Origin of the sequence: Nocardia macrotermitis, assembly GCF_009604405.1 — a bacterium.
GTDB classification, from domain to species: Bacteria; Actinomycetota; Actinomycetes; order Mycobacteriales; family Mycobacteriaceae; genus Nocardia; species Nocardia macrotermitis.
The window spans coordinates 689,613-730,806 of sequence record NZ_WEGK01000002.1 but is presented as its reverse complement, the minus strand read 5'-3'; the positions used below and the strand labels follow the sequence as shown (position 1 = coordinate 730,806).

40 protein-coding genes and 1 pseudogene (1 of these 41 running past the window's edge) are annotated in these 41,194 nt (G+C 66.7%); 20 read left to right on the top strand and 21 right to left on the bottom strand.

What is annotated here, in order from left to right; genetic code table 11:
* Nucleotides 1-76: 76 nt before the first annotated feature.
* From NRB20_RS07160 to NRB20_RS07140, 5 genes are all read left to right on the top strand, one after another.
* Entirely contained in the window at nt 77-310 is a 234-nt protein-coding gene (locus NRB20_RS07160; RefSeq protein WP_153408559.1) for a transposase, read from the top strand.
* A 422-nt stretch (nt 311-732) separates the two neighbouring features.
* Nucleotides 733-1,980 (top strand): molybdopterin-dependent oxidoreductase, encoded by a 1,248-nt coding sequence (locus tag NRB20_RS07155; RefSeq protein ID WP_227833241.1) that lies wholly within the window; start codon nt 733-735, stop codon nt 1,978-1,980.
* A gap of 1 nt (nt 1,981) precedes the next feature.
* Complete coding sequence (locus NRB20_RS07150; protein ID WP_153408557.1) at nt 1,982-2,467, top strand: hypothetical protein; 486 nt, start codon at nt 1,982-1,984, stop codon at nt 2,465-2,467.
* Between the two features lie 114 nt (nt 2,468-2,581).
* Entirely contained in the window at nt 2,582-3,739 is a 1,158-nt protein-coding gene (locus NRB20_RS07145; RefSeq protein WP_153408555.1) for a helix-turn-helix domain-containing protein, read from the top strand.
* Between the two features lie 23 nt (nt 3,740-3,762).
* Nucleotides 3,763-4,272 (top strand): hypothetical protein, encoded by a 510-nt coding sequence (locus NRB20_RS07140; RefSeq protein WP_153408553.1) that lies wholly within the window; start codon nt 3,763-3,765, stop codon nt 4,270-4,272.
* A 120-nt stretch (nt 4,273-4,392) separates the two neighbouring features.
* On the opposite strand, the gene NRB20_RS07135 is transcribed toward NRB20_RS07140, so the two are convergent.
* The 8 genes from NRB20_RS07135 to NRB20_RS07100 form a co-directional block, all read right to left on the bottom strand.
* Nucleotides 4,393-4,833 (bottom strand): cupin domain-containing protein, encoded by a 441-nt coding sequence (locus tag NRB20_RS07135; protein ID WP_153408551.1) that lies wholly within the window; start codon nt 4,831-4,833, stop codon nt 4,393-4,395.
* 59 nt (nt 4,834-4,892) lie between these two features.
* Entirely contained in the window at nt 4,893-5,825 is a 933-nt protein-coding gene (locus tag NRB20_RS07130) for an MBL fold metallo-hydrolase (protein WP_153408549.1), read from the bottom strand.
* The gene (locus NRB20_RS07125) at nt 5,822-6,595 is read right to left on the bottom strand and encodes a creatininase family protein (RefSeq protein WP_153408547.1); all 774 of its coding nucleotides are present in this window, start codon (nt 6,593-6,595) and stop codon (nt 5,822-5,824) included. Before NRB20_RS07125 ends, NRB20_RS07130 begins: the two co-directional genes overlap by 4 nt.
* Nucleotides 6,592-7,920 (bottom strand): FAD-binding oxidoreductase, encoded by a 1,329-nt coding sequence (locus NRB20_RS07120; protein WP_319944577.1) that lies wholly within the window; start codon nt 7,918-7,920, stop codon nt 6,592-6,594. The genes NRB20_RS07125 and NRB20_RS07120 overlap by 4 nt, the downstream gene beginning before the upstream one ends.
* The gene (locus NRB20_RS07115) at nt 7,917-9,086 is read right to left on the bottom strand and encodes a substrate-binding domain-containing protein (protein ID WP_153408545.1); all 1,170 of its coding nucleotides are present in this window, start codon (nt 9,084-9,086) and stop codon (nt 7,917-7,919) included. Before NRB20_RS07115 ends, NRB20_RS07120 begins: the two co-directional genes overlap by 4 nt.
* Nucleotides 9,087-9,120: 34 nt before the next feature.
* Complete coding sequence (locus NRB20_RS07110; protein ID WP_153408852.1) at nt 9,121-10,041, bottom strand: ABC transporter permease; 921 nt, start codon at nt 10,039-10,041, stop codon at nt 9,121-9,123.
* Between the two features lie 512 nt (nt 10,042-10,553).
* On the bottom strand, nt 10,554-11,324 hold the full coding sequence (locus NRB20_RS07105) for an ABC transporter ATP-binding protein (protein ID WP_153408544.1): 771 nt from the start codon (nt 11,322-11,324) through the stop codon (nt 10,554-10,556).
* Complete coding sequence (locus tag NRB20_RS07100; RefSeq protein ID WP_153408542.1) at nt 11,324-12,580, bottom strand: amidohydrolase family protein; 1,257 nt, start codon at nt 12,578-12,580, stop codon at nt 11,324-11,326. Before NRB20_RS07100 ends, NRB20_RS07105 begins: the two co-directional genes overlap by 1 nt.
* 208 nt (nt 12,581-12,788) lie before the next feature.
* On the opposite strand from NRB20_RS07100, the gene NRB20_RS07095 reads away from it, so the two are divergent.
* The gene (locus tag NRB20_RS07095; protein WP_319944575.1) at nt 12,789-13,475 is read left to right on the top strand and encodes a helix-turn-helix domain-containing protein; all 687 of its coding nucleotides are present in this window, start codon (nt 12,789-12,791) and stop codon (nt 13,473-13,475) included.
* The gene (locus NRB20_RS07090) at nt 13,462-14,412 is read left to right on the top strand and encodes a PDR/VanB family oxidoreductase (RefSeq protein ID WP_153408528.1); all 951 of its coding nucleotides are present in this window, start codon (nt 13,462-13,464) and stop codon (nt 14,410-14,412) included. Before NRB20_RS07095 ends, NRB20_RS07090 begins: the two co-directional genes overlap by 14 nt.
* 62 nt (nt 14,413-14,474) lie before the next feature.
* Here NRB20_RS07090 and NRB20_RS07085 read toward each other — a convergent pair whose 3' ends face one another.
* From NRB20_RS07085 to NRB20_RS07075, 3 genes are all read right to left on the bottom strand, one after another.
* Nucleotides 14,475-15,233, bottom strand: coding sequence for a cysteine hydrolase family protein (locus tag NRB20_RS07085; protein ID WP_153408526.1), 759 nt, complete (start codon nt 15,231-15,233; stop codon nt 14,475-14,477).
* 3 nt (nt 15,234-15,236) lie between these two features.
* Nucleotides 15,237-16,829, bottom strand: coding sequence for an AtzH-like domain-containing protein (locus NRB20_RS07080; RefSeq protein ID WP_153408525.1), 1,593 nt, complete (start codon nt 16,827-16,829; stop codon nt 15,237-15,239).
* Nucleotides 16,830-16,915: 86 nt separating this feature from the next.
* The gene (locus tag NRB20_RS07075) at nt 16,916-17,167 is read right to left on the bottom strand and encodes a Smr/MutS family protein (RefSeq protein WP_153408523.1); all 252 of its coding nucleotides are present in this window, start codon (nt 17,165-17,167) and stop codon (nt 16,916-16,918) included.
* A 329-nt stretch (nt 17,168-17,496) separates the two neighbouring features.
* On the opposite strand from NRB20_RS07075, the gene NRB20_RS07070 reads away from it, so the two are divergent.
* From NRB20_RS07070 to NRB20_RS07060, 3 genes and pseudogenes are all read left to right on the top strand, one after another.
* On the top strand, nt 17,497-17,721 hold the full coding sequence (locus tag NRB20_RS07070; protein ID WP_153408521.1) for a sigma factor: 225 nt from the start codon (nt 17,497-17,499) through the stop codon (nt 17,719-17,721).
* Between the two features lie 16 nt (nt 17,722-17,737).
* Nucleotides 17,738-17,995, top strand: a pseudogene (locus NRB20_RS07065) (DoxX family protein); the annotation flags it as partial.
* A gap of 183 nt (nt 17,996-18,178) precedes the next feature.
* A complete protein-coding gene (locus tag NRB20_RS07060; RefSeq protein WP_153408517.1) occupies nt 18,179-18,979 on the top strand; it encodes an SDR family NAD(P)-dependent oxidoreductase in 801 nt (266 codons plus the stop codon).
* A 4-nt stretch (nt 18,980-18,983) separates the two neighbouring features.
* Here the strand turns inward: NRB20_RS07060 and NRB20_RS07055 are convergent, their stop codons facing one another.
* Both NRB20_RS07055 and NRB20_RS07050 read right to left on the bottom strand, forming a co-directional pair.
* Nucleotides 18,984-20,111: an FAD-dependent oxidoreductase gene (locus tag NRB20_RS07055; protein WP_153408515.1), complete on the bottom strand. Its 1,128-nt coding sequence runs from the start codon at nt 20,109-20,111 to the stop codon at nt 18,984-18,986.
* Nucleotides 20,112-20,206: 95 nt separating this feature from the next.
* Nucleotides 20,207-21,412 carry an FAD-dependent monooxygenase gene (locus tag NRB20_RS07050; protein ID WP_153408514.1) on the bottom strand — a complete coding sequence of 402 codons (1,206 nt, stop codon included), beginning with the start codon at nt 21,410-21,412 and terminating at the stop codon, nt 20,207-20,209.
* Nucleotides 21,413-21,506: 94 nt separating this feature from the next.
* Between NRB20_RS07050 and NRB20_RS07045 the strand changes: the two genes are divergently transcribed.
* The 5 genes from NRB20_RS07045 to NRB20_RS07025 all read left to right on the top strand — a co-directional run bounded on the left by NRB20_RS07045 (nt 21,507) and on the right by NRB20_RS07025 (nt 26,928).
* On the top strand, nt 21,507-22,256 hold the full coding sequence (locus NRB20_RS07045) for a TetR family transcriptional regulator (RefSeq protein WP_153408512.1): 750 nt from the start codon (nt 21,507-21,509) through the stop codon (nt 22,254-22,256).
* Nucleotides 22,257-22,394: 138 nt separating this feature from the next.
* A complete protein-coding gene (locus tag NRB20_RS07040; protein WP_153408510.1) occupies nt 22,395-23,777 on the top strand; it encodes a hypothetical protein in 1,383 nt (460 codons plus the stop codon).
* Nucleotides 23,778-23,831: 54 nt separating this feature from the next.
* Nucleotides 23,832-24,644, top strand: coding sequence for an SGNH/GDSL hydrolase family protein (locus tag NRB20_RS07035; protein ID WP_319944574.1), 813 nt, complete (start codon nt 23,832-23,834; stop codon nt 24,642-24,644).
* Between the two features lie 36 nt (nt 24,645-24,680).
* Nucleotides 24,681-26,135 (top strand): amidase, encoded by a 1,455-nt coding sequence (locus NRB20_RS07030; protein ID WP_319944573.1) that lies wholly within the window; start codon nt 24,681-24,683, stop codon nt 26,133-26,135.
* Nucleotides 26,136-26,586: 451 nt separating this feature from the next.
* Complete coding sequence (locus NRB20_RS07025) at nt 26,587-26,928, top strand: LGFP repeat-containing protein (protein WP_227833240.1); 342 nt, start codon at nt 26,587-26,589, stop codon at nt 26,926-26,928.
* Nucleotides 26,929-27,029: 101 nt separating this feature from the next.
* On the opposite strand, the gene NRB20_RS07020 is transcribed toward NRB20_RS07025, so the two are convergent.
* Nucleotides 27,030-28,034, bottom strand: coding sequence for an AAA family ATPase (locus NRB20_RS07020; protein ID WP_153408508.1), 1,005 nt, complete (start codon nt 28,032-28,034; stop codon nt 27,030-27,032).
* Nucleotides 28,035-28,070: 36 nt separating this feature from the next.
* Complete coding sequence (locus NRB20_RS07015) at nt 28,071-28,643, bottom strand: TetR/AcrR family transcriptional regulator (RefSeq protein WP_153408505.1); 573 nt, start codon at nt 28,641-28,643, stop codon at nt 28,071-28,073.
* Between the two features lie 156 nt (nt 28,644-28,799).
* Here NRB20_RS07015 and NRB20_RS07010 point away from each other — a divergent pair, with 156 nt between their 5' ends.
* The 5 genes from NRB20_RS07010 (at nt 28,800) to NRB20_RS06990 (ending at nt 34,726) form a co-directional block, all read left to right on the top strand.
* Nucleotides 28,800-31,292, top strand: a complete 2,493-nt coding sequence (locus NRB20_RS07010; RefSeq protein ID WP_153408503.1) for a 2Fe-2S iron-sulfur cluster-binding protein — start codon at nt 28,800-28,802, stop codon at nt 31,290-31,292.
* Between the two features lie 404 nt (nt 31,293-31,696).
* Nucleotides 31,697-31,918, top strand: a complete 222-nt coding sequence (locus NRB20_RS07005) for a hypothetical protein (RefSeq protein ID WP_153408501.1) — start codon at nt 31,697-31,699, stop codon at nt 31,916-31,918.
* 211 nt (nt 31,919-32,129) lie between these two features.
* Nucleotides 32,130-32,336, top strand: a complete 207-nt coding sequence (locus NRB20_RS07000) for a hypothetical protein (protein ID WP_153408499.1) — start codon at nt 32,130-32,132, stop codon at nt 32,334-32,336.
* Nucleotides 32,337-32,498: 162 nt separating this feature from the next.
* Entirely contained in the window at nt 32,499-33,476 is a 978-nt protein-coding gene (locus NRB20_RS06995; protein ID WP_319944572.1) for an alpha/beta hydrolase, read from the top strand.
* 359 nt (nt 33,477-33,835) lie between these two features.
* Nucleotides 33,836-34,726: a helix-turn-helix domain-containing protein gene (locus tag NRB20_RS06990; RefSeq protein ID WP_153408497.1), complete on the top strand. Its 891-nt coding sequence runs from the start codon at nt 33,836-33,838 to the stop codon at nt 34,724-34,726.
* Nucleotides 34,727-34,924: 198 nt separating this feature from the next.
* Here NRB20_RS06990 and fadD11 read toward each other — a convergent pair whose 3' ends face one another.
* From fadD11 to NRB20_RS06960, 6 genes are all read right to left on the bottom strand, one after another.
* On the bottom strand, nt 34,925-36,748 hold the full coding sequence (gene fadD11 / locus NRB20_RS06985; RefSeq protein WP_319944571.1) for a fatty acid--CoA ligase FadD11: 1,824 nt from the start codon (nt 36,746-36,748) through the stop codon (nt 34,925-34,927).
* A gap of 158 nt (nt 36,749-36,906) precedes the next feature.
* Nucleotides 36,907-37,794 carry a short-chain dehydrogenase/reductase gene (locus tag NRB20_RS06980; protein WP_153408493.1) on the bottom strand — a complete coding sequence of 296 codons (888 nt, stop codon included), beginning with the start codon at nt 37,792-37,794 and terminating at the stop codon, nt 36,907-36,909.
* The gene (locus NRB20_RS06975) at nt 37,794-39,263 is read right to left on the bottom strand and encodes a flavin-containing monooxygenase (RefSeq protein WP_319944570.1); all 1,470 of its coding nucleotides are present in this window, start codon (nt 39,261-39,263) and stop codon (nt 37,794-37,796) included. The genes NRB20_RS06980 and NRB20_RS06975 overlap by 1 nt, the downstream gene beginning before the upstream one ends.
* Entirely contained in the window at nt 39,260-39,760 is a 501-nt protein-coding gene (locus NRB20_RS06970) for an SRPBCC family protein (protein ID WP_153408491.1), read from the bottom strand. Before NRB20_RS06970 ends, NRB20_RS06975 begins: the two co-directional genes overlap by 4 nt.
* Nucleotides 39,761-39,785: 25 nt before the next feature.
* Nucleotides 39,786-40,793, bottom strand: a complete 1,008-nt coding sequence (locus NRB20_RS06965; RefSeq protein WP_153408840.1) for a PDR/VanB family oxidoreductase — start codon at nt 40,791-40,793, stop codon at nt 39,786-39,788.
* Nucleotides 40,794-40,900: 107 nt separating this feature from the next.
* Nucleotides 40,901-41,194, bottom strand: the 3' end of a protein-coding gene (locus NRB20_RS06960) for a metal-dependent hydrolase (protein ID WP_153408489.1). It continues 588 nt past the right edge of the window; 294 of the gene's 882 nt are visible here — the last part of the coding sequence; its start codon lies beyond the right edge, outside the window — the gene reads right to left on this strand; its stop codon occupies nt 40,901-40,903.

Below are 41,194 nucleotides of genomic sequence, written 5' to 3'. Positions count from 1 at the left end.
CCGAAGTCTTCAGCTGACACCCCACAACCCGAGCCGACTCGTCCACCAACCCGGCCCAGCGGCAAAGGAAACCACGATGACCACCGCCGAACAACTCGAAGCCAGAGGCTACGCCAAAGGGTTCAAGGAGGGCTACGCCGAAGGGCTCGCCGAGGGGCAAGCCATCGTGCTGATACATCTGCTGACGATCAAGTTCGGGCCGCTCACCGACCAGATTGTCAACAGAGTCGAAGCCGCGGACACAGCCCCTCTCCAACGGTGGGGCGGACTGATGTTGATCGCGACATCCCTCGACGAAGTCTTCGGCTGAACCCCGTGCCCCGAGCCGACTCCTCGATCAACTCGATCCCCGAGTCTGTTCGAGAGTGGTGACCAGCGTCGAACGCGAGCTACTCGGCGGCGCTGAAGCACTGAATTACGTTGCGGGCCTTGATATAACGGCGACCATCAGCTGAGCCAGCTTCACGATCTTCCGCGGCCTTCGGGACCGCACAGGTTCACCACGGAAGCCGCTCCGGACCGCCACACCCCGTCCGTCACTGTTTCGTCATCCGCCCAGGCAGGGCATCGGAATACACCGTCCAATCGCGGCTCGAGCACCGCTGCCCGCCACAAAAACCGCAGGTTACGACGTATCTTCAGCGGACAGCCAGCGAATCACGGCACCGCCGATCTCGAATGCGGAAGCCGACGGATTCGCGTCGTTCGCGCGCGACGGGAGACGGAGTGATGATGCGGGAGCGGATTCGGCCGCGGTGGCGCAGCCCGTTGCGCGGTCCGTGGCTGACGTCGGTGTTCGGTGTGGTGCTGCTGGTTGCGCTGCCGATCGTTACGGTGACCGGGTTGCTGTCATATATCGCGTACGGGCCGCGGTTCGGGCAGGCGATGCCGGGGCAGGTCGGGGGTCTGGCGCTGCCGAGTTTCGACTGGCCGACGCGGCCGTCGTGGCTGTACCGGCTCACGCAGGGGGTGCATGTCGGGTTGGGGCTCGCACTCGTACCGGTCGTCGCGGCGAAGTTGTGGTCGGTGATTCCGCGGCTGTTCGCGTGGCCGCCGGTGCGGTCGATTGCGTCGGCGATCGAGCGGGTGTCGTTGGTGATGTTGGTCGGCGGCGTGCTGTTCGAGATGGCCACGGGGATCCTGAATATCCAGTACGACTACATATTCGGCTTCTCCTTCTACACCGCGCACTACTTCGGGGCGTGGGTGTTCATCGCCGGATTCGTCGCGCATGTGGCGGTGAAGCTGCCGCGCATGATCGAGGCGCTACGTTCGCGATCATTCTTCGCGGTGCTGCGTACGTCCCGCGCCGATACCGAACCCGAGCCACCCGACGCCGACGGTCTGGTCGCGACCGATCCCGCCGAGCCGACCATCAGCCGTCGCGGCGCGCTGGGGCTGGTCGGCGGTGGGGTCGCGTTCGTCGTGGTGCTCACCGCGGGCCAGACCGTCGGCGGAGTCACCCGGCGGGCCGCACTGCCGTTACCTCGTGGACGCGCAGAAGGCCGCAGCCCCAACGACTTTCAGATCAACCGCACGGCCATCGCGGCCGGTATCACCACCGCCGACACCGATCACTCCTGGACGCTGAGCCTGCTCGGCGGCACCGTTCCGATCCACCTGGACCGAGCGACGTTGCTGACCATGCCACAGCATTCCGCGCGACTGCCCATCGCGTGCGTCGAAGGATGGTCCACGACGCAGACCTGGACCGGAGTGCGCCTGCGCGACCTGGCGCGCCACGCCGGTGTCGAGCGCCCCACTTCGGCAGCGGTGTCTTCGCTCGAACGGGCCGGAGCATTCAATCACGCAGTGCTGCAAGCGAATCAGGTGCTCGACCCGGACGCACTGCTGGCGTTGCGCGTGAACGGCGCGGACCTGTCCCCCGACCACGGTTACCCGGCGCGCATCATCGTCCCCGCCATGCCGGGCGTGCACAACACGAAATGGGTCTACACCATCGAATTCCGGAGGTCGTGAGATGTTCGTCCGGCACTGGAAGCGCGTCTACGGCGCACACCCACTGCACCTGCTCGTCCTGTTGGCGGCCTTCGCCCTCGCCGCCTACACCGTCTGGACGCTCGGATTCGACACCCTGTGGAACCACCACGTCTGGTGGCAGGCGATCGGAATCTGGTTCGCCGCCGCCATCATCGCCCACGACCTCCTACTCTTCCCCGCCTACGCCCTCCTCGACCGCACCCTGACCACCCTCTCCACCCGCTTCCACCCGCGAATCCCCCCGCTGAACCACCTCCGAATCCCCCTCCTCGGCACCGGCCTGTCGTTCCTGATCTTCTTCCCCGGCATCATCGAACAGGGCGCAACCACCTTCCACACAGCCACCGGAGCCACCCAACAACCGTTCCTCCTACGCTGGATCCTCTTGTCCACCACCATGTTCGCGGTCAGCGGGGTTGTCTATGCGATCCGGATTCTGCGTGCCTGGCGGCGACCTCGCCCCTGAGCGGCTCACCGCACGACGATCGCCACACAGGGGGCGGACATGCCGGGAATCACCGCATCCGATCCCACCCAGAAAGTGTTGGGAAATTCCCAATATCTTCGTTACACTGGCCGTATGGACGAGGAACTGCTGGCGGTAGGTGATCGGATTCGGTCACGTATGCCGTCCGGCATGAGTCAGCGGCAGCTCGCGGAGCGCGTGAGCATGAAGACCGACGCGTTGTCACGCGCATTGAACGGACAGCGAGGGTTCTCATCGGTCGAACTCGCCCGGATCGCCGACGAACTCGACACCGAGCTGTACTGGCTGGTGACCGGCGAGCCGGATCCGCATCGCGTCAGAATCGCCGCGCGGCACAGTTGGGACGCCAGCCAGCGCATTCGAATCAATCCGGGCCGGCGGCGTGATGACGAACTCTTGCAACGTGTAGCCGAAGTTTACGAAGCAGCCTTTCCGGAGGGGCCTTCGCCGAGCGCGCCGCTACCCGACAGCGCATCGGTCATGCGGGAGATGCTCGGCGAACATTTCGTGAGAAATTACGACGAGGTCGTCGAGAATCGACTGAGGGTCGATGTCGTCCGCTTGCCGATGTTGTCGACCGACTACTCGCTGAGTATCGGTTCACGGGCAGTCGTGATACTCGCGACGACACCGTACTGGTTCCGAAGCAATTGGTCATTGGCTCACGAGCTGGCACATTTTGCCCTCGGACACCACAGCGGAGAGACCGATCCGAAAAAGAGCGATGAGACTCCCGCGGATCTATTCGCGGCAGAGCTGCTCCTACCCGAGAACCTGATCACCCAGCAGGATTGGCGACGGATGAGCGAACGCGACGTAGCCGAATTACTCTGGCGCACAGGCGTGTCCACGATGGCATTGAAGAATCGGCTGACCTCGTTGGGCGTGCAGGTGTCGGCGGAAGTCGTTGCAGCTCTGACGCAAACCACACCGAGCCTGATTCGCGCCAACGCGAACGAAACCCGAACAGCGATCGGTGGCACGATCCAGTTGACCGTACGTCAGCAGCAGTCGGCAACCCGGATGTTCCCGTCGGCTCTGGTCGACGCGCTGCAGTGCAGAGTCGAGTCCGGCGCCATCTCACCCGAATATCTCGCATGGGTGCTGGACGTACCTGTAGACGACATAGATTTCCCCGAACCCGACGATGACAGCGAGTTCGACGACGCCTACGAGCGAGTACTCGCCGCCCGCCCGAGCCATGCCGACCTGGAGGAATGGTTGACTACAAATAGCCAGCCCACGCAGTGAATCCTGCCGATATCCGATGGAGCATGATCACCGAACGCACCGAGGCAAGAAAGCACCCGTTCCAGCAATTCACCTGTACGGAACCCCGCCCCAAGTCTCCACACGGGCGAACATTGCCGCATCCGAAACCGTGGGAATGGACCGCGCAAAGCATCCTTCGACGGAGCTCGGAGTGTTTGAAGGCGGGCAGCCTGCTGGTGGTCGGGCGGTCCGTATCCAGCGCCGAGATACTCGCGGTCGCGCACGTGATTCCGGAAGCGTCCGAGTCCTATTTCTCCGCGTATATCGCCGCAATCGGCGTAAGCAGAGTCGCACGTGGCCAAGGCGGGGGCATCGCGGACCGTACATTGGCGGAAGTACGCACCGTTGTTCTCGAATCCGCGCGCGGAAGCGAGGCGATGGCAGTGCTGGCGACCGCGAATATTCATACCGCGAACCTTTCGAGCCAACGCCTGTTCGAGCGCTCGGGCTATGAGCCGAGGTCGGTTCCCAGCGGGGAGTATCAACAATGGGTTTGCCGTCTCGACGCCTGACACGGCGACCGAGATAGCCGCATCAAGTGGTTGAACTGGATTGAGCAGGTTCTGGTCCGGCCTCCGATGCACGCAGTCGGGGGCAGCGGCAAGATTCGTGGGGATGGCATGGAGGGCCTGTCAGGAGATGCCGAATCCCGTTGCGAGAGTTTGGATGTCGTCGGTCGACAGCGGAACCGAGGTGCCGCGGGAGACGAGGGCGGCGAAGCCGTTGTCGTTGGACATGATGGTCAGGGTGTGGAGGGGGGTTGTGGGGGAAGTGTTGATTATTCGGTGTTCGGAACCTGGTTGGAGGATGAGGATGTCGCCGGGGGTGAGGTCGGTGGTGTGGTGGTCGCTGTGGGCTCGGGCGGTGCCGGAGAGGACTATGAAGATTTCGGCCGAGTCGGGGTGGGAGTTCAGGGGTTGGGAGCCGCCGGGGTCCCAGATTTCGAGGAAAACGCTTGTGTCGGAACCTTGTTCGGGGCCTGCGAGGGTGCAGAGGCGGACGTTGTCGCCGGGGGCGATGAGGGATGCGGAGAGGTCTTCGAGGTGGCGTACTACGGGGGGTTCGCCGGGCATGGTCGGGTCCTTTCGGAGTACGGATGTTCTTGCGGCACGGGGGATTCGGGCGGCGACGGTCAGGTGGGCCGCGGGGCTGCCGGAGCGGTCAGGAGAGTTACCGGGCCACAGTCGTGACGGGTGACCGGGTGGCCGAGTAGGTCGTGGCCGGGACTGGATGTGGTCGTGTCGGCGAGTAGTGCGTCGGCGGCGGTGGCAACGTCGGTCACCGCACTGGCTGGCAGATCACAGCAAAGATTGTGTGCGGCAAGAACTCTCGCTACAGGTAGCAGAGCAAGCCGACGCGTGGACGCGGCGAAACTCACCGGGTCGGCACCGTGGCCGTGCAGCCAGTGTGCCGCGCCCAGTACGGTGTCGCCGGACAGCAGGATGCCGCTTTCGCGCTCGAACAGGCACAGGGTGTCCGGAGCGTGCCCGGGCGTGTGCAGCACCTCGAGGCGACGGCCACCGAGATCGATGACCTCGCCGTCGGCAAGAGTGCGGGTGACGGGTGTGGCCGGGATTCGCCAGTCGGACAGCTCGGGCATCGGGCGCATCCGACCGAAGCGGGCCTGCGTGAAGAAGTACCGATCATCCAAAGCCCGAAACCGCTCGTATTCGGCGGCCACCCCGGTCATCGCAACGGTGTACGCCGCGAGAAACCCCGGATCCACCGCATCGTGCCTGAACCCGGAACCAGCTTGCGCCGCAACAGGATGCGCGGCGAAATCCACAACCTCCGCATGCGAAGCCAGATCCGCATTCCCCCCACGATGATCCGCGTGATGATGCGACGAAACCACCAGCACCGGCAACGCCGTCAACCCCGAAACCACCTGGGACACCGGCGCGATCCCCATCCCCGAATCGAACAGCAGCGCCATCCGCGTCCCGATCACCAGATAACTCGCCACATGCCCCGGCTCATCGAGCCGATGAATCCCCGCCGCCACCTCGCGCACGTCGAACCACTCGTTCGCCGACGCGAAACACGCTGTGCCACTGTCGATCATCGGCGAACCCGGCCGGGATCGAACCGCGCGACCTCCGGCAGCGCCTGCACCAGACCGTCCACCGACGCCCCGAACAACTCCGCACCGATGGCGGCATCGGCACCGGTCGGATCCCCGATCACGCCGGACTCGTCGAAATCGTCCGCCAGCCAGCCGAATCGGACCGGTTTGCCGAACCCGATCTCCTTGTACTCGGTAAGTGCGTGCGGCACAGCGGCTTTCGCAAGGGACATATCCACCAGATCGGGCCGCAGATGCAGCATCACCGACGTCTCCGCCCACCCGGCGTGGATACCGAACCCCTCCTCGGTCGGACCCGGATTCGCCGATCTGGCATAGAGAAACGTCTGTAGATCGAACCGCCGCCGCAACTCCCGCAACGCCACCTCGAGCAGCGCCGAATTCCCGCCGTGGCAGTTCACGAACAACAACCGGCGCGCCGGAGTGGCGGCGATACTGCGCCCGAGATCGATCAGGGTCCGCATGAGCGTATCGGCGCTGATCCACATCGCGCCCGGAAAGTGTGAGTGCTCATCGGATTTCGTGTATCCGAGCCCCGGCAGCAACCACGCGTCGGTGCCCTCGGCCACCGCCCGCTCGACGCCCGCGGCCGCAACCGCTTCCGCGACAACGAGATCCGTGCGCAGCGGCAGATGCGGACCGTGCGGTTCGATGGCGCCGGTCGGCAGGACCAGCACCGAATCGCGGTTCAGGCTCGCGCCGACCTCGGTCGTGGACAGATCCGCGAATTGGCGGGTGTGTAGGGTCATGCGCGCCACCTTCCAGGGTTGAGCAGGCCTTTCGGGTCGGTGTCGAGCGCGATCGCCCGGACCCGATCGGCATCGAGATCGACATAGGACTGATGCGGGGAATGCACGCCGACGCCGAGCGCCTCGAGTTCGGGCACACCCGCGTAAACCTGTTCGGCACTGTGGAATACGCCGTTGAGCATCCCGGCCATGGTGCCGTGCCCGGCCTCGAGATGCAGCATGCCGCCCTCGTACACGGCCTCCACCTCGGAGAGCCGCTCGACCAGCGCGTCACCCTGGCATTCCATGTGAAAGTAGGTGTCCGGCACGGCTTTCTGCAACCACCAGGTCGGATGGTTGTAGGAGATGGCGCTCATACGCACCGTCTGCGCCAATCCGGAACGCACCGCCTCGACGCGACCACCGGCCGCCTCCAGTATCGCGATGCTCTCCTCCAACGCCGCCGCGTCGATGATGCCGCGCACGCTGGCCCGCCCGCGCACCAACGCCGGATCCGCGGGCAGCGTGTCCACGATCGGCGCGGAATCGGCCGACAGCAACCGCGGCGCGGGCGCGCAGTTCGCCACCCGCCGGGCCGCCGCGAACGCCTCCCGATGATGAGAGAAGCTGGCGTACAAGCACTTCCAGTCCTGTAGCGGCTCCAACCGCACGGTCGCCGCGACGATGACGCCCGCGACACCGTAGGTGTGCACCAGCGGCTGCGCGTCCTCCCCCTCGAGGTGCACGATCTCGGCGTCCTCGTGGCCGTAGACCACGTCGAGGGATTCCACGAAACCCATGTGGTTGCGGCCGTGCACGATGGTGCCGGTGCCCGCGGAACCCCCGGCGAGGAACCCGCCGAGCGTGGACTGCACGGTCGACGGATACATCCACAGCTGCCGGTCCGCCGCCCACGCCGCCTTCTCCAGCGTCAGCATTCGGGCTCCGGCCTGCGCGGATATGGTCGTCTCGGTGTGTCCGGTGAGCTGCGCGAGCGAGGTCATATCCATCACCAGCCCGCCGAAACGCGGCACCACCTGGCCGTAGTTACCGGTACCCTTGCCGCGCGCGGTGATCGGGACGCCGCGGCGCACGGCCGCCCGCACGATGGCGGGGATCTGCGCCGCCGTCTTCGGGTAGCAGACCGCGTCGGGCCGCCCCAGCGGTTGTTGCGCCGAGAGGATCGGGCTCAGCCCGGAACCGTCCCGGGACGCGCGGTCGCGGGCCCGATCGAGCGTGCTGACCCCGCGCGGTCCGAGCAACGCCAGCAGATCGTCGACGAGCGCGTCGACGTCCTCGGGACCGAACTCCGGACGTAACGCGGCGCGGCTCGGTGCGGCGGTCACGAGGTGAGTCCGATCTTCGGGTCGATGAACCGGTTCGTCGCCACCTGTTCTGGCGTAATTCCCTGTGGCACAGTCACTTTCTGTGCGGCGAAGATCGGCTTGGTGATATCGATGAGATGCTGCAACCGCGCGGTGTCGAAGCCGCCCAGCGTGCCCGAACCGGCGATCACACCGTCCGACCGCATGTGCTGCAACGCGAAGGCGGCATTGCCCTGGTCGTACACCCAGCCGGTGTCGAACTTGTCCACCGCCTGCACGATCAGCGCGTCGACGCGGCTCGGATCCGCGACGTAGTCGACCTCGGCCCGCTGCAACACCGGCACCAGCCGCTGCAAACACGCCGCCTGCGATTCGAGCTGCCCCGAACGCACGCTCAGCGCGCCCTTGTACGCCTGGAAACCGGTGTCGTGCACGAGCTGGTACGCGACCGGCTTGTGCCACTGCGCGATCTTCTGTTCGTACAGATACGGTTCCGAGCTGATGTAACCCTGCTGCGCCTTCTTGCCGCCGGCCGCGACGAAATTCGCCGGAGTTCCGTCGTAACTGCCGTCCACCTGCGATTTGTTCAGCAGTCCGGCACCGGTCAGATAGTCCATGTAGGTCGCGCCCTGGAAGTACAGCACGGTCGCGCCCGCGGTTTTCAGGTCGGCGATGGCGTGCGCGTTCGGGTACGTGGCGGGATCCCACATGATCATCAGCGGGCTCTTGTCGAACGGCGCGAAAACGCCGGTCGTCGGGGTTGTCGCGGCACTCTGGATCGAGGTGTCGGAGTCGACCAGGCCCAGCATGATCGACTGGTCCTGATACATCTGCGAGGTCACCGTCTGAGAGCCGATCGCCGGGCCGCCCGCGCGGATCTCGACGTCCACGCCGGTGTACTGGCCGTGCGCGAACAGCGGCCCGCTGACCTTCTTACCGGCCGCGTCGATGACCGGGTCGGGGCCGAGCAGCTCGTAGAAGCCGCCGTGTTCGGCCTCCGGATTCCAGTCGGTCTGGATCACGACCTTGGCGGGGCAGACGGACTTCAGATCGATCGTGCCGATCGGGCCGCTGTAGCCGGAAATCGCTGCGGGACTGTCGGTTCCGGAACATCCGGTCACGGTGGCCAGACACAGGGCCGCGGCCGCGGAAATCAGCTGCCACCGGCGGGAAATACTTGACATCATCACTCACAAAGGGGGAGAAGCGGTTTGGGAGAATTCAGTTGCGTGCGTCGTCGTACCAGGAACCGACGGCGCGGCGGGAGAGCCAGCCGAATACGGTGAACACCACCACGCCCAGCGCCGCGGCGAGCAGGACGGCGGCGAACAATTCCGGGGCCTGCAAACGCGATCGGTAGTTGTCGATGAGGATACCGATTCCGGGATCGCCCTGCTTGAAGAAGAAATCGCCGACGATCGCGCCGACGATGGACAGGCCCGCCGAGATCCGCACACCGGCGAAGATGGCGGGCAGCGCGGCCGGGAATTCGAGTTTGCGCAGCACGGTCAGGCGGCCGACACCGCGCAACGCGAACAGCTCACGCAATCCCCGATCCACCGACCGCAGGCCGAACAGCGTATTGGACACCACCGGGAACAACGCGATCAGCACACAGACGAAAACCCGTGCCACGAAACCGAATCCGAACCAGAACCCGATCAGCGGCACCAGCGCGAGAATCGGCAGGCATTGCAGCACAACAGCATACGGAAACAGCGCCACCTCGGCCCACCGCGCCTGCGACATCAGTACCGCCCACCCCACCCCGATCGCGATCGCGATCACCAACCCGACCCCCGCCACGGTCGCGGTCCGCTCCAACGCCTGCCACATATCCGGCGCGGCCGGTCCCAGCAGCCCCTTCGTGATCACCTCGTGCGGTGGCGGCAACAGAAACCTGCGTGCCGGGGACAGAATTTCGTAACTCGCGAAGTACCAGACCGCCAGCACCAGCACGAGCACCGCCGCCGGACCGAGTACGGGCGCCAGCCGCCGACGTCCGGCGAAAAGGCGTTTGCGCGCGGGTTCGACTGCGACAGAGGATGTTTCACCCTCGGCACCGGCAGGACTCGTCAGCTCGGACTCGATCACATCGGCCGGAACTACATCGGTCTCGGCCCCCACTCCGAGCACGTCCATACTCGATACCACCGGGGACACGTCTCCTTCCTCGGATTCGAAGACCGCAGCCGCATCGGCATCGGCATCGGCATCAGCATCAGCATCGGCATCGGCATCGGCATCGGCATCGGCATCGGCATCGGCATCGGCATCGAAACTGTCCGAAGTCGATATCCCGCCCGTGTCAACCGGCGCAGGCTCGGACTCGCCGCCACGGGCGGAGGTTGTCTCGGAAATCACTGCCCCCGTCTCGGGAACCGAGGGCACTTCGGCACTCGTCGCTCCGGCTACCAGCGCCTCGCCATCGGCCCCGACGCCGCCTGAAGTCGGCACCCGGTATGAATCGACCGGCACAGCAGGCTCGGCTTCGACTGTTCGAACGGGCGCTGCCTCGGAAATCATTGTCTCGGAGTCAATTTCGGGTGCATCAGGGCCGAACGCAGCCCGGGAGCCGGTCGGATCATCTTGAATCGCTTCGGATTCGGGGGCTGGTTCATCGGTCACCTTCTCTGCCTCCGGAATTCGGGTTCTCATGCGTGACCTCCTCGTAGCGCCAGGGAGATTCGGCTCGCCAGGGCGGCGAACTCCGGGGTGAAGCGGATCTCCGGGCGACGGGGGAAGTCGAACGGGATGTCGACCTCGTCGACGATGCGGCCCGGGCGGCCGGACATCACCGCGACCCGCGAGGACAGGAATACCGCCTCGGTCACCGAGTGGGTGACGAACAGTCCGGCGAAGCGGCGGGCGGCGAACAGTTCGGTGATCTCGGTGCCCAGGCGTTCGCGGGTAATCTCGTCCAGCGCGCCGAAAGGCTCGTCGAACAGGAACAATTCGGGATCGATGGTCAGCGAGCGCGCCAGCGACACGCGCATCCGCATACCGCCGGACAGCCTGCGCGGCAGGTGTTTCTCGAATCCGGTGAGTCCGACCAGTTCGATCGCGGAGGCTGCGCGACGGTAGCGTTCGGCCTTGCCGACGTGATCCAGTTCGGGCAGTAGCGCGACATTGTCCCGGACCGTGCGCCACGGCAGCAGCGTCGCGTCCTGGAAGACGTAGCCGACCCGATTCGCACCCACCTGCGTGTAACCGCCGGTGGTGGACTCCAGCCCGGAGGCGATGCGCAGCAGCGTGGACTTGCCGCAGCCGGAAGGCCCTACGACACTGACGAATTCGCCCGCGCGCACGCTCAGATCGACCCCGCTCAGTGCGACGGTGCCGTCGGCGTAGGTGAGCTCGGCCGCCTGGAATCCGAGCACTTGACTGCCCTCGCGCGGCGGCGCGGTATTCATGGTGAGCGGCATCAGACCTCCACTGCGGCGAATTCGGCGAAACGGTGTTCGGTGCGGCTGATCGAGACGACCGCACCGTCGTGGATGACGATCCGGTCGGCGGGCGCATTGGCCAGGACGTCGAGCAGGCTGTCGCCGCGCACGGCCAGAAACTCCGCTCGCGCACCGACTTTCGCGCCCGCCTCGGGTAGTCCGAGCACCTCGCGGGCGCCGTCGGTGATCAGCCGCAGCGCGGTCTCGGGGGCCACGTGTCCCGCGGCGATGAGCAGCGCGGCGGTCTCCAGCGGATCGCTGCGGCCGACGGGGTTGAACGGGTCGCGCACGTTGTCGCCACCTGCGGCGACCGGTATTCCGGCGTCGAGCAGCGCGTTGATCGCGGTCAGGCCGCGCGGTGTGGCGACCGGGTCGTCCCAGCCTTGGAGATACAGATTGGTCAGCGGCAGGCTGACCACGCCGATACCGCTGCGCGCCACCGCCCGCAGCAATTCGGCGAGTTCGTTCTCGGGCATGGTGCCCAGTCGGCAGCAGTGTCCGGCGGTGCGCGGGCGCTCGGGCGGCCAGTGTTCGACCTGTTCGGCGAAGGTGGCGAAGGTGTGGTGGTCACCGTGCAGGAATTCGTCTATGTGCAGGTCAGCACCGATATCCCGCTCGTGTGCGAGGCGCAGCAGGCGGATGGTCTCGGCGACCGGGTCCGGCGCGACGTGCGGTGCGCCCCCGACCAGGTCCGCACCGGCGTCCAGGGCCGCGTGCACCAGTTCGGTGTCGGCGTGGGAGGGCACCATCACGACGATCTCGAGGTCTGCGAGCCCGCGCAGTCGCGTCCGCACGGTATCGACCGCGACGATGCCGCGCAGCGGATCGGGACCCTCGAGGATGTCGACGTGCGTGCGGATCGCGGTGACGCCGTTGCGTACCAGCGCCAGCGCGGCGGCAGTGGCGCGTTCCCGGAACGATTCGGCGGTGAATACGCGACTACCGTTGCGCCAGTTGGCGATTGCCGCACCCAGGTCGCCGAACGGAGGCGCGAGGGTGTCCCACGACAACGCCTTGTCCAGATGCGCGTGCGGCTCCGCGGGCGCGGTCAGCAACAGATACCCGGTCAGGTCCAGGGTGCCGGAATCGGCTGCGGGCGAACCCGCGGCAGGCCGGACGGCGGCGACGATGGGCGGTCCGGCCGTATCGGACCGGATGTCGATATCGACCACCGAGCCGTCGGGCAGCCTCGCGCCGCAGAGGCGCGAAATACGCTGCGGTAGTGCATGATCCATACGAGCTCTCCGTGAGGGGAACAGATTTCGGTGGCCCGCCCCGTGGCTGGTCGGCGGGACTCGACACTGAGCTATGTTGATCTCATCAACATTTATGACTATCCAGGTACGGCGTTTCGATCACGTGAACAGTCCGGCTACGGTCTTGTTAACTCGCGGTCCCGGCGCCGAAGTTGGATCGACGGCGTGTGATGCGAAGGTGGACAACGTGACCAAGAGTGGCCCCGACGACCGGTATCGCGCACTCGGCGCCGAATTGCGCAGGCGGCGTCGCGATCTCGGCCTGACACTGGTGCAGCTGGCCGAACAGGTCCAGCTCTCCCACCCGTTCCTGAGTCAGCTCGAACGCGGTCTGGCGCGGCCGAGCATGATGACCCTGGCGCGGCTGGCCGACGCGCTGGACACCACCCAGGTCGAGCTGATGATCGCCGCCGACAGCGGGACGACCGGCGTCGCCACCGCCGGAGATGGCACCGCCGAGGCGCGCGTCATCCGATCCCACGATGGTCTCCAATTGCCCCGCAGCACAGCGAGTTCCGGCTCCGGAGAGGGATCCACGCGGCTGCTCGTGCACGGTCGCGCGGCGTTCTATCCGCAGGAATTCACCGAGGTGCACACCGAATTCGGGCCGTATTTCGTGCACGACGAGGACGAATGGGTGTACGTCGTCTCGGGTGCGATCATCACCGACCTGGGCGATCAGGGGCAGGCTCGGCTCGCCGCGGAGGACAGTCTCTACTACACTGGCGGCACACCGCACCGGTGGCGTGTGGTGGATTGCGCGAGCGCCCGGTTGATCGTCGTCAAGGCGGCCGGTGCGGCGCAGCATCCCGTGGCTGGGACGAATAATCCGGTGGGGCACCAAGATTCGGAAGGCCCCGATGACAAATCCTGAACCCATTACCGTCGTCGTCAGTGCACGTCGGCAGGTGGCACGCGATATCGTCGAGTTCACTCTTGCCCGTCCCGACGGCGGCCCGCTGCCCGGCTGGGAACCGGGTGCTCACATCGATGTGTTACTCGCGGACGACACCGTGCGGCAGTACTCGCTGTGTTCCACGCCCGAGGACCCGGGGTGTTACCGCATCGCCGTGCTGCGCGAGGCGGGCGGTCGCGGTGGTTCGATCCGCATGCACGAGACGTTGTTGCCGGGTAGCACTGTCGCAATTCGGCCGCCGCGCAACCACTTTCCGCTTGTTCGCGCGCTGGAATATATTCTGGTTGCCGGTGGTATCGGCATCACGCCGATGCTGCCGTTGGCCGCTGCGGCGCAACATAGCGGGCGGCCCTGGCGGCTGGTCTACACCGGTGGTGAGGCGGAGGCGATGGCCTACGCCGACGAGTTGCGTGACCTCTACGGCTCGGCGGTGACCGTGCACGAGTCGGGCTTTCAGGATCGGATCGATGTCGCTGCCCTGCTTGCCGATGCACGTCCGGGAACCGCTGTCTTCGTTTGTGGCCCAGCCGGTTTGATCGCCGCTGCCGAGGATGCCTGTCGCGAACTGCCCGCGGTCGACGTATTCTCCGAACGTTTCGCCGCACTCGCCACGACCACGGCCGATGACGTTGCGTTCGAGGTGTCGCTGGCCCGATCCGGACTCATCCTGACCGTTCCGCCGGGGCGCTCGATCCTCGAAATGGCCGAGGAGCACAGCGTCCTCGCCGCGTCCTCGTGCCGTGAAGGCGCCTGCGGCACTTGCGAAACCGAGGTGGTCAGCGGCGAGATCGATCATCGGGATGCGGTGTTGTCGCCGGAGGAGCGTGCCGAGGGGGAATCGATGATGATCTGTGTATCGCGTTGCGCGGGTGGGCGGTTGGTGCTGGAACTGTGAGAGTGGCCCGGCCATCGATGAGGGGTGGCCGGGCTATCGCAGCGACTATCCAGGTGTGAAAGCTACTGCGCAGGGCTGTGTTCGGCCATCGCATCGGCTAAATCGCTGGCAGTGGCGGTGAATCCGAAGCACTGGCGGACGTTGTAGATGGTCGCGTCGAGGCAGTACGCGGGTGAGGTGGTGGCTGCGGCGTCGGTGAGCAGTACTACGTCGTAGCCGAGGTTGGCGGCGTCCATGAGGGTTGCCAGGACGCATTGGTCGACGTTGACTCCGGCGAAGAGCAGGGTGTCCACGCGCAGGTTGCGCAGTACCGAATCCAGTGCGGTGTCCACGAATCCGCTCATTCGATATTTGTCGATGTGGATATCTGTTGTGGCCGAGTCGAGTTCGTCTACTATGGCGGCTCCCCAGCTGTCTTCCTGGAGTACTGCCGTGCTGGAAGTAGTTGCAGGGCTTCCGATTCCAGTGTCTGCACCTGCCGGGTCGTAGACGTGCAGTACGCCGGGTGGAAGGTTGGCGCGGTCCGGGCGGTTGCCCCAGTTCACCCAGACGATCGGCACGTCGGCTGCCCGGAGTACCGGCAGGAACTCACGCACGCCCGTGACCGCGCTCGTGGTCGGCGTCGTATCGACTCCGATCCCCGACAGCCAGCCGTCGGGATGACAGAAATCGTTTTGCAGATCGATCACCAGGAGTGCGGTCCGGGCGAGGTCGAGGGTCAGCCGCTGCGGGGCGGCCGGGATGGTCAGGGGGCGTGCGGGACGTTCCGGGCGACGCAGATCGGCGTGGTCGGGGGACAGTGTCCAGGTGTTGCGTGTCATCCATCAGTCCTGTTCCACAAGGGGTTTCGCGACGAACTCGGTGAGGCTGGTGTCCTGGTGTGGCCCGGCCAGCAGGCAGACGCCGACCGGCAGATCGCCCGACTGTGCGTGCGGAATCGATAGCGCGGGTAGGCCCGCCAGCGAGGCGTGGCAGGTCAGCCGCAACGTCGCCTGGCGCACGATCTCCATCTGCTCCGGGTCGGTATCGATCCGCGGGGCGGCCGTCGACGCCGATGGCAATGCCAGCGCCACGCCGGGCTGCAAGAGATCGTGCCAGCCTTTGCGTATCTCGCTGATCAGTTGCCGGGCAACAGCTTCCGTCGCCGCATCGATGTCGCGTCCGGCACGGAATCGCGCGGCGACATCGGGGGTCAGTGCGTCGGGATGAGCCTCGACGAAGTTCCCGTGCATACGCCACGCTTCGGCGAGTTGCACCGTCCGGAAAGCACCCAGTGCCTCGTCGATGCCGATACCTTCGGGCAGTGGTAGTTCGGTCGGCCGAGGTGCGGGTAACTCGCCACCGGACGCCGCATGCCGCATGGTCAATGCCTGCACCGCAGCTGTAAATGATTGGTGTGCATCGGGTTCGAGCAGTTCCGACAGCTGCGGTGCCACCAGGATGGTTCGGATCGGCACGGACCGCTGCCCCGGCAACAACGCCGCGGCAGCACGCGCGAGCAACTCCGGGTCGCGAGTCAGCAGCCCGACGCTGTCGAAACTCGGCGCCAACCCCACCACACCGCCGAGCGACACCGCACCGTGCGTGGTGCGCAACCCATAGAGACCGCAATACGACGCCGGTACCCGAATCGATCCGGCAGTGTCGGTACCCAGTCCGATATCGGCCAGCCCACCCGCGACAGCGGCTGCCGGGCCACTACTCGAACCGCCACAGATTCGTTGCGGTGCAACTGGATTCGGCGTCACCCCGTAGTGCCCGTTGACTCCGCTGAGCGAAAATGCCAACTCATCCGTAGCCGCAATACCGACCACATTAGCCCCGGCCCCCAACAATGCGGCCACCGCGTCAGCATGCTCGACTTCAATCGCAGCCTCCGCCAACCACGTCGGATTACCCGCCCCAACCGCATACCCAGCCACCGCGAACAAATCCTTCACCGCCACCCGCGCATGCCCCAGCTGCCCCTCACCAATCAAGGACGCTTCCACCTCTGGCAGCACCCGCCATACCCCCACATCACTCGCGATTGGGAGACTGGGATCTGTTGCAGCACTGGCAGATACGTGCGCCACGGCAATCGCCCACACGCCGTCGCCCGAACGCTCCCACACCTGCGTCTGAATACCGCGCGCCCCATCGCCCCGCCGCGTCTCGGCGACAACGGCCGCACGGTCCGGACCGAGATTCCGCACATGCACCCGCACCAACTCGCGCGGCGGCGCCCCACCCCGGCCCGAGCGGAATTCGGAAATCGCCCGATGTCCCGCCAACGTCACGGCGGGATCGCTGCGAATCGGCCGCTCCCCCGCCGCGAAGAGCGCGTCGAGCTCGACCAGATCGTTCCGCATGAGCGCCCGCTCGTAACGCAGGAAGGCCGCGCGCAGTCCGCTGTCGAAGTCATCCGGGTAGCTCATCGCCCGAACGCTAGTCCGCAATGTTGATGGGATGAACATTCCGCACGTTACGTTGCGATGAAACCTCCCTCACGCCGCACCCGCGTTCACAGATGAATCAGAATGCGCCCCTCGTTCTTCGGATCCACCTCGACCTTCCGATACAACTTCCGCATATGCGGCTGCCGCAACAACCCCAACACCCGCTTCTTCAACGTCCCCGCCCCCTTCCCCGGAATGATCTCCACCAGCGTCGCCCGCTGCCCCGCCGCCCGGAACAACGCCGACCGCACCGCATTATCGATATCCCGATCACTACGAAACACCGGATGCAGGTCAACAGTCACCACCCCGGACATCCGCCCACCTCCCCAACCTCAACCCGCTCGCCCCTCATCGACATCCACCCGGACGCCAACCCAATCCAGCCGCACCCCACCACACGACCGCCCACCGACGGCAACTCATCAGAGATGATCAACTCCATACCAACCATGCTGCCGTACACGACCCAAAGGCACTACCCGACAATCGACCGCACTTACCACAGGATGGGCCGCCGCTTCCGGTCCGGAGCAGTCGACGGCAGCGCCAATGCGCCCGTGCGACACAACAGAATTGGACCTCGACGTGCCAGCCGCAAGGACGAGGCCACGAATGAGTCCGAACTCGAGACCGAACGCCCGGGCTGACCGCGATCGCGACCCGTGTCCTCGGCACGAACGCCGACGCGGACGACGTGGCACAGGAGGCGTGGCTGCGCCTGTCGCGGGTCGAGACGGTCGAGGACCCGCCCGCGCTGCCCACCACCGCAATCACCCGCCTATGCCTGGATCTGATGCGCCGCAGGCAGATCCGCACCTCAGGCGCATCGCTGACCTGCTGCACATCAGCGGCACCGCAGCGGGCATGACGGAGTTGGTTATCCGAACTATGTCATGACCATTCTGGAAAGTCCTCGCGCCATGGCGATTCTCGCGCCGAGGTTCCCGGTGATGAAGGAATGGGCCTATGCGGGCATGTTTTTCGACCTCACCGGCGCTTTCGCCGCACATGTCGCGCACGGCTCGGCGGCGGCCCACCTGTTCGAGACCGGCGCACTCGCGGCCTGCGCCGTGGCATCGTGGGCGCTGCGTCCGGCGAGCCGCAAGCTCGACGTCCCGGTCTTCCGCTACTCATACCGATAGGGCTCACGCAAGAGTCGGAACTCCTTGCATATCAATCAATTCGGCAACGAGAGAGTTACCGGCAAGGAAACGCAGGTAACGAGATTTCCCCGACCTCGCGCATGTCCGATTCGTGTGTAAGCTCAGCGCCAGCGCAGCCCGATGAGGCTGCGCTGACTGGCTTTTCATGTTGAAGGACAAGGCATGCCATACAACTTCGCGGATATGACATTCGTGATCACGGGGGCGACCAAGGGTATCGGCGCGGGTTGCGCACGAGTTGCCGCTCGATACGGCGCGAATGTCGTCGTTTCCGGGACCAGCGCCGAACGCGGCAAGGATGTGGTCGAACAGATCCGCACCGCCGGAGGTGAGGCGTCGTTCGTCGCGTGCGACGTCCGCCACCCCGAGCAGGTCGAGCAGCTGATGGCCAGTGCCGCCGCGATCTACGGCGGCATCGACGTGCTGCACAACAACGCCGGCGTCACCGAGACGGCGCTGACTTCCCAACTGTCCCTTGCGGATATGCCGGTGGAGACGTTCGACGAGGTGCTCGGCATCAACCTGCGTGGCCCCTGGCTGTGCGCGAAATACGCACTGCCGTACCTGAAGTCGAGCACCCGGAACCCGTCGATCATCAACACCGCCTCCACCGGTTCGTTCGTCGCCTTCCCGGGCTGCACGGCCTACGGCGCGAGCAAGGGCGGCCTGGGCCTGCTCACCAAGAACCTGGCAATGGAACTGTCCCCCTCGGGAATTCGCGTCAACGCCCTCGCCCCGGGCCTGACCGGCACCGAGATGGTGGTGGATTATCTCGACACCATGGGCGACCCCGAGGAAGCCCTGCGCAAACTCACCGGCACCCAGCTCGTCCCCCGGCTCGGCGAACCCGACGAGATCGCCGAACTCCTGTGCTTCCTGGCCAGCGACAAGGCCCTGTTCGTGAACGGCGTCGTCTGGCTGGTCGACGGCGGCACCCTCGCCTGGCGCGGCTCCAACGCCTAGCTGTTCACTCCTGCGGCGCGAACAGCCCGACCAGCGCCTCGGGGATCTCACCGCCGAACAGTTCCTCGAAGATGGCGGTCTCGTCCTCGACCGCGGCGCTGCGCGGGAACATGGCCTGCTCGTATTCGGCCAGCGCCGCCTCGACGTCGTCGGGATGCGCGACCAGGGCGCGGGCGAGTTCGGCGCCGTCGAGCATGGCGAGGTTGGCGCCTTCGCCGTTCGGGGCGGTCAGGTGGGCGGCGTCGCCGACCAGGGTGACGCCAGGCACCCGCTCCCAGCGGTGTCCGATCGGCAGGGTGTAGAGGGAGCGGAGCAGGGGCGCGGTGTCACTGTCGGTGATCAATGCGGTGGCTTCCGTTGCCCAGCCGTCGAATTCGCGCGCGACCAGTTCGGTGGCCACGGCCGCGTCGGTGAAATCGATGGTGGCGAACCAGTCCAGCGGCCTGGTGAACATGACGTACGCGTGCAGGGTCGCACCGCGTTCCCGGTGCGCCAGGATCTGCCGGTCGGCGTCGGGCCCGTGCACGCTCATCGACCCTCCCCCAACGACTTTCGCGGTCGCCGGGTGCCGGACGTCGGCGTCGAACAGGTACGTCTCGACGCACGACATCCCGGTGTACTCGGGCACGGCGTCGGACAGCAGCGGCCGCACCTTCGACCAGGCGCCATCGGCTCCGACCAGCAGTTCCGTCACGACCGTGCCGCCATCGGCGAAGCTCACCTCGTGCCGCCCGCCACCGAGCGCGCGCACCTCCCGCACCTTGCATCCCCACCGCACAGTGCCCTCGGGCAGCGCGTCGAGCAGCAGTTGCCGCAGCTCACCGCGCTGCACCTCGGGCCGCCCGCCCGACCCGTCGTCCCCCTTCTCGTACAGCACCCTGCCGTCCATCTCCAGGAACCGCATCGCTTGGCGCCCTTCGAGAATCAGTCCCTCGAACTCGTCCGTCAGCCCCGCCGCACGCACCGCGATCTGCCCGTTGTAGTCGTGGATATCGAGCATCCCGCCTTGGGCCCGCGCGGTCGCCGAGGTCTCCGCCTCGTACACCGTGGCCGAAATTCCGTGCACGTGCAGCACCCGCGCCAACATCAAACCGCCGAGTCCCGCACCGATGATTGTTACCGAATCAGTCATGACATCGACGATGACCGGCGACCATTGCACCGCCCTTGCGCCCGCCTTGCGACCGCATGCACCGTTCGGGCGTCACCGCAGGCGCACCCTCGCGCTCACACCCCGCAGAGCACCCGCTCGTAATCGGGCAGCGGGGTCGGGGTGCGCGGCGCCATGATGCGTTCCATCCCGGCCAGCGATTCCATGATCGGCAGCCTCGTGATCGTATTGCGGGCGGCGATGCCGAATCTGGTGCGCGGGATCATCATTCGCAGATTCGGGCCGATCCGGTGCTTCTCGGTGACGACCGGACCATGCGCGCGCTCGTATTCGCCGAAGGCCCTGCGGTATCCGCCGTTCGCCGCGGCGAGTTCTCCGGCCAGACGGTAAGCGCCGGTGAGCGCCAGTTCCGCACCGGCGCCCGAGACCGGCGAGGCGCAGTAGGCGGCGTCACCGACCAGGACGATCCGGTCGGACGCCCACGACGGCAGGTGGACCTGGGCGAGCGAGTCGAAGAACAACTCCTCGTCCGCGAGCGCGTTGTCGAGCAGGTTTCGTACCTGCCAGGCATCTTCGCCGCCGAAGCGATCGATCAGTATCCGATGCACAGCGGTCGTGTCACGCGGATCGAAATCCACACGGGGACTGCGGAATCCGAGATAGACCTTGGCCTGTTCGTGGTTGCCGGAGCGATAGATCCCGGCCACGGTGCCGGGCGTGTTGTACAGGGTGACCCAACGATCCGGCCCGAGCGCGGCATCGGCGTCACCGAACGCGAAATAGTGATTCATGTGGCGCACGAACTCCGCATCGGGACCGAACGCCAACCGCCGCACCGCCGAATGCAGCCCGTCCGCGCCCACCACCAGATCGAACCGCTCCGACCGCCCGCGCTCGAAACCGACGGTGACACCGTCGCTCTCGGGATCCAGCGACACGATCGCGTCACCGAATCGGTATTCCACACTCCCACTGGTGATTTCGTACAGCATCCGAACCAGATCACCGCGCATGATCTCCACCTCGGCGCTGTCGATCTTCTCCTTGACCCGCTGAATATCGATCCGCGCGACGGGTTTGCCCACACGATCGACGAACTGCATACCCCGCACGTCGGCTGCCGCCGCCCGCACCCGGGACGCCAGGCCCATCCGCTCGATGACCTCGATGGCCTGCTCCCGCACGTCGACCCCTTGACCACCAAGGCGCAGACCCGGAGCCCGCTCCACGACGGTCGACCGAAATCCGAAGTGCGAGAACCAATATGCGGCGGCCTGGCCCGCGATGCCCGCGCCGGAGATGAGGATTCGTTCGTTGTTCATTGTGCGACTCCAGTCTCAAAATTATTGACCGACGGTCAGATTTCCGAAGGTACGCGGCTGACCGGAGGTCAGTCAAGGGGTAGGGTCGAGGACCATGGCCGACAACTCGCGCGCGCGCATCCTGGAGACATCGCTGGAGATGTTCGCGGTGCGCGGCTACACGACGGTGTCCGTCCGGGAGATCGCCGAAAGCGTCGGTTTGACGAAAACCGCTGTGCTGTATCACTTCCCGAGCAAGGGCGATATCGTCGCGGCGCTCATGGATCCGCTGCTGACCGAGAGCGAGGCGGTGGTGGCCGCGGCCAGGACCCTGAACGATCCGGCGAGCCGATGCTGGGCGGTGGTCGAGGGCATCCTCGACGTCGCGTTGGCGCACGGCATGCTGCTGCGGATCCAGATGCAGGATCAGGCGCTCGCTGCCGATCCGGCGGCCTTCGCGCGCATGCGCGACCTCGCCCTGGCCGCCCAGGAACTGATTGCCGGACCCGATCCCGATTTCACCGACCGCGTGCGAGCCGCGCAGGTCTACGCCGCGCTGAGCGATCCGGTGACGATATTCGCCGGTCAGCCCGCCGCCGCACTGCGCGCCGCGATCCTCGACGGCATCACCCGGCTGCTGGGCCATCGGCGACCGGCCCGGCGCTCCCGCCCGGCACGACCGCGATCCGAACCTTCCGCACCCCGTTCGCCGGGCCGCGGACGCCCCGGCGTCATGACCGCCGAGATGGTGGCCGACGCGCGCCGCATGCGGGATGCGGGCGAAGGGTCCGTCGACGAGATCGCGTCGCGGTTGGGCGTCTCACGCGCCACCCTCTACCGCCATCTCAGTTCCGAGTCTCAATAATATTTTCGAGACGGGTCGATCCGCGACAGCGCAGCAAACATCATCGGAAAGTTCACAAGCGGTGACCCGGTGTTAACCGAATGCGTTCCACACCTCACTAAATTCCTCTCCAGCAGCAGATTTCGGGAGAGGCTCGGCATGACACTCGGCACGGATCGGACCGGGCGGACAACCCTGGACATCAACGCGCGGTTGTCCGGCTATTCGCTCATGGACGCCCTACTCTGGCGGCGTTCCCGCCGATTCGCACCGGGTATGGAGATCAGCGGCGGCCCGCTCAGCTACCGCAGCACCGCGGCGCCGCGACCGCTGACCACCGACGAGGAAGCCGCCCTGGCCTTCGCGGCCTGCGGCATCACCGGACACACGCTGGCCGAGATGCCGTACCAGGAGGGTGATCGGCCGGGCGCGGGCGGCGGCAACATCATCGCGCAACTCGTGGGCCGCACCATCGCCAGCGGCGACGGCATCCACAGCGTTTCGCTGTTCGTGATCAACGACGAGGGCGTCTCACTGGTGCGCCGGCCGCAGGATCTGGATCGCGCCGAGATCCCGGAGTTGATCCGGCTCGCGCACGGCCGCGAACTGCGCCCGCTCTACGACCGCGTCCGGGTGCGGGTCAGCGATCGGCGCGTCGACGTGCCGCGCGAGGTGCCGTTCGTACCGCCGTTCAACCAGTATTCGACGAACGTGCCGGGGACCACCTATTTCCTGCCGGTCGCCGAACTCACCGCATTGATGATCAATCTGCTGCTGTCGGCGTTCGAGGACGATTTCGGTTTCTACGTCCTGGACGAACGCAACCGTTTCCAGCCCGCCGGTCTGGCGAAATTCGCGCGTTCACGCGGCGGCCACCTGAACGATGATCTCTCGGCGGGCCGTGTGGTCACCGCCGGATTCCTGGACACCTGGCTGCGTGAATTCGCCGCCATCGAACAGGGCGCGATGCTACAGAATCTCGGGTTGATGACCCAGGCGCTGGGTCTCGGCGGATTCCCGCATTTCGCGGCGCATCCGTTCGTCTGGTATCAGGAACTCGGCTTCCGGATGCGGAACCTGCGCCTCTCCCGCACCATCGGCGCCAATCCGCTGATGGCCGCGGCCATGTCGCTGACCGGTCGCGATATGCCGATGCCGACCGCCGTCGGATTCGAGCACCAGGGGAAACCGCTGCTGCGGCCGTACTGCCCGCCCTATTACCGGAATATGGAAGAGGCGGTGCTGGCATTCGTCGATTTCAAATACGCACCCGGCAGCGGCACCCTGCGCGACGGTGGCGCGCAGAGCAGCTGGCACGACGGCGGGGCCGTTCAGAACGATATTCCGAAGGTCTCCGACAACGCCATTGCCGCGACGATCGCGTACCTCGAATATCTGCACAACCGATACGGTCGCGTCCCCGCCGACAACGGACCTTTCCGGACCGTTCTGGCATATCAGGCCGCCAATCTCGACGAGGATTTCTACAACCGTTACTACGTGCCCGACGCCTTGAGCCCGGCGCAGCGCGACCGCGCATAGCAACAGCGTCGATCCCGGGCTCGGATGAGCTCGGGAAGGGTGCGGAGTAGCGTGTTGAGCACTGCTGTTTCACTTCCGGAGGTCTGCCCGATGCCACCCGCACCCCGATTCGAGCGGTTCGTCGCCATGGGAGACAGTCAGACCGAGGGCCTGTGGGACGGGGCCGACGACACCGGTGTGCGAGGCTGGGCGGACCGCTTCGCCGAGCGGCTGGCGCGGGACAATCCGGCGATCGGATACGCCAACCTCGCGGTCCGCGGCCGCCGCGTCGCCGAGATCCGCGACGAACAGCTGGACGCGGCGCTGGCCATGCGGCCCGATCTGGTCGGCATCTGTGCGGGGATGAACGACGTGACCGCGCCCGGCTCCGATTTCGTTGCGGCACTGGATGTTCTGGAGGAGCTGTACGCGAAGCTCAGGGCCACCGGCGCGACGGTGGTCACCACGACCTTCCCGGACGCCCGTCGCATCGTCCCGCTCGCCGCCCGCCTCATCGGCCCCCGCATCGATCTGATCAATGAACGAATTCGACTGTGCGCCAACAGATATGATCTGCACTTGGTCGACCTGTTCGGAGCCCCGTCGATGGCCGACCTGCGCATGTGGAGCCCGGACCGATTACACGGCTCCCCCGAAGGCCACCACCGATTCGCCCTGGCAGCGGCGCAAGCCCTGAGCCTCGACGACGCCGACGACAGCTGGACCGTACCTCCGCCGAATACCGAAAAGCACCGCGCCGGTGACATTTTCGGCGAACTCGCTTGGGTCGCGGCCACCGTCCGCCCCTGGTTGTGGCGTCGACTGCGCGGCACGTCCACCGGCGACGGTCGCATCGCCAAACGCCCGACATTGCGTCCACTCGACTGACCTGTCCGACCACGACCGACGGGTACGCTCGATCCGGTGGACTGGAGCTTCCGGACGGCCGAAGAACTCGTTACCGCACTGCGCGCCGGTGAGGTGACCTCGTCGGAATTGACCGACGAGGCGATCGCGCGCATCGAGCGGGACGACACGGCGATCAACGCGATCTGCGTGCCCACTTTCGAGCGGGCCCGGGAGGCCGCGCGCGAGGCGGATATGGCGCGGGCCCGGGGTGAGGATCGGCCGCTGCTCGGAATTCCGTTGACGGTCAAGGAGTCCTACAACATCGCCGGATTCCCCACGACCTGGGGGATGCCGCAATTCGCGGATTTCCGTCCCGCCGACGACGCGGTGCAGGTGGCTCGGGTCGAGGCGGCGGGCGCGGTGATTCTGGGCAAGACCAATGTGCCGTTCATGCTCGGAGATATCCAGAGTTACAACGAGATCTACGGCGCCACGAGCAATCCGTGGGATCTCACCCGCACGCCGGGCGGGTCCTCCGGCGGTTCGGCGGCGGCGCTGGCCAGCGGATTCGGCGCGTTGTCCATCGGCTCGGACATCGCGGGGTCGCTGCGTGTGCCGGCGCACTTCTGCGGAATCTATTCGCACAAGCCGAGTTTCGGGCTGGCGTCGGTGCGCGGGCACGTCCCGCCGCCCGCACCGGCCCTGCCGTCGGATCGCGATCTGGCCGTCGTCGGGCCGATGGCGCGCTCCGCCCGCGATCTGTCGCTGCTGCTGGATGTGATGGCCGGGCCCGATCCGCTCACGCACGGCATCGCCTACCGGCTCGAGCTACCGCACGCGCGACACGAGCGTCTCGGCGACTTCCGCGTCCTGATCATCGAGGACCATCCGCTCATCCCGACCGGAAATGCGGTGCGGGCCGGGGTGAATCGGGTCGCCGACGCGCTCGTCGCCGCCGGAGCGCGGGTCGAACGACACAGTCCGCTGCTGCCCGATCTGGCCGAAGCCGGAGTGCTCTACCTCCAACTGCTGATGTCGAATCTCGCCGCCGAATTCCCCGAGCAGGCATACGACGCGATGCGCGAGCACGCCGCGAAACTGGATCCCGACGGTCGCGGGGTGGACGCGGAACGCTTGCGCGGCGCGGTATTCAGCCATCGCGACTGGATGGCCGCCGACGCCCGGCGCACGCGGCACCGTCAGGGCTGGCGTGAGGTGTTCGGCGCATTCGACGCCGTGGTCTGTCCGATCACCCCGACCCCGGCGTTTCCGCACGACCACGACTTCGATATCCGCACCCGCCGGATCGATATCGACGGCAGCGCACACCCGTTCGGCGATCAACTCGTCTGGCCGGGCGTGGCGACCATGCCCGGTCTGCCCGCCACCGCCATCCCCACCGGCCTGTCTCCCGAGGGCCTCCCGGTCGGCGTCCAGCTCATCGGCCCGATGTTCGAGGACCGCACCCCGCTGCGCCTGGCCGAGTTGCTCGAACAGGAGATCGGCGGTTTCCAGGAGCCACACCGGTAGTCCGCCTGCACCGAAAGTGTTGTCGTACAGCTGTTTTCAGCCCGATCAACGAGCCACCGCGACACCGCCACGGCCGGTTTCCGACGAATGTCCGGATCGACCGCTACGCAAGCACATTCGGGCGCCCGTCGGACCACGGCTCAGACCCGCCACGCCGAGCGCCGGAAACACCGTGCCGACCAACGGGATTGGATAACAAGTCCATTACGGATCGGTCCGGCCCGGCGAGCGGATTCGAATACCGCGCGGGAGCGCGACGTCCGCGACGACGCTGGTAGATAGCTCGCGAGGTTCCGAAGAGCCCGAAACCGAGACGATCCGCCCTGAGCGAACATGGCGTGTACGGATGCTGATCGATGCATGACTCGCCACCCGGAATCGTTGAACGTGCGCTAGCGTGATGCTCGGCGTTTGCCACTACGTACGGATCTGCACGGAAGGAACCAGTCGAATGGGATTCGAAGTCAAGGGAACGATCGGCGACCACTACAACGAAGCCGGCGGCGCGTCGAGCCCCTTGGGTGAGCCGACCTCCGACGAGCAGGACGCCCCCAACGGCGGCAAGTACCAGGAATTCACCGGCGGCGTCATCTATTTCAACCTCGCGACCGGTACCTTCACCGTCTACGGCGAGATCCGCAAGGCCTGGGAGGCCGAGGGCGGCGCGGGCGGCCCGCTCGGCTTCCCGACCTCCGACGAGCAGGACATCGAGGGCGGCAAGGTCAGCAACTTCGAGCACGGCTCGATCAGCTACTCGTTTGCCGACAACAGCACCTCGGTGAACCGCGCCTGAGTCGCACACAGTGAAACGGTGGGCGCCGACCATCCGGTCGGTGCCCACCGTTTTGTCCGAATTCCCCCGGCAAACCATTGCGAATAGTTAGCTGAACGAACTCAGTGGCGATAGATATCGTCCAACCCGATCAGCACCACATCCTCTGCCGATTCCGCCGCACAGCAACGCCTCACCACCGTCGGGGCCGTCACCGAATACGACCACGTCGACCTCGTGCTGTGTCCGGTTGGCGGAATCATTGACCACCCCGCTACCGACCGTGCCCGGATATCCACCGAACACCTCGGGTGGCGCATATCCGGCCACCCAATCCCGGCAGATCTGCTCGAAATGCGGCCCGAGAACATTGGCGGTGAAGCGGTCGGCGCGGCGCTGCCAGAGCCGACCGGTACTGCGTCCAGCGGATGGGCGATGTCACTCGCTTTGCGCCCGACGAAGGACGCAATTCCTCCGCTGGTCGAATTCCCGTGCACCACAGCGGAAAGCACCGAGTGATACAGGCCCGGATCCCGCAGCCCCGGCTCCTCACCGAGCAGATACCGCGCCTCGCGGAACAGCGGACTCGACGGATTGAGCACGGTCCGACCGACCCAGTCGTCGAAATCCGCTGGGCCGGAAGGGGTATCGCCCTCCACGAATTCGCGCCGACAGGCGGGCGTGCCGCCGACGATCGCATGAACCCGCACGGCCAGTCGAGGGTCGTCGATCTCCCAGAATTGCGCCGCGAGCCGATGGTCCAGTGTGGGGACGATCAACTCCAGGCCCGCCCGGCCGCGCAGGGGAGCATCACCGGACAGCAGTGACCCCATGAACGACAGCGCGGAGCCGCACAGCAACAACCGACCTCGTGATCGCAACCGCTCGGCCCGGCGCGGAGCCAACGCGGCCTGCACGATCGAGGGCAACGACGGGGTGGCCTTGACCAGATACGGGAACTCATCGATCACTACCGGAATCTCGCGCTCGGCCGTCACCGCAAGCAGGCCGTCGACCGCTCGTCGCCAATCGCCGAAGGTGACGGGCAGTGCCGATCCGGTGAACGCGGCAACCGCTTCACCGAAATACCGCAGCGATTCGGCCTCGGTGGCTTGATCGGCACTCACCTGATACGAAATATAAGATCAGTATCAGGCCCCGGATTACTGTTCGACGGGGAGTCCGACTGCGCGGGTGGCGGTTTCGGCGACCTGTTCGTCGGTGAGGTTGCTGTGCGCGAGCAGGACGTGGGACAGGACGATGCGGACCACCACCTCGGCGGCTTGCAGGGGGGTCAGAGCGAGGTGGTCGTCGGCCTTGGCGGCGATCAGGGGGGCGGCCAGGGCGGCGACGGTTTCGACAAGGTTGAGTTCGGATTTGCCGTGGGCGATGGCGACATTGATCAGCCAGGCCGGTTCATGGTCGCGGATGTAGCCGAAGGCGGCGTGCTTGCGCAGGTAGCCGAGCGCGAAAAGGGTGACGTCGTGGACGATTCGGCCGGGCGGGGCGAACAGATCCAGTGCGGTGTAGGCCGCGGTGATCATCTTGACCACCTCGCCGCGGCCGATCGTGCCCAGCAGGCCGTCCTTGTCGCCGAATTCGCGGTACGCCGTCGCCCGCGAAACGCCCGCGCGTTCCGCGACGCCGCCGATGGTCAGAGCGCCCAGACCGCTCTCGGCGATCAGCTCGAGCGCCGCGTCGTGCAGCGCTTCCGAGGACCGTGTCGGTGAGGTCATGCCTCATTTTCTACCTGTACGCCACGCTCGGGCGTGCGCCAACCGGAAGACAATGGTTGCGACAACCAATTAACTGAGACTATTCTTCGGTTAAGTATCAGTAACCGGCGTTCTCGCACATCGTCGAACGCGCCACCACGACGCCGGAGGACACCGATGACCGCACGCGGGCAGGCACATTCGGCGCGACGCGGCCATGCCGTGGTGCTCGGCGCGAGCATGGCCGGACTGCTCACCGCGCGCGTGCTGAGCGAAAGTTTCGCCACGGTGACGGTGCTCGAACGCGACGATCTGAGCGCGCCCGGCGACCGTCGCGGCGTACCGCAGGGCCGGCATGTGCACGCCCTGCTCGCGCGCGGCGAACGCATTCTGGCGCAACTGTTTCCGGGCATCACCGACGAACTGCTGGCCGACGGCGCGGTGCAGTGCCGCTCGCTGACCGAGATGCGGATGAGCATCGCCGGATACACGCTGTCCCGCTCCGACGCCGGCTACTCCCTGTTGCAGGCCAGCCGACCGCTGCTGGAATGGCGTGTGCGACAACGGGTCCGGGCCCTGCCGAACGTCGAGATCCGGGACCGCCACACCGCGCTGCACCTGCTGACCGACGCCGACGGAACCCGCGTCACCGGCGTCCGCGTCCAACCCGAAGCGCAGCCCGACCAGGAAGCCCCCTACGACCTGTTCGCCGACCTGGTCGTCAGCTGCCTCGGCCGCCACGGTCCGATCCTCGGCTGGCTCGACACCCTCGGCTACCCGCGCCCCGACGAGGAGGGCGTGCGCATCGACATGATGTACGCCAGCCGCTACATCCGCCTGCCGGACGATGCCGCCGCCCGGCTCGGCGGGGACAAGGAGATCGTCGTCGCGAACCAGGATCCCGCGCGTGGCCTGGCGTTGTTCGCGGTCGAGGACGGCAAGCACATCCTGACCCTGATCGGCTACGGCGCGGATCATCCCCCGACCGACCCGGACGGCTTCTGGCGCTTCGCCGCCTCGGTCGCGCCCCCGGACGTCGCGCGGGCCCTGCTCGCGGCCGAATCGCTGACCGGCATCAGCACCTACCGCTACCCGGCGAATCAACGCCGCCGCTACGAACGACTCACCCGTTTCCCCGACGGCCTGCTCGTGCTCGGCGACGCGGTGTGCAGTTTCAGTCCGGCATTCGGCCAGGGCATGTCGGTCTCGGCGTTGCAGGCGATGCAGTTGCGCAAGGCGCTGGCCGGCGGCGATCGGGATCTCGCGCGCAGATTCTTCCGCCGCGCCGCGCGGGTGATCGACAACCCGTGGCTGATCACCCGCCTGTTCGACCTCGCCATGCCGCACGTCGACGCGACGGGTCAGCTCCCGATCCAGCTGCTGGGTCTGGCCGCGCGCACGGCGATGGCCATCGGCGCCCGGGATGCCACTGTGGGACAGCAGATCTCGCGTATCGCGGGCCTGCTGGACAGTCCGCTGACCGTGGCCCGCCCACCCCTGCTGACCCGTATCGCCGCGAACGGCGCGATGGTCGGCCTGAACCTGCTACGCGAGGCCGCGCTGCCCACATATCCGTTGCGCACCAATGGATTCGACCCGATCCCGCAGACTCCCGCGCACGGGTTCCACCCGCTCGTGGTCCGCGCGATCGAACGCGACACCCCCGACAGCGTGCTCATCGAATTCGAGATTCCGGACCGTCTCGCGGACCGCTTCGAGTACGCGGCCGGACAGCACGTCGTCATCCGCGGCACCGCCGACGGCCATCCGATCCGGCGCAGCTACTCCCTCTGCGACACTCCCGACGCCCGCCGATTACGCATCGCGGTGAAACGTCGACGCGGCGGCCTCTTCTCGGAGTACGCACTCGAAAATCTCACCGCCGGAACGGTTCTGCACGTCGGCGAACCGGCGGGCACGTTCACCGCGCGCACCGATCCGGCCGGGCCCCGCCACCATGCCGCCGTCGCCGCGGGCAGCGGGATCACCCCGATCGCCGCGATCGCCGCCGAGGTGCTGGCGGCCGATCCGCACAGCCGCTTCACCCTGCACTACGGCAGCCGCGACCACACCGCGATCATGCTCGACGGGCTGCTCACCACACTGACCGCCCGGTTTCCCGATCGCCTGCGCGTCATCCACCACCTGTCCCGGCCATCGGACGCGCTCCCGCCGACCACACCCGGTATCGCATATCGCCACGGCCGCACCGACATCCGCGAACTCCCCGCACTCGACGCCGACCACTGGTACCTGTGCGGCCCGGACGAACTCCTCACCGCCGCCCGCGAAACCCTCCTGGACAACGGCGTCGATCCGGCCCGCATCGCCCTCGAACGTTTCCACACCCGCGAGCCGGAATCCGCAGCCCCACAACCGAACCGACCGCCCTGCACGGTAACCCTCACCGGCCACGGCGACGACCTGACCTTCACCATGCCGCAGGGCTCCCACATCCTCGACGCGGCCCTCACCCACCGCGAGGACCTGCCCTACTCCTGTCTCGGCGGTTCCTGCGGAACCTGTATTGCCACAGTATGTTCCGGCACGGTCCGCATGGACGAGGATCCGATGACACCCCTCACCCCGGCCGAAGTCGCCGACGGCGTCGTGCTGGCCTGCCGCAGCGTCCCCGAATCCGACTCGGTCACACTGCGATTCGGACACTGACCGACCTCCTCCACGAAGGGACCACCGAACCAGCCACCACACCACGCGCGGGTAGCGCGGGGCACGACGCTGATGAACATCGTGAATCAGACCGCAAGCTCGATCGGTACCGCGGTCATATCGGTGGTGCTGACGAACCTGCTGAACAGCAAGCCGCTAGCGCAACCGGCGATCGCGTCACGCTTCGACCCGGAACCATGATTCCGCCACTCGACAGCCGAATCAGCCTCCGAGACCCCACGATTCGCCGCCGAGCCGCCGAGACCCCACCGTCGCTGCTCAACGGTTCGGTCACCACCCAGGTAGTGACCCCGACCGCATTCGATCGACTTCCTACCCTCAGGTATTGCATATGTACTTGCATCCGCTGTTACACTGTGATTTCACAGTAACAACGTTTCAGGTTGCGCCCCAAGGGATTCAGCGGTTACGGCGATATGGCGAAAAAGGTTCATCTACAGTTGCGGTTCCCACTCGGGGGAGCGGTGTTGGACTACCGCGCCGAGCGTTCGGTGGCACATCGTGTGGCCATCGAACTGAGCCGACACGGCGTCGACGTCTCCATCGACGACAATCTCCGTACCGGCCTGGCCGACCTGCCGCACGAGGAACTCTGGGCGGTATAACACCGGTTCAGCGACTTTTCCCAGGGCAGGTAGCAGCCTCGCACCGCCTTGGATGTGCAGATGCATTCTCGAATGTTCTTGCACTGGTACAATTTTCGCAAAGCTCGCGGGAATGTGACACCATACCCAGCAGCATGCTCACCGCCGCCGTCGACGCGAGCGTGCTCCGCGCCTCGAACGCCCCCAGCGCATCTCCCCCGCCAGGAGTCACATGCAGCACGCCGCACCCACCCCGGGCTCCGGAATGCCGAACACCCAGCGTCTCGCCGATCTGCTGTCGGTCATTCACGCCGAGGAGAAACTCCTCCGCGAACTCGGCAGCGAGGTCGCCGCCATCGCCGTCGCCACGGCCCCCCGCCCCGATCTGATCGCCGGTCGCCCCGACGACTTCCTCTGGGAATGGCACGGATTCCCGTGAGCCGCCCCGATTTTCCTGCGTGTCGTGCCCGGGCGCTATAGCCTGCCTGACTGATCCACTCGACACGTCAATGCACGGGGACGCCCTCACCGAGCTCCTCGTATTTCACGACAGGGAGCTCCTCGCGTGCGAGCCTCGGTGCGGACACTGACCCTATTCGTTGTGATCGCCCTGTCCTGCGCACTCGCGGGCGTGGCCCGCGCCGACACCGGACCCGCGCCGTGCCGCTCCTTCTCCATCGCGATCCCGCAGGGCCGGCTCGGCGCGACCCTGTGCGCACCGGCGTCGGCGACAACTGTGCTGGTGCTGATGGCGGGCTCCAATTACAACGGAACCTATTGGGATTTCGCCTATCAGCCGCAGATCTACAACTTCCGCGAGGCGATGAACCGGGCCGGTTACGCGACCCTGGTGGTGGACCGGCTCGGCAACGGTTCGAGCTCGCATCCGCCCGCGCTGACGCTCAACGCCGCGAACACCTCCGAACCGCTGCACGACATCGTGCGGAGCCTGCGGCACGGGCTGGCCGGAGCCGCGCCGTTCGCCCGGGTGGTCACGGCCGGGCATTCGCTCAGTTCGGGCACCTCGGTGATGGAGGCCAGCAAGTACCACGACGTGGATGCCGTTGTGCTGACCGGTTATTCGCACGCGCTGAACGTCGCCGAAACCCTCGGCGTGATCTCCACCTACCATCGCGCGGTGGACGATCCGGTGTTCGCGGGCAGCGGCCTGGACGCCGGATACCTGACCACCCGGCCGGGCACCCGCATGCACGACTTCTTCGCGCCCGGCGACGCCGATCCCGCGGTGGTGGCCCGTGACGAGCGGACCAAGGAGGTCTTCTCGCTCACCGAGTATCCGGATTCGCTGCTGTCGACCCTGCCGGGCATGTCGAGCGAGATCGACGTCCCGGTGCTCATCGTCGACGGCAGCCTGGACCGGTTGTCCTGCGGCGCGGGCTATTCCGCCTGCACATCTTCGGCAACACTGCGAGCGGAGGAGGCTCCGTACTTCGCCCCGGCGGCGAGACTACAAACCTTCGTACTGCCCGGCAGCGGTCATTCGGTGAACCTCGCACGCAATACCGGTATGTACCAGAACGTAGTTCTCAGTTGGTTGAATTCGACCGTCGGGCACTGAAATCCGGTTGTTCTCCCACCACCGGGAAGGGAAGATCAACGCGCCCAGGGCTATTGGGCAATACTCCAGCAGATCCACTGTGCCGACCCACCTCGGACCGCCCGGACAACCCTTGGGACCAGCCACAGTGGCGCGGACCTGCACCCGACCGGTAAGGTCGGCGGCGCAAGGGGAATGCCGAGGGGATTCGATGCAACAGTTACTCAGGGTCACAGCAAAACGTCGGATATTCTCCTCGCCACGCTCGGTTTCGCGCCCCTTTCGGCGTTACCATGGGCAGGTGCGGTGATGATGGCACGCACTTGCGCATGTACCGGTGCGGTGTATGCCAGTGATCGGAGAGCAGCGGAGAAAGCCTCATGACGGCAGAAGAAGCCCGGATCGACCTCGTCACCACTCCCCTCGAGCAGCGCGGTCCCACCGCCCTGCGCATCATGGTCGGCGGGCAGCTACGCAAGCTACGCGAGGCGCGCAACATCACCCCGCAGGTCGCCGGTGAGCACATCCGCGGATCACACGCCAAGATCAGCCGACTCGAACTGGGGCGCACTGGATACAAGATCCGCGACGTCAACGATCTGCTGACGCTGTACGGCGTCACCGATCCCGCCCAGCGCGAATCCTTCCTGAACCTGGTCGCCATGGCCAACGAGCAGGGCTGGTGGCACGGCTACAGCGATCTGCTGCCGTCCTGGTTCGAGAACTATCTCGGCCTCGAGGGCGATGCCAAATCGATCAGAACCTATGAGGGACAACTGGTTCCGGGCCTCTTGCAGACCGACGCGTACGCCCGCGCGGTCGTCTCGCTCGCCCACGGTGAGCGCGAGGTCGACAGACGTGTCGAGCTACGCCGAAGACGTCAGCAGATCCTGGATCTGCACAACGGACCCACCCTGTGGGCGGTTCTCGACGAATCGGTACTGCACCGCCCGGTCGGCAGCCGCGACATCCTGCGCGAACAGTTGATCTACCTGGAGCAGATGTCGCACCGCACCAACATCACCATCCAGATCCTGCCCTATCGCGCGGGCGGCCACGCCGCGGTCGGCGGCTCGTTCTCGATCCTGCGCTTCAACGAGCAGGAAATCCCCGATGTCGTCTACCTCGAACAGATGGCCAGCGCCCTCTACCTCGACCGCCCCGACGACCTCGAGCTCTACCGAGAGGTCATGGACCGCCTCAGCATCCAGGCCGATCCGCCCGGCCACTCGCAGGAACTGCTGCGCGCCGCCGCGGCGGAACTCGGCTGAGCACAGCACCCGACGACCACCGGCCCAGGGTCGGTGGTCGTAAGCGTGCGGTGTGACCATGTGGGCACATCGCGTGTCGGTCATCGGTCGCGGCAACATCTGCCCCTCGACCGCCGGTCTACCACGGCCACACAACGATTCGACGCTGGCATTCGGCGAATTCCCATGTGCGAACTGCGATCCCGGCGACACAGGAGGTCAGCTCGTCGCGAGGGCAGGTGTCGCGGCGGGTTCGTGGACGTCCGTTGAGAGTGTGGGCGTGTAGAGGGCCTCGATATCGCTGGCGTACTTCTCGTTGACCACCCGACGCTTGAGTTTCATCGTCAGGGTGATCTCCTCGCCGCCCGCCTCCCAGAAAACGGGCATGATGCGGAACCGTTTGATCTGCTCCACCCGGGCGAGGCGCTCGTTGCCCGCGGCGACGGCGGTGCGGATGGCCTCGATGATCGACGGGTCGGCGGCCAGGGTGGCCGCGGCGGCGTCGGGCAGATCATGTTGGCGTGCATAGGATTCCGCGGCTTCGGCGTCCAGCGCGATCAGGGCGGTGTTGTAGGGACGCCCCTCGCCGATGGTGGCGATCGCGCCGATCAGCGGGTTACCGGATTTGAGGGTGTTCTCGATGACGGCCGGTGACATGTTCTTGCCCGCCGCGTTGATGATCAGTTCCTTCTTGCGGTCCACGATGGTGAGGTAGCCGTCGGCGTCGACGGTGATGATGTCGCCGGTGGACAGCCAGCCCTCGGCGTCGACGGCCTCGGCGGTCTGCTGTGCCAGGCCGCGATAACCCTTCATCACCAGCGGGCCGCGCACCTGCAACTCGCCGTCGGCGGCCGTGCGCGCCTGCATGCCGGGCAGCAACCGGCCGACGGTGCCGAGCCGGGTGTCGCGCGGGTGGCTGACGCTGCAGATGCAGGACAGCTCCGACATGCCCCAGATCTCCGTCACCGGAATGCCCAGTCCGGCAAAGAATCCCAGCGTATCGGGCGGAATCGGGGCGGCCCCCGACATCGCCCAGCGCACCCGGTCCAGCCCGAGCGCCGCACGCAACCCGCTCAGCACCAGCTCGTCCGCGCGCGCCCATTCCGCGGCGACGTCCTCGGGCACCGGCTCCCCGGCCAGGGTGAACGCACTGCGCCGCCGCGCCACCGACAACGCCCACTCCATCGCGCCGCGCCGCTGCTCGTCCGGCTCGCCCGAAACCTTGAATTCGATTGCGGCCTTGAGCTTTTCCCACACCCGCGGCACCGCACCCCAGATGGTCGGGTGCAGATCGGCCAGCGCGGGCGCGATCAGTTTCGGATCGGGCACGCAGGTGACCTGGGTGCCCAGCGCCTCCTGCACGTACAGGCCGGTGAGCCGGTCGGCGATGTGCGCGCTGGGCATGAACGAGGTGATGGTGTCACCGAATTCGATACCCAGCACCTCGGCGATCCCGTACACCTGGAACAGGATGTTCGCGTGCGTGGTCTCCACACCCTTGGGGCTGCCGGTGGTGCCGGAGGTGTAGATCAGCGTCGCCACGTCCTCGGCCCGCACCGCCCGCCAGGCCGCCTCGAAGTCGAAATCCGCCGCGCCCGCGTCGATCACATCGCCGACCGACAACGTCCCCTCGACCGGCTCGTCCACGCACACGATGTGCTCGAGCTCGATCCCGCTGTCCCGCAGCCGATCCACGTACTGCGGCTCGCAGATCACCACGCGCGCACCGGCATTGCCCAGCACGTGCGTCAGCTGCTCCACCGGCAACGTGTTGTACACCGAGAACGACGTCGCCCCCAGATGCTGCGCCGCGACCTCCAGCGGATAGAACTCGAGCCGATTCGACATCATCAGCGCGACGGTGTCGCCCGGCCGCACCCCGATCCCGGCCAACCCGGCCGCCAGCACCCGCACCCGCCGCGCGTATTCGGCCCAGGTCAGCGTCTGCCCGTCCCCGGGCGTGCGCAACGCCACCGCCTCCGGAGCCCGTGCGGCGGTGTACTGGAACGCTTCGGGAAGCGTGGCGAAGCGAGGTGTACTCACACGAAAACCTTTCGGGGACAAACTATCTGGATCATCGACGCAGCACGGGCCGACCTGCGACCCGTTCGCGTTCCGGCGCACCGGAACGCCGCACGTGTACTCCCGCAACGCTCGCCGAGCATTGCCACAAAACGCGCTCACCCTCGAGCGCAATCGGCTCACTCGGAGACGGACTGCGCCTTCCGCTGCGCTTCCACATCGTGAATCAGCTGGTGCACAGTCGAATCCGCCGACAGCTTGGCATCCAGCACCACGTTGATCGCGCCGCGGAACAGCGCGTACGGCTCCCAGCTGGCCGGGGCCACCGTGCGCGGGGCGCGACGGCCGATACTGTCGGCGACGGTGCGAGCGGCCTGGGTTGCGGTGATGCGAATGTTCAAGGGCCAGGGCAACAGTGCGTCGATGCGGCGGCCCAGATCGTCGGCGTCGAGCATGTCGTGCGTCATCGCGGTCTCCACGATGCCGAAGTACGCGACCCCGGCGCTGGCGCCCGACGCGGACAGCTCCACCCGCAACGCCCGCCCCATCTGCTCGACCGCGGCCTTGCTGATCATGTACGGCGAGCCGCCCATCCCCGGCGCGAACGCCGCGCAGGACGACACCACCACCACATGCCCGTGCGACCGCACGATGTGCTCCAACGCCGGATGCACCGTGTTGAACGCGCCGGTCAGATTGATGCTCATCACCCGGTCGAAATCCGCCGGATCCATCGCCCGCACGGTCGAGGGCATCGGCGTCACACCGGCATTGGCCACGACCACGTCGAGGCGGCCGTACTGCTCGATCACCTGGGCGACCGCGTCCGCCATCTGCCCGCGATCCGCGACGTCCGCGCCGATCGACAGTGCGCGCGTACGCAATTCGCGCGCCACCCGCAACGCCGCCTCGGCGTCGATGTCGACCACCACGACGATCGCCCCGCGCGCGTGCAGGATCCGCACGAGCTCCAGGCCGATCCCCTGCCCCGCGCCGGTGACCAGCGCGACCTTGCCCGCGACGTCGTATCCGGCCGAACCGAAACCGAGGGCTCGCAGAAGTTTCATCAGACCACCTCGTAGGAGTCGGCGTCGAATTTGCTGGTGCGGCGGCGGTATTCGAAGCTCCAGTTCGGATACAGGCCCGCGTTGCCGCCCTCGGGAGTGGTGTAGTAGCTCTGGCATCCACCGGTCAGCCAGACCGTGGCCGCGCTGCGTTCGCGCATCTCCTCGACGAACGCCTCCTGCACCTCCGGGCGCACCTCGACCCGCGAGGCCCCGCGCTCCCGCACGGTGGACAGCGCGTCCACGATGTAGGCGATCTGCGATTCGATCATGAAGATCGCGGACTGGTTCCCCGCCGCCCCGAACGGTCCGAGCGTGCAGAAGAAGTTCGGGAATCCGGCCATGCTGGTGCCCAGATAGGTCTGCGGCCGTTTGTGATACAGATCCGCGATGGACAGATCCTCGCGCCCGACGATCCGGCCGAACGCGGTCGGAATCGAGGTGAAGCCGGTGCCGTAGATGATGGTGTCCACCGGGATCTCGTCCCCGGCGCGGGTCACGACGGAGTGCGCGCGCACCTCGGCGATGCCGTCGGTGACGACCTCGACATTGTCCCGGTCCAGCGCGGGCAGGTAGGCGTCGGAGAAGATCGCCCGCTTGCAGCCGATGATGTAGTCCGGAGTCACCCTGCGCCGCAACGCGATATCCCGGATCTGCTTGCGCAGCTGGTAGCGGCCCATCAGCTCGAACGGATGCCGGAACCGGTTGTCCACGAACCCGACCAGCCCGAAGCTCTCGATCAGCGAATACCAGGTGCCGCGAACGGCCTTCTGCGCCAACGGAACCCGACGCAGCAGATACCGTTCGAAACCGGCCGTCGCGCGATCCATCCGCGGCACGATCCACGGCGCGGAACGCTGGAATACCGTGAGCGCCCGCACCTTCGGCGCGATCTCCGGAATGAACTGCACCGCGGAGGCCCCGGTGCCGATCACCGCGACGCGCTCGCCGCTCAGATCGTGCTCGTGATCCCAGTGCAGCGAGTGGAAGGTCTTGCCCTCGAAACTCTCGATCCCGGGCACCGACGGATACTTCGCCTCCGCGAAAATGCCTGCGGCGGAAATGAAGTAGTCGGCCGTGAGATCACCCTTGGAGGTCTGGATCCGCCACACCGACGCCTGCTCGTCCCACCGCGCGTCGAGCAGTTCGGTGCCCAGCCGGATGTGCCGCACGACGTCGTATTCGGTTGCCACCGAACGGATGTACTCCAGGATCTCGCGCTGCTGCCCGTAGGTGCGCGACCAGTTCGGGTTCGGCGCGAACGAATAGCTGTACAGCTGCGAGGGCACATCGCACGCGCAGCCCGGATAGGTGTTGGCCTGCCAGGTGCCGCCCAGGTCGTCGGCCCGCTCGAGCACGACCAGATCCTCGAATCCGGCCTGGCGCAGTTTCACGGCCAGGCCGATCCCGCCGAAACCCGCGCCCAGGATGACGATCCGGTGATGTTCGGTGCTCGGCTGTTCGGTGCTCACTGCTCCGCCTCCTGTTGCGCCTTGGTCGTGATGCCCTGGGCGATGGTCCGGGTCACGATGTTGTTCACCGGGCTCGCCAGGCCCAGCAGCGGTTGCAGCACCGATCTACCCTCGAGGGCGAAGGTCCAGGTCAGCCGGGTGCCCTGCGGGGTGGGCCGCAGCACCAGATCCTCGGCGAACCGGTGCAGTCCGGGAATCGAGGCGGCGTCGACGGTGAACGTCATCCGCTCACCCTCGTCCCAGCGGTAGAACCGCTCCTCGAGCCGCACCGCGCCGCCGAGGGTGACCAGCCGGGTCGTGCCGATGCCGAAGGGCCGCGCCGAGAGCCACTTCGATCCGGTGATCACCGCCGACCAGGACACCAGCGCGTCATCGGCGGTCAGCAGGTCCCAGACGTCCTTCCGGACGCGCGGTATGTCGACCGTGTGCACGTAGCGCCGGGCGGCGGTCGCCAGGAACGTGTCGTCCGAGGCGGCCAGGGGAAAACGGAGAGTCATTGTGGCCAAGAGCCTTTCGGATGATCTACAGATCCAGGACGAGGGGGCCGTCGCAGCGGGAGACGCACACCAGCATGTGGTCCGCGCGGTCGGCCTCGGACAGCAGGCGGTCGCGGTGCTCGACCGCGCCGGACAGCACGCCGGACTTGCAGGTACCGCAGAAACCCTGGCGGCAGGAGTACAGCGCGTCGGGTTTGACCCGCTGGATCGCCGCGAGCGTGGTCTCCTGCGCGCCGACCCGCACGGTCCGCCCCGAACGTGCCAGTGTCACATCGAATTCGCGGCCGTCCAGGACGGGCAGCGGCGAGAAACGTTCGGTGTGCAGCGAGGCCCGGGGATTCAGGTCGAACAGGCGCTGCGCGGCCTCCAGCACGGGCGGCGGACCGCAGACGTACACGGCCGCACCGGGTTCGGCCTCGGCGAGCAGGGCCGCGATATCGGGAATGCCGTGCTCGTCGTCGGTGCGGACCTCCGCGCCCTCGGGCAGCTCGTCCAGGAACGGCATGCTCTCGCGGGACCGGCCCAGATACACCAGCCGCCCACGCGATCCGGCCGCGTGCGCCATCGGCAGGATCGGCGTGATGCCGATGCCCGCGGCCACGAACAGGTAGGACGGCGCGGATTCCACGAAGGTGAACGCGTTGCGCGGGCCGCGCAGCCGCAGCCGCTCACCCGCTTGCAGGGTGTGCACCTCCCGCGAGCCGCCCTCGCCATCGGCGATGCGCCGCACGGCGATTCGATAACGGAACCGATCGCGCGGGCTGCCGCACAGCGAGTACTGCCGCTGCCGCCCCGAGGGCAGGAAGATGTCGATGTGCGAGCCGGGCCGCCACGACGGCAGCGGTGCGCCACCGGGCCGGACCAGCGTGACGCTCACCACGTCGTCGGCCTCGGCGCGTACGGATTCGACCAGGACGTCCAGATCGAAGCCGCTGCGCCGCACCGGATTCGGCTTCGAGGCCGAGGGCGCGGTGACGACCTTCTTGTACACGTCCATCACCACGCCCAGCGTGCGCAGCGCGACCATGGACATGTCGACCTTGCGCGGACGCTCGGCCGCAGCCACCGCGACGCCGCCCGAATGCGATTCCGCCTGGCCCACCTGCGATTCCGCTTCGCCCGCCGACGATCCCGCGGCGCTCATCCGCGCGCCGCCGGGGAGTGCGCCAGATACCGCAGCGCGTTGTCCATCGACCCCAGCTGCGAGGGATGGAAGTCGCGGGCCAGATACCGCGGCATCTCGGTGAAGAAGGTGGTGAAGCTCGGGATCACGCCGCGCCGGGTGGCGCTGGCGAATTGCCGCAGCCAGTAGCGGCCCTTGGTCGGGCTCGGATCGCGGCGGTACAGGTACGCGGTGGAGAAGATGAACAGCGGCAGCAGCAGCCCGCTGGCCAGCAGGCCGGTACGGAACCGGCGCGCGTATCCGCCGTCGAC

Coding starts and splice junctions, on each gene's coding strand:
- NRB20_RS07155 (WP_227833241.1), top strand. CDS start 733: ATGCGGGAGCGGATTCGGCCGCGGTGGCGCAGCCCGTTGCGCGGTCCG.
- NRB20_RS07140 (WP_153408553.1), top strand. CDS start 3,763: ATGATCACCGAACGCACCGAGGCAAGAAAGCACCCGTTCCAGCAATTC.
- NRB20_RS07105 (WP_153408544.1), bottom strand. CDS start 11,324: ATGCCGCTCACCATGAATACCGCGCCGCCGCGCGAGGGCAGTCAAGTG.
- NRB20_RS07160 (WP_153408559.1), top strand. CDS start 77: ATGACCACCGCCGAACAACTCGAAGCCAGAGGCTACGCCAAAGGGTTC.
- NRB20_RS07015 (WP_153408505.1), bottom strand. CDS start 28,643: ATGACCTCACCGACACGGTCCTCGGAAGCGCTGCACGACGCGGCGCTC.
- NRB20_RS07055 (WP_153408515.1), bottom strand. CDS start 20,111: ATGACTGATTCGGTAACAATCATCGGTGCGGGACTCGGCGGTTTGATG.
- NRB20_RS07080 (WP_153408525.1), bottom strand. CDS start 16,829: ATGAGCTACCCGGATGACTTCGACAGCGGACTGCGCGCGGCCTTCCTG.
- NRB20_RS07135 (WP_153408551.1), bottom strand. CDS start 4,833: ATGCCCGGCGAACCCCCCGTAGTACGCCACCTCGAAGACCTCTCCGCA.
- NRB20_RS07025 (WP_227833240.1), top strand. CDS start 26,587: ATGGGATTCGAAGTCAAGGGAACGATCGGCGACCACTACAACGAAGCC.
- NRB20_RS07150 (WP_153408557.1), top strand. CDS start 1,982: ATGTTCGTCCGGCACTGGAAGCGCGTCTACGGCGCACACCCACTGCAC.
- NRB20_RS06990 (WP_153408497.1), top strand. CDS start 33,836: ATGACGGCAGAAGAAGCCCGGATCGACCTCGTCACCACTCCCCTCGAG.
- NRB20_RS07010 (WP_153408503.1), top strand. CDS start 28,800: ATGACCGCACGCGGGCAGGCACATTCGGCGCGACGCGGCCATGCCGTG.
- NRB20_RS07125 (WP_153408547.1), bottom strand. CDS start 6,595: ATGACCCTACACACCCGCCAATTCGCGGATCTGTCCACGACCGAGGTC.
- NRB20_RS07060 (WP_153408517.1), top strand. CDS start 18,179: ATGCCATACAACTTCGCGGATATGACATTCGTGATCACGGGGGCGACC.
- NRB20_RS07110 (WP_153408852.1), bottom strand. CDS start 10,041: ATGGACGTGCTCGGAGTGGGGGCCGAGACCGATGTAGTTCCGGCCGAT.
- NRB20_RS07085 (WP_153408526.1), bottom strand. CDS start 15,233: ATGACACGCAACACCTGGACACTGTCCCCCGACCACGCCGATCTGCGT.
- NRB20_RS07100 (WP_153408542.1), bottom strand. CDS start 12,580: ATGGATCATGCACTACCGCAGCGTATTTCGCGCCTCTGCGGCGCGAGG.
- NRB20_RS07075 (WP_153408523.1), bottom strand. CDS start 17,167: ATGTCCGGGGTGGTGACTGTTGACCTGCATCCGGTGTTTCGTAGTGAT.
- NRB20_RS06965 (WP_153408840.1), bottom strand. CDS start 40,793: ATGTCCATGGTCGCGCTGCGCACGCTGGGCGTGGTGATGGACGTGTAC.
- NRB20_RS06980 (WP_153408493.1), bottom strand. CDS start 37,794: ATGAAACTTCTGCGAGCCCTCGGTTTCGGTTCGGCCGGATACGACGTC.
- NRB20_RS07045 (WP_153408512.1), top strand. CDS start 21,507: ATGGCCGACAACTCGCGCGCGCGCATCCTGGAGACATCGCTGGAGATG.
- NRB20_RS07050 (WP_153408514.1), bottom strand. CDS start 21,412: ATGAACAACGAACGAATCCTCATCTCCGGCGCGGGCATCGCGGGCCAG.
- NRB20_RS07040 (WP_153408510.1), top strand. CDS start 22,395: ATGACACTCGGCACGGATCGGACCGGGCGGACAACCCTGGACATCAAC.
- NRB20_RS07145 (WP_153408555.1), top strand. CDS start 2,582: ATGGACGAGGAACTGCTGGCGGTAGGTGATCGGATTCGGTCACGTATG.
- NRB20_RS07115 (WP_153408545.1), bottom strand. CDS start 9,086: ATGATGTCAAGTATTTCCCGCCGGTGGCAGCTGATTTCCGCGGCCGCG.
- NRB20_RS06970 (WP_153408491.1), bottom strand. CDS start 39,760: ATGACTCTCCGTTTTCCCCTGGCCGCCTCGGACGACACGTTCCTGGCG.
- NRB20_RS07000 (WP_153408499.1), top strand. CDS start 32,130: ATGCAGCACGCCGCACCCACCCCGGGCTCCGGAATGCCGAACACCCAG.
- NRB20_RS07130 (WP_153408549.1), bottom strand. CDS start 5,825: ATGATCGACAGTGGCACAGCGTGTTTCGCGTCGGCGAACGAGTGGTTC.
- NRB20_RS07090 (WP_153408528.1), top strand. CDS start 13,462: ATGACAAATCCTGAACCCATTACCGTCGTCGTCAGTGCACGTCGGCAG.